Annotated in this window: 54 protein-coding genes (2 of these 54 cut by a window edge); 31 read left to right on the top strand and 23 right to left on the bottom strand. The window is 34.8% G+C overall.

What is annotated here, in order from left to right:
• The 20 genes from sprA to tsaB form a co-directional block, all read left to right on the top strand.
• On the top strand, positions 1 to 5,924 hold the 3' portion of the coding sequence (gene sprA, locus AACY93_RS04255) for a cell surface protein SprA (protein WP_286854656.1). It extends 1,279 nt beyond the left edge of the window; the window shows 5,924 of its 7,203 coding nt (coding positions 1,280-7,203); its start codon lies beyond the left edge, outside the window; it ends in the stop codon at positions 5,922 to 5,924.
• A gap of 62 nt (positions 5,925 to 5,986) precedes the next feature.
• Positions 5,987 to 6,367 carry a glycine cleavage system protein GcvH gene (gene gcvH, locus AACY93_RS04250; protein ID WP_007647795.1) on the top strand — a complete coding sequence of 127 codons (381 nt, stop codon included), beginning with the start codon at positions 5,987 to 5,989 and terminating at the stop codon, positions 6,365 to 6,367.
• Positions 6,360 to 6,743 carry a VanZ family protein gene (locus AACY93_RS04245; RefSeq protein WP_286854657.1) on the top strand — a complete coding sequence of 128 codons (384 nt, stop codon included), beginning with the start codon at positions 6,360 to 6,362 and terminating at the stop codon, positions 6,741 to 6,743. Before gcvH ends, AACY93_RS04245 begins: the two co-directional genes overlap by 8 nt.
• A 57-nt stretch (positions 6,744 to 6,800) precedes the next feature.
• Complete coding sequence (locus AACY93_RS04240; RefSeq protein ID WP_007647797.1) at positions 6,801 to 7,520, top strand: energy transducer TonB; 720 nt, start codon at positions 6,801 to 6,803, stop codon at positions 7,518 to 7,520.
• Between the two features lie 114 nt (positions 7,521 to 7,634).
• Positions 7,635 to 8,417 (top strand): energy transducer TonB, encoded by a 783-nt coding sequence (locus AACY93_RS04235; protein WP_286854660.1) that lies wholly within the window; start codon positions 7,635 to 7,637, stop codon positions 8,415 to 8,417.
• A gap of 108 nt (positions 8,418 to 8,525) precedes the next feature.
• The gene (locus AACY93_RS04230; RefSeq protein WP_286854661.1) at positions 8,526 to 10,646 is read left to right on the top strand and encodes a gliding motility protein RemB; all 2,121 of its coding nucleotides are present in this window, start codon (positions 8,526 to 8,528) and stop codon (positions 10,644 to 10,646) included.
• A gap of 63 nt (positions 10,647 to 10,709) precedes the next feature.
• A complete protein-coding gene (gene cyoE, locus AACY93_RS04225; protein ID WP_287005854.1) occupies positions 10,710 to 11,603 on the top strand; it encodes a heme o synthase in 894 nt (297 codons plus the stop codon).
• Between the two features lie 3 nt (positions 11,604 to 11,606).
• On the top strand, positions 11,607 to 12,185 hold the full coding sequence (locus AACY93_RS04220; RefSeq protein WP_007647807.1) for a cytochrome c oxidase subunit 3: 579 nt from the start codon (positions 11,607 to 11,609) through the stop codon (positions 12,183 to 12,185).
• 145 nt (positions 12,186 to 12,330) lie between these two features.
• The gene (locus tag AACY93_RS04215; RefSeq protein ID WP_007647810.1) at positions 12,331 to 13,311 is read left to right on the top strand and encodes a cytochrome c oxidase subunit 3; all 981 of its coding nucleotides are present in this window, start codon (positions 12,331 to 12,333) and stop codon (positions 13,309 to 13,311) included.
• A gap of 24 nt (positions 13,312 to 13,335) precedes the next feature.
• Positions 13,336 to 13,716, top strand: coding sequence for a cytochrome C oxidase subunit IV family protein (locus AACY93_RS04210; protein WP_040491330.1), 381 nt, complete (start codon positions 13,336 to 13,338; stop codon positions 13,714 to 13,716).
• 145 nt (positions 13,717 to 13,861) lie between these two features.
• The gene (locus AACY93_RS04205; protein ID WP_007647820.1) at positions 13,862 to 14,584 is read left to right on the top strand and encodes a hypothetical protein; all 723 of its coding nucleotides are present in this window, start codon (positions 13,862 to 13,864) and stop codon (positions 14,582 to 14,584) included.
• Positions 14,574 to 15,317 carry an SCO family protein gene (locus AACY93_RS04200; RefSeq protein WP_287005846.1) on the top strand — a complete coding sequence of 248 codons (744 nt, stop codon included), beginning with the start codon at positions 14,574 to 14,576 and terminating at the stop codon, positions 15,315 to 15,317. Before AACY93_RS04205 ends, AACY93_RS04200 begins: the two co-directional genes overlap by 11 nt.
• Positions 15,310 to 15,855 carry a DUF420 domain-containing protein gene (locus AACY93_RS04195; RefSeq protein WP_287005844.1) on the top strand — a complete coding sequence of 182 codons (546 nt, stop codon included), beginning with the start codon at positions 15,310 to 15,312 and terminating at the stop codon, positions 15,853 to 15,855. Before AACY93_RS04200 ends, AACY93_RS04195 begins: the two co-directional genes overlap by 8 nt.
• A 6-nt stretch (positions 15,856 to 15,861) precedes the next feature.
• The gene (locus AACY93_RS04190) at positions 15,862 to 16,089 is read left to right on the top strand and encodes a hypothetical protein (RefSeq protein WP_007647825.1); all 228 of its coding nucleotides are present in this window, start codon (positions 15,862 to 15,864) and stop codon (positions 16,087 to 16,089) included.
• Between the two features lie 81 nt (positions 16,090 to 16,170).
• Positions 16,171 to 16,872: an ABC transporter ATP-binding protein gene (locus tag AACY93_RS04185; RefSeq protein WP_007647827.1), complete on the top strand. Its 702-nt coding sequence runs from the start codon at positions 16,171 to 16,173 to the stop codon at positions 16,870 to 16,872.
• A complete protein-coding gene (locus AACY93_RS04180) occupies positions 16,865 to 18,094 on the top strand; it encodes an ABC transporter permease (protein ID WP_040491332.1) in 1,230 nt (409 codons plus the stop codon). The genes AACY93_RS04185 and AACY93_RS04180 overlap by 8 nt, the downstream gene beginning before the upstream one ends.
• Before the next feature lies 1 nt (position 18,095).
• Complete coding sequence (locus AACY93_RS04175; protein WP_202898518.1) at positions 18,096 to 19,340, top strand: ABC transporter permease; 1,245 nt, start codon at positions 18,096 to 18,098, stop codon at positions 19,338 to 19,340.
• 48 nt (positions 19,341 to 19,388) lie between these two features.
• Positions 19,389 to 20,504, top strand: coding sequence for an efflux RND transporter periplasmic adaptor subunit (locus tag AACY93_RS04170; RefSeq protein ID WP_287005838.1), 1,116 nt, complete (start codon positions 19,389 to 19,391; stop codon positions 20,502 to 20,504).
• Entirely contained in the window at positions 20,497 to 21,873 is a 1,377-nt protein-coding gene (locus tag AACY93_RS04165) for a TolC family protein (RefSeq protein ID WP_287005837.1), read from the top strand. Before AACY93_RS04170 ends, AACY93_RS04165 begins: the two co-directional genes overlap by 8 nt.
• Positions 21,874 to 21,878: 5 nt before the next feature.
• Entirely contained in the window at positions 21,879 to 22,553 is a 675-nt protein-coding gene (gene tsaB / locus AACY93_RS04160; protein WP_287005835.1) for a tRNA (adenosine(37)-N6)-threonylcarbamoyltransferase complex dimerization subunit type 1 TsaB, read from the top strand.
• A gap of 33 nt (positions 22,554 to 22,586) precedes the next feature.
• Here the strand turns inward: tsaB and AACY93_RS04155 are convergent, their stop codons facing one another.
• The 5 genes from AACY93_RS04155 to AACY93_RS04135 form a co-directional block, all read right to left on the bottom strand.
• Positions 22,587 to 23,399, bottom strand: a complete 813-nt coding sequence (locus AACY93_RS04155) for a mechanosensitive ion channel domain-containing protein (RefSeq protein ID WP_287005834.1) — start codon at positions 23,397 to 23,399, stop codon at positions 22,587 to 22,589.
• 89 nt (positions 23,400 to 23,488) lie between these two features.
• Positions 23,489 to 23,842, bottom strand: a complete 354-nt coding sequence (locus AACY93_RS04150) for a DUF1304 domain-containing protein (protein ID WP_007647836.1) — start codon at positions 23,840 to 23,842, stop codon at positions 23,489 to 23,491.
• A gap of 1 nt (position 23,843) precedes the next feature.
• A complete protein-coding gene (locus tag AACY93_RS04145; RefSeq protein WP_287005833.1) occupies positions 23,844 to 25,883 on the bottom strand; it encodes a thioredoxin domain-containing protein in 2,040 nt (679 codons plus the stop codon).
• A gap of 144 nt (positions 25,884 to 26,027) precedes the next feature.
• Positions 26,028 to 26,228, bottom strand: a complete 201-nt coding sequence (locus AACY93_RS04140) for a dodecin family protein (protein WP_287005831.1) — start codon at positions 26,226 to 26,228, stop codon at positions 26,028 to 26,030.
• Between the two features lie 51 nt (positions 26,229 to 26,279).
• On the bottom strand, positions 26,280 to 27,182 hold the full coding sequence (locus AACY93_RS04135; protein ID WP_287005829.1) for a NifU family protein: 903 nt from the start codon (positions 27,180 to 27,182) through the stop codon (positions 26,280 to 26,282).
• Between the two features lie 249 nt (positions 27,183 to 27,431).
• On the opposite strand from AACY93_RS04135, the gene AACY93_RS04130 reads away from it, so the two are divergent.
• Together AACY93_RS04130 and AACY93_RS04125 are read left to right on the top strand one after the other, a co-directional pair.
• The gene (locus AACY93_RS04130; RefSeq protein WP_051052625.1) at positions 27,432 to 28,442 is read left to right on the top strand and encodes a type IX secretion system membrane protein PorP/SprF; all 1,011 of its coding nucleotides are present in this window, start codon (positions 27,432 to 27,434) and stop codon (positions 28,440 to 28,442) included.
• Between the two features lie 112 nt (positions 28,443 to 28,554).
• The gene (locus tag AACY93_RS04125) at positions 28,555 to 29,073 is read left to right on the top strand and encodes a gamma carbonic anhydrase family protein (RefSeq protein WP_286854682.1); all 519 of its coding nucleotides are present in this window, start codon (positions 28,555 to 28,557) and stop codon (positions 29,071 to 29,073) included.
• Here AACY93_RS04125 and murI read toward each other — a convergent pair.
• The 8 genes from murI to AACY93_RS04085 form a co-directional block, all read right to left on the bottom strand.
• Positions 29,070 to 29,849, bottom strand: coding sequence for a glutamate racemase (gene murI / locus AACY93_RS04120; protein ID WP_287005828.1), 780 nt, complete (start codon positions 29,847 to 29,849; stop codon positions 29,070 to 29,072). The genes AACY93_RS04125 and murI overlap by 4 nt on opposite strands.
• A 63-nt stretch (positions 29,850 to 29,912) precedes the next feature.
• On the bottom strand, positions 29,913 to 30,422 hold the full coding sequence (locus AACY93_RS04115; protein WP_287005826.1) for an OmpH family outer membrane protein: 510 nt from the start codon (positions 30,420 to 30,422) through the stop codon (positions 29,913 to 29,915).
• Between the two features lie 29 nt (positions 30,423 to 30,451).
• Positions 30,452 to 31,468, bottom strand: a complete 1,017-nt coding sequence (locus AACY93_RS04110; protein WP_287005825.1) for an OmpH family outer membrane protein — start codon at positions 31,466 to 31,468, stop codon at positions 30,452 to 30,454.
• A gap of 172 nt (positions 31,469 to 31,640) precedes the next feature.
• Entirely contained in the window at positions 31,641 to 34,322 is a 2,682-nt protein-coding gene (locus tag AACY93_RS04105) for a POTRA domain-containing protein (RefSeq protein ID WP_287005823.1), read from the bottom strand.
• A complete protein-coding gene (locus AACY93_RS04100; protein ID WP_287005821.1) occupies positions 34,255 to 34,995 on the bottom strand; it encodes an isoprenyl transferase in 741 nt (246 codons plus the stop codon). Before AACY93_RS04100 ends, AACY93_RS04105 begins: the two co-directional genes overlap by 68 nt.
• Complete coding sequence (locus AACY93_RS04095) at positions 34,996 to 35,685, bottom strand: DUF6089 family protein (RefSeq protein WP_007647850.1); 690 nt, start codon at positions 35,683 to 35,685, stop codon at positions 34,996 to 34,998. It lies immediately after the preceding gene.
• Positions 35,686 to 35,785: 100 nt separating this feature from the next.
• Positions 35,786 to 36,670: an NAD kinase gene (locus AACY93_RS04090; RefSeq protein ID WP_007647851.1), complete on the bottom strand. Its 885-nt coding sequence runs from the start codon at positions 36,668 to 36,670 to the stop codon at positions 35,786 to 35,788.
• A gap of 88 nt (positions 36,671 to 36,758) precedes the next feature.
• Positions 36,759 to 37,418: a CBS domain-containing protein gene (locus AACY93_RS04085; RefSeq protein ID WP_007647854.1), complete on the bottom strand. Its 660-nt coding sequence runs from the start codon at positions 37,416 to 37,418 to the stop codon at positions 36,759 to 36,761.
• Positions 37,419 to 37,507: 89 nt separating this feature from the next.
• On the opposite strand from AACY93_RS04085, the gene AACY93_RS04080 reads away from it, so the two are divergent.
• From AACY93_RS04080 to clpX, 6 genes are all read left to right on the top strand, one after another.
• The gene (locus AACY93_RS04080) at positions 37,508 to 38,221 is read left to right on the top strand and encodes a pyridoxine 5'-phosphate synthase (protein ID WP_007647856.1); all 714 of its coding nucleotides are present in this window, start codon (positions 37,508 to 37,510) and stop codon (positions 38,219 to 38,221) included.
• Between the two features lie 40 nt (positions 38,222 to 38,261).
• Entirely contained in the window at positions 38,262 to 39,041 is a 780-nt protein-coding gene (locus tag AACY93_RS04075; protein ID WP_007647858.1) for an alpha/beta fold hydrolase, read from the top strand.
• A gap of 41 nt (positions 39,042 to 39,082) precedes the next feature.
• Positions 39,083 to 39,430: a phage holin family protein gene (locus AACY93_RS04070; protein ID WP_287005818.1), complete on the top strand. Its 348-nt coding sequence runs from the start codon at positions 39,083 to 39,085 to the stop codon at positions 39,428 to 39,430.
• 81 nt (positions 39,431 to 39,511) lie between these two features.
• Positions 39,512 to 40,840, top strand: coding sequence for a trigger factor (tig, locus tag AACY93_RS04065; RefSeq protein WP_287005817.1), 1,329 nt, complete (start codon positions 39,512 to 39,514; stop codon positions 40,838 to 40,840).
• A gap of 141 nt (positions 40,841 to 40,981) precedes the next feature.
• Positions 40,982 to 41,656, top strand: coding sequence for an ATP-dependent Clp endopeptidase proteolytic subunit ClpP (gene clpP / locus AACY93_RS04060; RefSeq protein WP_007647864.1), 675 nt, complete (start codon positions 40,982 to 40,984; stop codon positions 41,654 to 41,656).
• A gap of 179 nt (positions 41,657 to 41,835) precedes the next feature.
• Complete coding sequence (gene clpX / locus AACY93_RS04055; RefSeq protein ID WP_007647866.1) at positions 41,836 to 43,068, top strand: ATP-dependent Clp protease ATP-binding subunit ClpX; 1,233 nt, start codon at positions 41,836 to 41,838, stop codon at positions 43,066 to 43,068.
• 41 nt (positions 43,069 to 43,109) lie between these two features.
• On the opposite strand, the gene AACY93_RS04050 is transcribed toward clpX, so the two are convergent.
• The 5 genes from AACY93_RS04050 to AACY93_RS04030 all read right to left on the bottom strand — a co-directional run bounded on the left by AACY93_RS04050 (position 43,110) and on the right by AACY93_RS04030 (position 48,207).
• Positions 43,110 to 43,796, bottom strand: coding sequence for a lycopene cyclase domain-containing protein (locus AACY93_RS04050; RefSeq protein ID WP_287006356.1), 687 nt, complete (start codon positions 43,794 to 43,796; stop codon positions 43,110 to 43,112).
• Between the two features lie 3 nt (positions 43,797 to 43,799).
• Entirely contained in the window at positions 43,800 to 44,255 is a 456-nt protein-coding gene (locus AACY93_RS04045; RefSeq protein WP_007647885.1) for a sterol desaturase family protein, read from the bottom strand.
• Positions 44,256 to 44,278: 23 nt separating this feature from the next.
• Complete coding sequence (locus AACY93_RS04040) at positions 44,279 to 45,115, bottom strand: phytoene/squalene synthase family protein (RefSeq protein ID WP_287006359.1); 837 nt, start codon at positions 45,113 to 45,115, stop codon at positions 44,279 to 44,281.
• Positions 45,116 to 45,206: 91 nt separating this feature from the next.
• Positions 45,207 to 46,670, bottom strand: coding sequence for a phytoene desaturase family protein (gene crtI / locus AACY93_RS04035; RefSeq protein WP_287006361.1), 1,464 nt, complete (start codon positions 46,668 to 46,670; stop codon positions 45,207 to 45,209).
• A 112-nt stretch (positions 46,671 to 46,782) separates the two neighbouring features.
• Positions 46,783 to 48,207 carry a fasciclin domain-containing protein gene (locus AACY93_RS04030; protein WP_287006362.1) on the bottom strand — a complete coding sequence of 475 codons (1,425 nt, stop codon included), beginning with the start codon at positions 48,205 to 48,207 and terminating at the stop codon, positions 46,783 to 46,785.
• Between the two features lie 151 nt (positions 48,208 to 48,358).
• On the opposite strand from AACY93_RS04030, the gene AACY93_RS04025 reads away from it, so the two are divergent.
• The gene (locus AACY93_RS04025; protein WP_339611225.1) at positions 48,359 to 49,231 is read left to right on the top strand and encodes a MerR family transcriptional regulator; all 873 of its coding nucleotides are present in this window, start codon (positions 48,359 to 48,361) and stop codon (positions 49,229 to 49,231) included.
• A 327-nt stretch (positions 49,232 to 49,558) separates the two neighbouring features.
• Here AACY93_RS04025 and AACY93_RS04020 read toward each other — a convergent pair whose 3' ends face one another.
• Positions 49,559 to 51,073: a GH3 auxin-responsive promoter family protein gene (locus AACY93_RS04020; protein WP_287006364.1), complete on the bottom strand. Its 1,515-nt coding sequence runs from the start codon at positions 51,071 to 51,073 to the stop codon at positions 49,559 to 49,561.
• A gap of 162 nt (positions 51,074 to 51,235) precedes the next feature.
• Here AACY93_RS04020 and AACY93_RS04015 point away from each other — a divergent pair, with 162 nt between their 5' ends.
• Positions 51,236 to 52,030 (top strand): DUF2797 domain-containing protein, encoded by a 795-nt coding sequence (locus AACY93_RS04015; RefSeq protein ID WP_287006366.1) that lies wholly within the window; start codon positions 51,236 to 51,238, stop codon positions 52,028 to 52,030.
• A gap of 2 nt (positions 52,031 to 52,032) precedes the next feature.
• On the opposite strand, the gene AACY93_RS04010 is transcribed toward AACY93_RS04015, so the two are convergent.
• From AACY93_RS04010 to AACY93_RS03995, 4 genes are all read right to left on the bottom strand, one after another.
• Positions 52,033 to 52,479, bottom strand: coding sequence for a GNAT family N-acetyltransferase (locus AACY93_RS04010; protein ID WP_287006367.1), 447 nt, complete (start codon positions 52,477 to 52,479; stop codon positions 52,033 to 52,035).
• Between the two features lie 10 nt (positions 52,480 to 52,489).
• On the bottom strand, positions 52,490 to 52,684 hold the full coding sequence (rpsU, locus tag AACY93_RS04005; RefSeq protein ID WP_007647901.1) for a 30S ribosomal protein S21: 195 nt from the start codon (positions 52,682 to 52,684) through the stop codon (positions 52,490 to 52,492).
• Positions 52,685 to 52,893: 209 nt separating this feature from the next.
• On the bottom strand, positions 52,894 to 53,757 hold the full coding sequence (locus tag AACY93_RS04000; RefSeq protein WP_287006369.1) for an RNA polymerase sigma factor RpoD/SigA: 864 nt from the start codon (positions 53,755 to 53,757) through the stop codon (positions 52,894 to 52,896).
• A 134-nt stretch (positions 53,758 to 53,891) separates the two neighbouring features.
• On the bottom strand, positions 53,892 to 56,591 hold the full coding sequence (locus AACY93_RS03995) for an AsmA-like C-terminal region-containing protein (protein ID WP_287006371.1): 2,700 nt from the start codon (positions 56,589 to 56,591) through the stop codon (positions 53,892 to 53,894).
• Positions 56,592 to 56,895: 304 nt separating this feature from the next.
• Between AACY93_RS03995 and folK the strand changes: the two genes are divergently transcribed.
• On the top strand, positions 56,896 to 57,671 hold the 5' portion of the coding sequence (gene folK, locus AACY93_RS03990) for a 2-amino-4-hydroxy-6-hydroxymethyldihydropteridine diphosphokinase (RefSeq protein WP_286854710.1). Its footprint extends 367 nt past the window's final position; 776 of the gene's 1,143 nt are visible here — the first part of the coding sequence; the start codon lies at positions 56,896 to 56,898; its stop codon lies off the right edge, out of view.

Below are 57,671 nucleotides of genomic sequence, written 5' to 3'. Positions count from 1 at the left end.
GTTCGGACTACGCCAAACTGGAAAATGCCAGAAAACTGCAACAAGGTCAAGAATATACCTTAAACTCCCAACTAGGCTATATCTCTTTAAACCAAAGATTAAACAACGATGAAGTCCTGGCTGTAGCTTTTCAGTATACGGTAGGTGGCCAAGTATATCAAGTAGGGGAATTTGCAAACGATGGTTTGGACGCAACGGGAACAACTACCATTCCTGGAGGTATCACAACGGTTACAAATAACAATTTAATTTTAAAATTATTAAAAAGTCCCATTACAAACGTTAATCAACCTATTTGGGATTTAATGATGAAGAATATCTATGATACAGGAGCATACCAATTAAGTCAAGACGATTTCAAATTAAATATTTTTTATAACGAAGCCTCACCATTGAATTTTATCTCTCCAGTAGATGGCAATTCTTTTGGGGTAGATATAAATGGAAACCCTATAACAACCAATACACCTCCAGAAGATTTAATTCAAAATACAACCTTATTACGATTGTTTAACCTAGACAGATTGAATTTCAATGGCGACCCTCAAACAAATGGAGATGGCTTTTTTGATTTTGTTCCAGGTATTACAGTGATCCCTCAAAACGGAAAAATAATCTTTACCAAGGCCGAGCCTTTTGGAAAATATCTATTCGAAAAACTATCTGTTTCTGGAGGCGAAGATTATAACAATAATGTAACCTACAACGATAACCAGAAAAAATATGTTTATGACATTCTTTATAAACAAACCAAAACAGCAGCTCTAGAAGCAGCAGACAAGAATAAGTTTAAAATGAAAGGGCGTTACAAATCTTCTGGAGGAGATGGCATTCCTATTGGAGCCTTTAACGTTCCTAGAGGATCTGTTCAAGTAACTGCTGGAGGTAGGGTTTTGGTTGAAGGTATAGACTATACGGTTAATTACCAACAAGGAACCGTCCAGATACTTGATGAAGCTTTAAAAGCCTCAAACACACCTATTCAGGTTACCACAGAAAACAATGCTGTATTTGGACAACAAACAAAACGATTTACAGGTATTAATGTTGAACATAAGTTCAATGAAAATTTTGTGCTTGGAGCAACTTGGTTGCACTTAAACGAAAGACCTATAACCCAAAAGGCAAATTATGCACAAGAACCCATAAACAACCACATATTTGGAATTAACGGAAATTATTCAACCGAAGTTCCGTTTTTTACCAGATTGGTCAACAAACTACCAAATATAGATACAGATGCACCTTCCAATTTGGCTGTAAGGGGAGAGTTTGCCTATTTAGCTCCTGGAGCTCCAAAAGGCACCCAATTTAATGGAGAAGCTACGTCTTATGTAGATGATTTTGAAGGCTCGCAAAACTCTATCGACCTAAAATCGCCACAATCATGGTTTATTTCCAGTCGTCCTCATGGTATCAACGGTAACGACGATAATGTGAATGGTATTGAGCAAGGGTATGATAGAGCTTTGCTGAATTGGTATAATATTGATCCAATTTTCTACGGAAACCAAAGTCCAAGTGGTATTTCAGATGATGATATATCAGATTTATATACCAGTCGTGTGTTTATTGAAGAACTGTTTCCAAACCAAGACATTGCCCAAGGGCAATCAACGGTTGTAAACACTTTGGATTTGGCATATTATCCAACAGAAAGAGGACCTTATAATTTCCAAACCACAAACGTTGATATTAATAACAACACCCTAACAGATCCACAGAGAAGTTGGGCAGGTATTACCAGAGCCTTAACTTCTACAGACTTTGAACAATCCAATGTGGAATATATTGAATTCTGGTTACAGGATCCATTTCAGGAAAACCCATCCAACCCTGGAGGGAAACTCGTATTCAACTTAGGTAATATTTCAGAAGATGTTATAAAAGACGGAAGAAAAATTTATGAAAATGGTTTGCCAGCAGATGGAAATGTAATTGGTGTGTTGCCAACCTCTCCTTCTTGGGAAACGGTTTACCCTCAAAACCAATCTTTAATTTATGCTTTTGATACTACTGGCGAACAGCGTACCAATCAAGATACAGGTCTTGATGGTTATGATGATGCCGAGGAAGCTCAAATATTTTCAGCTTACGCCTCCTTGCCAGATCCAGCAAACGATAACTATACCTATTTTTTAAATACAGATGGTGATATTTTTGAACGTTATAAGCGTTATAACGGACTTCAAGGAAATTCACCAGATGTGTTTTCAGACACCAATCGTGGTTCCACAACACAACCAGATGTGGAAGACATCAATCGTGATAACACTATGAATACCATAGACAGTTATTATGAGTACGAGTTGAATTTAACACCTGCTACTTTAAACATTAACAACCCATACATTGTAGATATTAAAGAAGACCAGGTAAGAACACTTCCTAACGGTCAAACAGTCATTCCAAGATGGGTTCAATTTAGAATTCCGGTTACAGAATACTCCAATGCCATTGGTGGTATTTCAGATTTAAGATCCATTCGTTTTACACGAATGTATTTAAAAGAATTTACAGAAAAAACCGTGTTCCGTTTTGGTACTTTGGATTTGGTAAGAAGCGATTGGAGAAGATATAATTTAACATTGGATGAAGATGGTGGAGATCCAGCATTGGACAATACCGAATTTAGCGTTGGAATTATAGGTACCATAGAAAACGACGGTATTTATATTTCACCTCCAGGAGTAGAACCTGAAGAATTTTACAACAACAATACCGTAATTAGACAAAACGAACAATCCTTGGTCTTGGATGTGTGCGATTTGGAATCACATGATGCAAGGGCTGTTTATAAAAACATTAATATAGACATGCGTCAGTATAAACGATTAAGAATGTTTATACATGCTCAAGAAGGAGATATCCCAGGACTGCAAGACGAAGATTTAGTTGGTTTTATAAGAATGGGTAACGATTTAACCCAAAACTACTACCAAATAGAAGTACCCTTAAAAGTAAGCGACGGAACAACCAGGGAACTTTTATGGCCTGAAGAAAATGAGATGAACCTGGCTCTGGAATTGCTTCAAGATATTAAATCGGAAGGTATTAGCAATGGAACATTAAGTGGGACAACACCTGTTTTTTATGATGTGATTGATGATGCATTAAGCGAAAACCCCGTTCCAGAATATGCTCCATATACCTTAGGGCAACAACGAATAGGGATTATAGGAAATCCAAATTTTGGAGACATTAGAACCTTAATGGTTGGTGTTAAAAATGCATCTGGAGTAGACAAATGTGGTCAATTATGGTTTAACGAATTACGTTTGTCCGATATGGACAACGAAGGTGGTTGGGCAGCTGTATTGACTGTTGATACCAATTTTGCCGATTTTGCCAACGTAAGCGCCACTGGAAGAAAAAGCACCACTGGATTTGGATCCATTGAACAAGGCCCTAACCAAAGAAGTAGAGAAGATGTAGAACAATACGATGTGGTTACCAATGTAAATATTGGGCAATTGCTTCCACCAAAATGGGGAATTCAAATTCCATTTAACTATGGACAGGGAGAAGAAATGATTACGCCAAAATATGATCAGTATTATAAAGATTTAACTTTGGAGTCCAGATTGGAAGCAGCCGATTCCAATGATGAAAAAGATAAGATCAGGGAGCAGTCCGAAAGTTACACCAAACGAAAAAGCATAAACTTTATTGGTGTTAGAAAAATAAAGACCAACGACTCCAAGCCTCGTTTTTACGATGTGGAAAATCTTACCTTTAATTATTCCTACAATAAAATAAAGCATCGGGATTTTGAAATTGAAAATTCCATAGATCAAACGGTTAGGGCTGGCGTTAATTACGCATATAATTTTGAGCCTTATTCCATTGAACCTTTTAAGAAAAACGATTCCTTGTTTACCAGTGACTATTTAAAACTATTAAAAGATTTCAATTTTAATCCGTTGCCTTCCATGTTTACGGTCAATACCAACATAAACCGTCAATTTAATCAGCAAAAATTCAGGGAAGTAGATTTAACCGGAGACAATATAGGCTTGGATGAATTTTACAGAAGAAATTATACGTTCGATTACGAATATAGCATCAATTACAATTTAACCAAATCCTTACAATTAAATTTAACGGCATCCAACCATAATATTGTGCGCAATTATTTTAAAGACAATATCATCAACGGCGAACAAGACCCTTCTTTAACCGTTTGGGATGGCTTTTTCGATTTTGGCGATCCAAACAGGCAGTTCCAACAACTGGCAGTTAATTATGATATTCCTTTGGATAAAATCCCAACTTTTAGCTTTGTGGATGCCACTTACTCCTACAGTGGCGATTTCCAATGGCAAAAAGGATCCGATTTGTTTGGAAATCTGGAAGTGGACGGTCAAACCTACGATTTGGGTAATACGGTTTCCAATGCAAACAGGCACAACATCAATACCACTTTAAACATGAACAAGTTCTATAATTATATAGGGCTTAAAAAGAAAACCATTAGAAAAACACCAACGCCAGCAGCTAGACCAACGCCAGATGGAAAACCTCAAGACGGATCAAAGCCTGCAAAGGCAAAAAACGGAGGACAGAAGCTTGCCAATGTTGGAATAGATATACTTACCAGTTTAAAAAGAGTACAGGTTAACTATTCTGAAACCAATGGAACCTATTTACCAGGTTATTTAAGAACCCCTGGATTTATAGGAACTTTAAAACCAACTGTTGGTTTTACCTTTGGTAGCCAAAAAGATGTAAGACACTTAGCGGCCAAAAACGGTTGGTTAACACTGTATCCAGATTTTAATGAGCAATATACAGCAGTCAAAACCCAACAATTGGATTATTCTGCAAATATTGAACCTTTAAACGATTTAAAAATAGATCTGGTTGCCAATAGGTTGTATTCTGAAAACTATACTGAAAACTATAGGATCAACGATTATGGAAATGGCTTGGAGTACGAATCCCTTACTCCAAATACCTTTGGAAATTACAGTATTTCCACAATTTTAATTAAAACAGCTTTCAGTAAAAGTGATGAGACCCAATCTGCAGCCTTCGAAGATTTTAGGGCCAATAGGTTAAAAATAGCAAACAGATTGGCAGAGCAACACTATGGCAGCGCCACGTATCCTGTAGATGCAGAAGGCTATCCGGTAGGTTTTGGTAAAAACAGCCAATCAGTCTTGTTGCCATCCTTCCTGTCTGCCTATTCCGGTAAGGACGCTGGAGGGATCTCTTTATCTGCCATTAAAGATTTTCCAATTCCAAACTGGGATATAAAATATACAGGATTAATGAATTTAAAATGGTTTAAAAAACGTTTTAAACGTTTCTCATTAATTCATGGATATCGTGCATCCTACACCATCAATCAATTTAGGTCCAATTTGGACTACGATCCTTTGGAGCCAGAAGCCTTGGATCAAGGTGGCAATTTTAAAAATGAAACACTTTACAGCAACATCAACTTAACCGAAATGTTTAGTCCGTTGGTACGAATAGACATGGAAATGAAAAATTCCGTAAAAATTCTTGCTGAAATCAAGAAAGACAGACTTCTTTCATTGAGTTTTGATAATAATTTAATGACTGAAGTTCAAGGAAACGAATACATTATTGGCTTGGGCTATAGAATAAAAGATGTTAGGATCAATTCCAAATTAGCTGGACCTACCAAAAAGATTGTAAGCGATTTAAATATGAAAGCCGATCTTTCATATAGAAGAAACGAAACCATTATTAGATATCTGGATGTGAACAACAACCAAATAACATCTGGACAAACGGTATGGTCTGGAAAGTTTACTGCAGATTATTCGTTTAGTAAAAACCTAACAGGTATTTTCTACTTCGATTATATGTTTTCAGAATACGCCATTTCCACAGCATACCCTCAAACAACCATACGTGGAGGCATTACGTTGAGATATAATTTTGGTAATTAATAAAATCTAGTTTGATATTATCTTTTGAATAAATACATTTGCGAAAATAAATAATATATACAATGAATATTCCATCAAATTTAAAGTACACAAAAGACCACGAATGGGTAAAAATTGAAGGTGACGTAGCAACTGTTGGTATAACAGATTTTGCCCAAAGCGAATTGGGTGACATTGTTTACGTAGAAGTTGAAACTGTAGACGAAACGTTGGATGCCGATGAGATTTTTGGTACTGTAGAAGCTGTAAAAACAGTTTCAGATTTGTTTTTACCACTATCTGGAGAAATTATAGAGTTTAACGAAGCACTAGAAGACGAACCAGAAAAAGTAAATAGCGATCCTTATGGAGAAGGTTGGATGATTAAAGTAAAATGTTCAGACCTGTCCCAAGTAGATGGCCTTATGTCTGCCGATGCTTACAAAGAATTGATTGGTGCTTAAAAAAAATGCTTTAGGGGTTTCTATAAGCTATACTGTATTACTTATAACAGTTAGTTTGGCGAAACTCGATTTAGAATCTGTTGAAGAAATTGTACCATCCTTTAGTGATAAAATATTTCATTTCTTGGCTTATGCATTATTTACTTGGCTTTGGTTTAACTCATTCTACTTCAAATTCAATTTTAGTAAAATAAAAAGTGTTTTTAGAAGCATCCTTGTATCTGTTGCCTTTGGTATAATTATTGAAGTATTACAACTTATATTAACCAGCTCAAGAAGTTTCGATGTATTGGATATATTGGCAAATAGTTTAGGTGTTTTATTTGCAGCTATTTTAATACATACTAAAATAAATACAGACGTTAAAAAATATTAATCGTTTGCTTTATTGCCAAATAAATGGTTATTTTAGCAATCAGGAAAATTAAAAATCATGGAACAAAAGAAAAATCCTAAAGCAAATGTAGGTCGAAACAGCTCTCTTTTCTTTGCTGTTGGTTTAGCATTAATGTTGTTTGTAACATATACGGCAATTAACTATAAAACGTACGATAAATCTGCGATAGACATTGGTCAGTTAAACCTTGACGAAGAATTGGAGGAAGAAATTCCAATTACAGAGCAATTACAGACACCACCACCTCCACCACCACCACCAGCTGCTCCTGAAGTGATTGAAGTTGTGGAAGATGAAGAGGAAGTTGAGGAAACGGTTATTGAATCTACCGAAACCAGTCAAGAAGAAGAAATTGTTGAGGTAGAAGAAGTGGAAGTTGAAGAAGTAGAAGAAGACGTTGAGGTTCCTTTTGCTGTTATTGAAAACGTTCCAGTTTTCCCAGGTTGTGAAAAAGGAAACAATGAAGATAAAAAAGCTTGTATGAACGAGCAAATGCAAAAATTTATTGTGAAAAAATTCAATACCGATTTGGCTGGAGATTTAGGGTTAAGTGGTATCCAAAAAATCAGTGTATTCTTTAAAATTGATAAAACAGGTGAAATTGTTGATATAAAAGCAAGAGCACCACATCCAAGATTAGAGCAAGAAGCTATTAGAGTAGTAAGCTTATTGCCTAAAATGAAACCAGGAAAGCAACGTGGAAAAGCAGTAAGGGTTCCTTATTACCTACCAATTAAGTTCCAAGTGCAGAACTAAGAGTTTTAGTTTTTAAAAATTATATAAAATCCCGTTACATTTACTGTAACGGGATTTCTTTTTGGTATGCTTATTGATATTTTATCATAATATTAACATTTAAATTCAATTATTATGATTTTTCAAAAGAAAAATTGCGAACTCATTCGGCAAAATGAGAAAAACGCAACAAAACCTCAAAAGCATGATGCAAATCTACGAAAAAACTCTACCATTTTTTTTCAAGTTGGTTTAATAATGTGCTTGCTTATTACCTATGCACTTTTTGAAGCTTCTTTTAAAACTTATGAAACCATCACTCCAGATGTCCCACAACCGGAAGAAGACATCATGTATGTTTACAATGAGCCTATCAAGATTCTTGAAGAGACCAGAACAGTTGAAAAAAAGAAATCTCAACCCATAGTTTTCAACAATCCTATTGTAAAAGACAATGACGATCCAATTATTGAAACTGTAGTTCCAAAACCATCAACATCTCAGGAACCTATGGATCCCAAAAAAATACAAGTAATAGATAAACCGGACGATTTACCACCTTTTAACGTAATGGCTGTAGAGCAGGTGCCAATATTTCCTGGTTGTGAAAATGTATCATCCAACGAGGAAAGAAGACAATGCATGTCTGATAAAATTGCTGCTCATATTCAAAGAAAATTCAATACCAATATTGCTGGAGACCTTAGGTTAAAGGGAGAGCAAAGGATTTATGTGATGTTTAAGATTGATAAACAAGGTCATGTAACAGACATTAAAACCAGCTCCAAGTACAGTCTGTTAAATAAAGAAGCAGAACGAGTGATTGGGAAATTGCCCCAAATGACACCAGGAAAACAAAAAGACAGTCATGTGGATGTGCTCTATAGTTTGCCAATAAAATTCAATGTTATCAATTAAGCAGCAAAATATTTTTACTAAAAAAGCCGTTAACACTTTTGTTTACGGCTTTTTTCATACTGTCATTATTAAAAAAATAGTATCTTTCAACGCAAATTAATCTTACACATGGATATGAAGAAATTCTTCGTAATTGTTTTTTTATTTTTTCAAGTACAATCTTACGCTCAAAACAATTTCCTTTACGAAAAACCACCCGTATTTTCTGAATGTGATTCCGTAGAAGTCGAACTTCTGCAAAAATGTTTTGACAATCAGGTTTTTGCTCATGTCTTTAATAACTTTAAAGTGCCTCAAGAAGTTATGGATACCAATTACAATGGAGATGTGGTTATACTTTTTGAAGTTGATAAAGAAGGTCAATTTAGGGTTATTTATGTAGATGCCACCTATCAAGAATTAAAAGATGAAGCCAAACGCGTGTTTGGGGAGTTTCCTAAAATAAAACCTGGAACTTATAATGGAAAACCTACCTATAAGCAATATTCCATAGCTGTTAAAATACCATTGGTAAACCAAGCAGTGGCCACAAAAGATTTATCAAAAGAAGAGGATTCAAGCATTAATGATGAACTTACTGAATTGGAAAAAGCAGCCAAAACAGAATATGATAGCGTGAACAAGAAGTTGGTGCCATTTTCCAACAAAGAATATACAAGTCAGTTAAACATTCCCTTTACACATAGTAACTATGCTAAATTTGATAGAAGCATCAACTTGGTAGGAACCAACAGCCACACAGCTTCCAAACCATACATGTATGAAGATGTATCTGCCTATTACAATTTTCAGGCAGCAGTGGACACCTTGGCAAAAGACACCAATACCTTTGCAGGCAGAAAACTATGGAATGAAAGACTGGTAAGGGTTGAAGGAAAAGATTATTGGTTTACAATAGACCCTATTTTCGATTTTGAAGTTGGAAAAGATACAGATGCAGATTTTTCAAGTACCTATAACAATACCAGAGGGATAACCATACAAGGAGGTTTGGGGAATAAGTTTAGTTTTTATACGTCCTTTTTTGAAAGTCAAGGTAGGTTTGCACAATATTATAATCAGTATGCCGAATCCATAAAAGCAGCAGACGAAGCAGCCATTGTTCCAGGCAGAGGCATAGCCAAAGCTTTTAAAGATGGAGGTTACGATTATCCAGTAGCAGAAGCCTATTTGTCTTATACTCCGTTTAAGTTTTTAAATGTGCAGTTTGGCCATGGCAAAAATTTTATTGGAGATGGTTATCGATCCTTGTTTATCAGTGATGCGGCAACACCACATCCATTCTTGAAATTAAACACAACATTCTGGAAAATAAAATATACAAGCACCTGGATGTGGTTAAGGGACGTAAGACCAGAAGTTGAAGTGGATGGAGCATATATGCCAAAATACATGGCAACACACTTTTTAAGTTGGAATGTTTCAAAAAGATTGAATGTAGGTTTTTTTGAGTCTGTAATTTGGAACAATGCAAACAACAGAGGTTTTGATATTAATTATTTGAACCCAATTATCTTTTTTAGAGCTATAGAATTTGAAACAGGCCAAGATGCCGGAAATGCACTTTTAGGATTGTCTGGTAAATATAAATTGAATGATAACATGAACCTGTATGGGCAATTTATTTTAGATGAATTTTCATTGAGCGATATGTCTGGAGGTGAGAAAAGCTGGAAAAATAAATTTGGATACCAATTGGGTTTTAAATATTACCATGCATTTAAAGTTAAAAACCTGATGCTTCAAACAGAGTATAACAGGGTAAGGCCTTATACCTACTCGCACAATACAGTGGTTTTAAACTATGGTCACAGCAATCAATCCATGGCACATCTTTGGGGCTCCAATTTCAGTGAGTTTGTGCTTATTGGTCGATATCATTATAAGCGTTGGTTTGGAAATGCCAAAATGGTCATTGGAACTAGAGGATTGGATTTTAATAATGGTGTGGATGATTATAGTTATGGAGGGGATATTTATAGAAATTACAACGAAAGACCTTTTGATACAGGCGTAGAAGTTGGACAGGGAAACAAAACCACCACTTTCTATACAAACCTGCAAGTGGGTTATGTCATTAATCCAGCAACAAATTTAAAGATTTTCACAGATGTGACCTTTAGGGACTTTAATCCGGAAGCCCAAACGGCAACAGCCCTAAAAAGCAATACGGTTTGGTTTAATATAGGAATAAGAACAGACCTATTTAATTGGTATTTTGATTTGTAGAATTAACTTTTCAAAGTATCTTTGCAAACGCAATATAAAGCCTTAGGCAAAGCATCTATTACTTTGAGTCAAACAGTCACTTCAACGGTTAAACATTCTATTGTTTCAGATTTTAAGGAAATCACTAAAATCCGTTTGTCGGTTAGTGTGGTGTTTTCTTCACTGGCTGGATATCTTTTAGGTGTAGAAACAGTAAATTATACCACACTTCTGCTTTTGGCGTTTGGTGGTTATTTTATGGTTGGAGCTTCAAACGCGTTCAATCAAATTATAGAAAAGAATTTGGATGCTTTGATGGATCGAACCAAAAACAGACCAATTCCGGCTGGACGCATGTCTGTTTCAACAGCTTTTATTATTGCATCTGTTTTTACGGTTTCGGGTATCGCTATTTTATATAGCATCAACCCACAAACAGCTATGTTTGGAGCTATTTCCATTTTCCTTTACACTTGCGCCTATACACCTTTAAAAACCAAAACACCATTGGCAGTTTTTGTTGGGGCTATTCCTGGAGCCATCCCTTTTATGTTGGGTTGGGTTGCAGCCACAAACGACTTTGGTATAGAACCAGGTACCTTATTTGCCATTCAGTTTTTTTGGCAATTCCCACACTTTTGGGCCATAGGTTGGTTTTTGTTTGAAGATTATAAAAAAGGAGGCTTTTTTATGTTGCCTACCGGAAAACAGGATAAAGGCACTGCAGTACAAACCATCATGTATACAATTTGGACCATTTTGGTGTCTATAGTTCCTGCATTTGGTTTTACGGGTCGCTTGTATTTAACGCCAATTTCGGCTGTAATTGTATTCCTGCTAGGTTTAGGGATGCTGTATTATGCCATTCAATTATATAAAAAAATGACTGTTTTAGCAGCAAAACAACTTATGTTGGCCAGTGTGTCTTACATTACCTTGTTGCAAATAGTTTACGTAATCGATAAGTTTATTAGATAAATCATGGATTTAACCCAAGGTACCTTAGAAGAAAAACATAGTAGAGCCAAAAAAATGATGCTTTGGTTTGGAATCATATCATTGGTCATGTCTTTTGCAGGATGGACAAGCGCATTTGTTGTTAGCAGTAGCAGGCCAGACTGGCTACACGATTTTCAATTGCCAAATGCTTTTATAACCAGCACTATAGTTATTGTGCTAAGTAGCATCACCTTTATATTGGCCAAGAGAGCGTTAAAAAAGAACCAAAGGCAGCAAACAACCGTTTTGTTGTTTGTGACCTTGATTCTTGGAATTGTTTTTATTGTATGTCAATTTAAAGGGTTTCAACAAATCATAGATTTAGGATATAATTTTACTGGGCCAACCAGTAATGTGACCATGTCTTACATTTATTTAATAGCAGTAGTCCATATTTTACATGTGGTGGTTGGCTTGATTTCTTTGTTGGTGGTAATTTATAATCATTTTAAACAAAAGTACCAACCTACAAAAATGCTAGGTTTTGAACTGTCTGCAACTTTTTGGCACTTTGTAGATTTACTATGGTTATATCTATTTTTGTTTTTATATTTTGTTTAATAAATACAATTACATTTTAAGGGATTGACTGTAATAACCTAGCAGAACCTTGCTTAGAGTGCTTAAATTTTAGAGAAGTAAATTTCGTTAGAAAGATAAAATGATTATTTTTGTTCAAATTTTAAATAAATACTAAACCAAACATATGGATACGACAGTTGTAAACACTGGAACAGAAGGAAAAACTTGGGGAGGAGGTAACAAGCCTTTAAAGGCCAGTTATGGAAAAATGATGATGTGGTTTTTCATTCTTTCGGATGCTTTAACATTTTCTGGGTTTTTAGCTTCCTACGGATTTTCTAGATTTAAATTTTCTGAAATTTGGCCTATTGCTGACGATGTGTTTACGCACGTGCCTTTTATTCACGGAGATTACCCAATGATTTTCGTGGCTTTTATGACCTTTATATTAATTATGTCTTCCGTAACTATGGTATTGGCTGTAGATGCAGGACATAAAATGGATAAGTCTAAAACCACTATCTATATGTTCTTAACCATCATAGGTGGACTTATATTCTTGAGTTCTCAAGCTTATGAGTGGACAACATTTATCAAAGGGGAATATGGTGCTGTTGAAACTCATGGAGGAAACATTATCCACTTTGTGGATACTGATGGAAACCGTGTGGCTTTAAAAGATTTCGCTATTGCACAGCCTACAGATAGAGCACAACATGAAAGAAAAAATGGAATTTGGTATAGTGATGAGAAAAAATTAACAAGCTTTACATTTAACGAGGTGCTTGCTGGTTTTAAAGCCAATGATGACATATTGGTTAAAACCACTTATACAGATAATGCAACAGGACATAAAACGGTTTTATCAAGAGCAGAATCGTTAACAGAGTTGGAAACAAAAGGGAAAAACGTTGTAGAAGGAGCTAACCTAGTCCACAATGAATATGGTCCACCATTATTCGCAAACTACTTTTTCTTTATAACAGGTTTTCACGGTTTTCACGTATCAATAGGTGTTTTATTGAACATCATTATTTTCTTTAATGTTATATTAGGGACTTACGAGAAAAGAAACAGTTACGAGATGGTTGAAAAAGTTGGATTGTACTGGCACTTTGTAGATTTAGTATGGGTGTTTGTATTCACATTCTTCTATTTAGTATAATTTTTAGGTAATAGTATTTTAATCATGGCAGACACACATAAATTAGAAATATTTCGAGGATTGATCAAGTTTAAATCGAACACCCAAAAAATTTGGGGCGTATTGATCTTTTTGTCAATTGTAACTGCAATTGAAGTTGTTTTGGGTATTTATAAACCTGAAGTATTGAATGGGCATTTTATTGGAATGAAGATGCTAAACTGGATCTTTATTTTATTAACCATAGTTAAGGCATATTATATTACTTGGGACTTTATGCATATGAGAGACGAAACTGCCAGCTTAAGACGCATGGTGGTTTGGACATCTGTATTTTTAATCTGTTATTTGATATTTATCCTGTTGCAAGAAGGAGGATATGTAGGAAACGTTTTTACTAACAGTTATTTAAAACACGATTTTTAACTAACTTTATAAAGTTAAATAGATGCTAAAAGACGGTTTTTAAACCGTCTTTTTTTATTTTTGCAAAGCAAAACTTAAAGCAAGTTTTATATTTTTAAACAATCGGTATATTAAATGATTATCGATTTTCTTACTTAGCTTGATAATGAACAAAAAGCTTATAAAACGCTATACCACGCTAGGAATTTTATTTTTCCTTCCTGTCTTATTTTTATTGATGCTTTTTCCTGCAAAACATCACTACAACCCTTTGGATGTGGTTCATGAAAACATATTGGACTTAAACAATTTCACATCAGAAGACAATAAGGATGTTAAATTAAAAGATCATATAACTGTTCTAGGTTTTTTAGGGACAAACCCTATGAATAATGCCATTGCAGCTTCAAATTTGAAGGAACTTGTTTACGATAAATTTAAAGGGTTCAAAAAATTTCAAATTGTTTTGTTACTGCCAAACGGCACCCAAGACGAGGTGAATTTGTTGAAAAAAGAAATTAAATCTTATGAAGATTTAAAATATTGGCACTTTGTTTATGGAACTGAATCAGACATTAAAGCTGTTTTTAACAGTTTAAAATCCAGAAGCCCATTACAAGACGACCTATCAACACACGATGTGTACATTGTTGATAAGGACTTAAAACAAAGAGGCAGACTGGACGATAGAACAGATGGCGAAAAAGAAAAGAAAAAACCTGCATATCCATTATATGCTTATAACTGCATAGAAGTAGCTGAAATAAAAAATAAAATGAGTGCAGACGATTTGCGCGTGCTGTTTCAGGAATACAGAGAAAAAAGAAAAGGAAATTTTGATTCTTCTACCAGAAGAGCTAACGATTTAAAACAAACAAATGAGCAATAAAACCAATTATTCGTATATAGGCATGGCCTTTATTATCTTGGTGTTTGGAATTATTTTTATCCCAAGAATTGTAGATAGAGTTAAAAACGGAGACATTTCCAGGAATGATAGAATGAGCCAAGGGCAAGACAATAATTTTCAAGATGCCAGTCCTTTGGGGTTTTTAGAAATTAATGGCGAAGCAAAAAAAGTGCCTGCGTTTAGTTTTACAGACCAAAACGGAGACACCATTACCAACAAAGACTATGAGGGAAAAGTATATGTAATAGAATTTTTCTTTACAACTTGTCCAACCATTTGTCCTAAAATGAACAAAAACCTTGTTAATGTGCAAAATGCCTTTAAAGGAAACAAAGATTTTGGAATTGCTTCGTTCTCCATAAATCCAGAACACGATACCATTCAGGTTCTAAAAGATTATGCCCAACAATATGGAATTACAAACCCAAATTGGCATTTATTAACAGGAGAACAGAAAGCAATCTATAAACTCGCCAACGAAGGCTTCAACCTTTACACAGCTCAAGCAGACGAGGTGGAAGGTGGTTTTGAACATTCCGGAAATTTTGCATTAATAGATAAAAATGGGTTTATTCGTTCCAGAATGATAAACGGAAACCCAATAATATATTATAATGGAATTATTTCTGAAGCTGAAGGTATGGACGAAGATGGTCAAGAACAACAAATCACGATGCTTAAAGAAGACATAAAGAAATTGTTAAATGAATAATAAAGAGCAAGAATTAAAAAAATACAATAAATGGATTGTTTTTTTATCAATTGTAATTCCATTGATTGTTGCAGCATTATTTGGTATTAATTTACGCGATTTAGGTTTTAATGTGCAACCACTAACCATGTTGCCTCCAATTTATGCGACCATTAATGGACTGACAGCCGTGATCCTAATCATTGCCTTTTTTGCCATTAAAAACAAAAATATCGTACTGCACGAAAACTTAATGACAACAGCTATAGGTTGTTCTGCTGTATTCTTGGTGTTATATGTGGCTTATCACATGACAAGCAATTCTACAAAATTTGGAGGAGAAGGCACCATAAAGTATATTTATTACTTTATATTAATAACACATATTTTATTGTCCATTGTTATTATTCCGTTTGTCTTGATCACTTTTGCTAGAGCCATAACAGGAAACTTTTTATTGCATAAAAAAATTGCCAGAATAACATTTCCGCTATGGTTGTATGTTGCTGTATCTGGGGTTATTGTTTATTTAATGATCTCACCATACTATGTAAATTGATAAATTATGAAACGTAAAATTCTTTTTGTCCTGTTGTCTTTTTTCGTCTTTTTTCAAACCAATGCGCAGTGTGCCATGTGTCGTGCTGTTTTAGAGAACGAGGAAGGACAGGAAATCGCTAAAGGTATAAACGATGGCATTGTGTACCTCATGGCCATTCCTTACATTTTGGTGGCAGGAATAGGGTTCTTAATTTATAAAAAGTTTAACAAGCCTAAAAAATCGTCGCTTTAAAATATATTTACTTTTGTTGTAACAATTTAGGTTTTAAATAGTCTAACTTTTATAAAGCACTAACTAGCAACAAAAATAACTATGTTAAACATAAAGAAACTTCACAAATCCTATCCCATAGGAGATTCGAGTTTACATGTATTGAAAGGAATAGATTTGTCTGTTGAAAATGGAGAGATGGTTGCCATAATGGGCTCATCTGGTTCAGGAAAATCAACCTTGCTTAATATTATTGGCATGCTTGATGAGGCAGACGAAGGAGAATATATTCTAGATGGTGTCCCTATTAAAAACCTTACTGAAAAAAAAGCAGCTATTTATAGAAATAAGTTTCTGGGTTTTATTTTTCAATCTTTTAACCTAATCAATTACAAAAACGCTCTCGATAATGTAGCATTGCCCTTATATTACCAAGGGATAAAACGCCAGGAAAGACAAGAAAAAGCTTTATTCCATTTAGAGAAAGTAGGACTAAAAGCTTGGGCACACCATTTACCAAACGAGTTGTCTGGTGGTCAAAAACAACGTGTTGCCATTGCTAGGGCTTTGGCTGCAAATCCCAAATTACTGTTGGCCGATGAGCCTACTGGAGCTTTGGATACCAAAACATCGTACGAGATTATGGATTTTATCCAGCATTTAAACGATGAAGGAAAAACCATTCTTATTGTTACACATGAGGAAGACATTGCACATATGTGTAAGCGCATTGTACGTTTAAAAGATGGTGTTATCATGGAAGACGAAAAAGTAGAACAAGTAAGAGCCTCACAATATGTTTGATAGAGACCTCTGGAGAGAAATATTTCAAAGTATAAACATGAACAGGACCAGAAGCGTCCTCTCTGGCTTTACTGTTGCTTTTGCTATCCTGCTATTTACCATTCTGTTTGGAATTGCAAACGGACTCAACAACACCTTTGCAGAAGCTTTTGCAGACGATGCCAACAATTCAATTTTCATTCAATCTGGCACCACTACAAAAGCCCATAAAGGCTATCAAGCAGGAAGACAGATCCAATTTAAGAATAAAGATTACGATTATATAAAAGAGGAGTATGGGGATAAAGTACAATACATAACCTCTAGATTGTATTTAAACGTTAATGCTTCTTTTAGAAACGAAAAAAACACATATAATGTAAGAGCTGTTCATCCAGATCACCAATATCTTGAAAATACCAAAATGAAGGAAGGCAGGTATATCAATCAGTTGGATTTGGATAATAGATCCAAAGTTGTGGTAATAGGAAGATTGGTTGAAGAAGACCTGTTTCTTAAAACTACAGCCTTGGGAAAGTACTTAAGTTTAAATGGTTTGCAATATAAAATTGTTGGCATTTTTACAGACGATGGCGGCGACAATGAAGAACGCTTAATTTACATGCCTATTAGTACAGCGCAACGAGTATATGGTAATAATGATTATATAGATCAAATCAATCTTACCTATAATCCTGAAATGAATTACGATAAAGCCATTGCCTTTAGCAACTCACTCACCAAAGATTTAAAAGACCGTTTTGATGTGGCCAGTAGCGACCAAAGAGCCATAAGGGTTAGAAATTTGGCCAATGAGTCCAAAACCGTTAATCAAATGACCTTTGGTTTGGGTGTTATTATTATCGTAATTGGTTTTGGAACTTTAATCGCAGGAGTGGTTGGTGTTAGTAATATCATGATATTTATAGTGAAAGAACGTACCAAAGAGATAGGGATTCGTAAAGCCTTAGGAGCCTCACCAAAATCCATTATATCCATCATTTTAATGGAATCTATTTTAATTACTGCCATTGCAGGTTATGTAGGTTTATTGATTGGAATGGGAGTGTTGGAGTTTATAGGGCCAAGTTTAGAGACCTATTTTATAAAAGATCCAAGTGTGAGTACCACCTTGGTTATTGGAGCAACCATTACGCTAATAATCGCAGGTGGTATTGCAGGATATTTACCAGCTAAAAAAGCATCACAGATCAAACCTATAGTAGCCTTAAGAGACGATTAATATGATAAAATTCTTATTCGAAAGAGATACATGGCAGGAAGTATGGGATAGTCTTACTAAAAACAAGTTAAGATCCATGCTTACTATGGTTGGCGTTTGGTGGGGAATTTTATTGCTTATCGGACTCCTGGGTTCTGCTAAAGGGTTGGAAAATTCTTTTAATAGACTGTTTGGAAGCTTTGCCACCAACAGTGTGTTTGTTTGGGGACAAAGTACCAGCAAACCATTTAAGGGATTTCAAGAAGGAAAACAAGTAAGATTAACACTCTCTGATGCTAAATTGGTTGAAGAAAATGTGGAAGGAATTGAATTTGTGGTACCAAGAAACCAAAATCAATCCTTAGTGGTAAGAGATTTTTTATCTGGAACTTATAGTATTAATGGCGATTTTCCATTACTGGATAAGGTTCAGAAAAAGAAGATGATGTATGGGCGTTTTATCAATCAAAACGATATTGACGAAAAGAAAAAAGTAGCTGTCATTTCAGAAGACATCTATAAGCAACTGTTTGAAAAAGATGAAGAAATGATTGGCCAATACATAAAAATTAATGGCATGAATTTCACGGTTATTGGGATGTTTGAAAATGGTAATGTCAATATGGGGCCAACCAGCGACATCCATATCCCATTTACCACCTTTCAACAAATATACAACCAAGGCAATCAAATAGGCTGGATGATGCTTACTGGGAAACCAGAATACGATATTACACAAATAGAAGCAGATGCCAAATTGATATTAAGGAACTTAAACAATATCCACCCTGAAGATACACGGGCTTTTGGAAGTTTTAACCTTGGTAAGGAATTTAAAAAAGTAACAGGATTTTTAGTCGGTATGCAATTTTTAACATGGTTTGTTGGGATTGCTACCTTGATTGCAGGTGTATTTGCCATTGGAAACATTTTATTGATAACCGTAAAAGAGCGTACCAAAGAGATAGGAGTGCGTCGTGCTTTAGGAGCCACTCCTTTTGAAATCAAAAGGCAGATCGTGGTAGAAGCCGTGTTCATTACCTTATTGGCTGGTTTTTTTGGAATCATAACAGGAGGATGGATTTTAATAGGAATTGATTCTGCTTTTGGACAAGGAGACGAAGCCGTTCTTGTAAACGCATCTGTATCCATTGCAGTGGTATTTATAGCACTTATTATATTGATAGTATTGGGAACCCTAATCGGGCTCATACCAGCCTTTAAAGCCACCAGCATCAAACCTATAGACGCTTTAAGGGAAGAATAAATAACTAATAACATCATAATCAACCAAACGAATAATAATTAAGATCACATGAATAAAACATTAAAAATCATCATTGGAATTGTATTGCTGATACTTTTTGTATGGGTAATTAAATATTTTAAAGAATCAAATGCGAAAGCTATTGAAGATTTTAAGGTAGAAGAGCCTTTCTACACATCTATTAACACAAAAGTTGTGGCAACAGGAAAGCTCAATCCGGAGGAAGAAATTGAATTGAAACCTCAAATAGGTGGAATTATCGATAAAATCTTAGTTGAAGAAGGCGATGTCGTAAAAAAAGGCGATTTGATTGCTAAAATTAGAGTGGTACCTAACGAACAAAACTTGGCAAGTGCCAATAGTAGAATCCGTACTGCCAGACTGGCTTTGGACAATGCTCAAATTCTTTACGACAGAAACAAAGGCCTATTTGAAAAAGGAGTGATTTCTAAACAGGATTTTGAAAATAGCGAGCTATCTTATAACCAAGCTAAAGAAACTTTAATTCAGGCCCAAAACGATTTTCAAATCATAAGACAAGGATCGCTCTCAGGAGGAGGTTCTGCTAACACAAATATTGTAGCTCAAATATCTGGAACAGTTTTGGAAATACCTGTAAGGGAAGGAGACCAAGTAATTGAGTCCAACAGTTTTAATGCTGGAACAACGGTTGCAACCATTGCAGATATGAGCAAAATGATTTTTGAAGGAAAAGTGGATGAAGCGGAAGTAGGAAAAATAGAAGAAGGTAAAGTAATTAGAGTGGTTCTTGGTGCTTTGAACGAGCAAGAGTTTCCTGCCAAATTAACTTTTGTGGCTCCTAAGGGTCAAGAAGAAAGTGGCGCAGTTCAATTTACCATAAAAGCCGATGTTGAAGTGACACCATCAACTAAAATTAGAGCAGGTTACAGTGCCAATGCCGAAATTGACATGGAAAGTAAAGACAGTGTTTTGGTAATTAAAGAAGCCTTGCTTCAATTTAATAGAATTACAGAAAAACCATATGTAGAAATATTAAAAGACGATAACACCTATGAAGAAAAATATGTGGAATTAGGTATTTCAGATGGTATTAACGTAGAAATTGTGGAAGGTGTTAAAGAAGGGGATAAAATTAAAGTGTGGAACAAAGCATCAAAAGAAAATAATGATGAAGATGAATAGAAACATAGTAACAACTGTTTTACTAAGCATTTTTATAAGTATTTCGGGTTTTGCCCAAGACAAAAAATGGGGCCTGGAAGAATGTGTAAATTATGCTTTGGAAAACAACATTTCCATAAAACAAACAGCTTTAGACACAGACTTGGCTGATCAGGATTTAATAAGCGCTAAAGGTAATTTCTTGCCAAATGTTAATGCCTCTGCATCACAAGATTGGAATTTTGGGTCTTTTATTGGACAAGATGGAAATCGTGTGTCTATTGACTCTAGGGGAAATAGTTTTGGCTTGAACACAGGTGTTACCCTATTCAACGGATTTAGAAATACCAGCATCTATAAACAAGCTCAGTTGGGAATTGAATCCAGTGAATTACAATTGAGTATTTTGAAGGATAACATTTCAGTGAATGTTGTTAATCAGTATTTAAATATTTTATTGAACAAGGAAAATTTAAAAGTGGCAGAGGAACAAGTGGCCATTACTGAAAAACAAGTAATCCAAGTATCAGAATTGGTAGATTCTGGAGTGAGACCTCGAGCAGATTTGTTTGAAGTGGAAGCCCAATTAGCCAGCGATAGAGAAAGACTCACCAATGTTGAGAACAGTTTGGAGCTTGCTAAACTTGCACTCACTCAACTATTGCAAATTTCGAATGAAGGGTTTGATGTAGAAGAGATTGAATTATCTCTTCCAGAAGTTTTGGTAGAGCACAAAAGTTCCAATGAAATTTACGATTATGCCTTACAAAACAGACCAGAAATTAAAAAAGCAGAACTGGATATTGAAAATTCCATATTAGCTATAGACATTGCTAAAAGTGCTTATTATCCTACCTTAAGTTTTGGTGCTGGCCTTGGAACTTCTTACCAACATTTTCAAGGTCAAGAGGATTTGAGAGTGGTAATAGATCCTAATGATCCAACAAACATTTCTTTAGTAGAAAATGGATTTTGGCAACAGCTTGAAGATAATTTAGGGTATAATCTAGGATTTAGATTAGACATTCCAATTTTTAATAGAATGCAAACCAAAGTGAGTGTAGATAAAGCCAAAATAAATAAGGAGCGTATCGCTTATTCTTTAGACCAAGCCAAGCAAGACTTGCGCTCAACCATAGAACAAGCTTATACAGATGCCAAGGCTGCTTTTAAACAGTTTGAAGCTTCTCAAGTGTCTTTAAATGCACAAAAAGAAGCATTTAAAAATGCTCAAGAAAGCTACAATTCCGGAGTTATGAACTCTTTTGAATTTGAACAGGTTAGAAATAGATTGGTTAATGCTGAAGCCAATTTAATTAATGCAAAATATAACTTTGTATTTACAACCAAAGTATTAGATTTCTATTTAGGAAAACCATTAACAGATTAAATAAAGTGGCTATTATATTAAGTGTAGAAACTTCAACAACCAATTGTTCAGTCTCTCTTTCTAAACAAGGAGAGACTTTTGCACTTTTGGAAGATAACAGTAAAGATTATTCCCATGCTGAACGACTGCATGTATATATGGATAGACTCTTGGCAGAAAACAATTTACAGCCAAACCAATTGGATGCCATTGCAGTAAGTAAAGGTCCTGGTTCCTATACAGGATTAAGAATAGGTGTTTCGGCTGCTAAAGGCCTTTGTTTTGCCTTAAATAAGCCTTTAATATCTGTTTCTACTCTGGAAGCTTTGGCACATCAAGTAATTGTTGAAAAGGGATTGATAATTCCAATGCTCGATGCCAGACGTATGGAAGTTTATTCTGCTGTTTTTGATGCAAATTACCAAATCATAAGAGAGGTTGAAGCACAAATCCTGGATGCTAATGCCTTTGCTGAATATTTAGAGACTGAACAGGTCTTTTTTTTAGGAAATGGTGTTGAAAAATTTAAATCCATCATTCAGCATCCACATGCTCATTTTATAGACAATAAGTTGCCTTCTGCAAACCAAATGAGCCAGATAGCTTATCGTAAATTCCAAAAAAGCGACTTTGAGGACGTCGCTTATTTTGAACCTTACTACTTAAAGGATTTTGTAGTTATAAAATCAAATAAAAAATAAAAAAGCTCCCAAGAAATTGGGAGGCTTAAAGTTTTAGGCTTTTTTCTGTATTTCAACTTGATGTGGATAAGGAATATCAATTCCGGCAGTATCAAGAGCTTCTTTGGTATTTTCTATCATACTGAATTTCACATCCCAATAATCTTCTTTTTTCACCCAAACCCTTGTAAAAAAGTTAATGGAACTATCTCCCAACTCAGACACATTGATTGCTGGAGCTGGATCTTTTAGGATGGAAGGATTGGCCTCTACAACACTTAAAATAACCTCTTTGGTTTTTTTAATGTCAGACTCGTATCCTACTCCAAAAGTAACATCTACACGTCTTGTGTCTTCTGTGCTGTAGTTTGTGATGTTGCCATTGGAAAGACTGCCATTTGGTATAATAATTTCTTTATTGTCTGGAGTTGTTAACTTGGTTGTAAATATTTCAATTTCCTTAACCGTTCCGGTTTCTCCCTGCGCTTCAATAAAATCGCCAATTTTAAAAGGTTTAAAAATCATAATTAAAACACCTCCTGCAAAATTTCCTAAAGAACCTTGAAGTGCCATACCAATAGCCAAACCGGCTGCAGCTAAAATTGCGGCAAAAGAAGTGGTTTCTACCCCAAGCTGAGATAAGATAGCAAGAATTAAAAGGATTTTTAATAACCAACTAATTAAATTTAAAAGAAACTTTTGAAGACTTTCATCAAAGCCTCTTTTGGTCATCACAGTTCGAGTGCCACGAACCAGTTTTTTTATGATCCAGGAACCAATAACCCATATAACAATGGCTCCAATAATTTTCAAGCCATATTCAGTTGCAAGTTCAATACCTTTAGTAGTCCAATTTTCAATATCCATATATGTTTTTTTTGATTAGACCGTAAAGTTAAAAAAAATAGTTTGAAATCTGGTTTTCAAATAGAAACGGATGGTTATTTAAACAAATATTAAATTAGTATGGAGCTAATGGCTAAAACCGAAGGGATGGACTGGATATAAAAAAGCGATATTTTTTTGGTGGTTATTGCTCCAAAAATACCAGCAACTGTAATGCAGCCCAAAAAGAAAAGAATGGTTTTGGTATCATTGTTAACTAGTGAAAAAATTAAACCAGCTGCTAAAAACCCATTGTACAAACCTTGGTTGGCTGCTAATACTTTTGTCTCTTCGGCAAAGGCTTTGGATTTTAAACCAAAAGTTTTAATGCCTTTAGGTTTGGTCCATAAAAACATTTCCAAAAATAAAAAATAGAGATGCTCTAAGGCAACCAAACAAACTAAAAAAATGGATACAATACTCATGTTATTTGTTTTTTAATTGGTTTATGGCTTCTTGACTGTTTTTAACAGGTAATTTACAGGTATGGTTTACACAAACATAAATTAAGGTTTCATTTTCTATATATCTATTAAGCAATAAAGGAAGCTTGCTTTTTTTAGTGCTTCCAGCTACAATTTTATTTGGAAGATATTCTTGGTTTATTTCTTTTATTTTTTTGTTGGCATTTGCTCCAGTAGCAGCAACTTCATAAAAAGGCTGTGTGTAGTTTAGCATAAGATCCAACCAATTGGAATAATTGGATCCGTATTCCTGTATCTCTAGCTTAACGTTGTTTAACATCTTTGTGGCTGTTTTTAAAAAATATGTGTTATCAAAAAAACGTGATAATTTAAATAAGTTTTTGGCCATAACGGAATTGCTTGAAGGAATGACATTGTCTCTATATTCCAAGCTTCTGCTAACCAACATGGCATCTTCATTGGAAGTGAAATAAAACATGCCATTGTTTGTTTCGTAAAAATGATCGAACACATAGTTGGTTAAATCCCTGGCAGTAAATAACCATGTTTCGTTTAAGGTGTTTTCATAAAGCGCAATCAATGCCTCTATGGTTAGTGCGTAATCTTCCAGATAGCCATTTATGGTACTTTTGTTGTTTTTGTAGTTATGGTTTAAGCCACCATCTTCACGCCATTGGTTGTTGGTAATAAAATGAGCATTTTTTTCTGCCGATTTTAAAAAAGCAGCTTCACCAAAAACCCTATAAGCATCTACATAAGCTTTTAACATTAAAGCATTCCAGGAGGTTAAGGTCTTGTCGTCCAAACTTGGTCTGGATCTTTTCTCACGAATGTTTAACAACTGTTCCTTCCATTGGTTTTTCTTCTCGTTTAATTTCTCAATACTTATGTTGTGGGTTTTCACAAATGCATTATCTGAATCTTTTCTAATTAAAACATAATGGTTCTTTTCCCAAAAACCATAGTTGTTAATGTTATAATATGCTGCAAACAATTCAAAATCAGCAGCTAATATTTGTTGAAGCTCTTCTGTGGTCCAAACATAAAAGGCGCCTTCTTCCAGATGGCCTTGCGTGGTGTGGCTATCTGCATCCAATGAAGAATAAAACGCTCCATTTTCTGCAGTTAATTCCCGTTCTACAAAAGCTAAGGTTTCGTACACAACGTCCTTGTAAAGTTTGTTTTTGGTAATTAGGTAAGCATCAGTATATAAGCTTACCAATTGGGCATTGTCGTATAGCATTTTCTCGAAGTGAGGAATGTGCCAATTCACATCTGTTGCATATCTTGAAAAACCACCTCCAACCTGGTCGTAAAGTCCTCCATACGCCATTTTTGTAAGCGTGAGGTTTACAAATTCCTGCAGCTCTTTATGATGTTTTGTATATGCATATCGTAATAAAAAATGATAATTGTTTGGCATCATAAACTTTGGAGCACGTTTTAAGCCACCAAGTTCACGATCGAAATATTGCGACCAATTTGTAACGGTTTCATCAATAAATTCAATGTTAAAATCGGCTTCATTGGTATTTACTGTAATCATATCCATGGCTTTAATGCCTTGTTCCAGCTTATTGGCATATTCATGGAGCTTTTCTGGATTTCTACTATAGAGGCCTGAAATTTGCTCCAACGCACTAAGCCATTGTTCTTTTCTAAAATAAGTGCCTCCCCAAACAGGTCTGCCATCTGGAAGCGCTACCACATTCATGGGCCAACCACCACTTCCTGTCATTAGTTGCACAGCATTCATATATACTTGATCAATGTCTGGACGTTCCTCTCTATCAACTTTTATGTTTATAAAATTAGAGTTCATGAGTTTGGCTACAACTGTGTCTTCAAAACTTTCGTGTTCCATAACATGACACCAGTGACAAGCAGCATAGCCAACACTAATTAAAAGCAGTTTGTTCTCGGTTTTTGCTTTTTTTAAAGCAGTATCGTTCCAAGGATGCCAATCTACAGGATTGTGGGCATGTTGTAAAAGATAAGGACTGGTTTCGTGAATTAAATTGTTTGTGTATGGCTTATTCATAAGGTTTTTATTTGGTCCTTGACAACTCGATAAAATGCTGAGCAATAATATGTGAGCATATTTCATAACTCAAAGTTACGGATTTAAAGACACAAAAAAAGCGTCCATGTAGAACGCTTAGGTTTTAAAATATTTGTAAATGGTCTAGTTAACTTCGAATGTCAGTTTTACATTGACCCTAAATTCTGTAACTTGGTCTCCACTTACAATGGCACTTTGCTCTTTAATGTAAACGGATTTAATGTTCTTTACAGTTTTAGAAGCTTCTTTGACTGCTTTTCTGGTGGCATCTTCCCAACTTTCTTTAGAATTTGATAAAACTTCGATAACTTTTAATACTGCCATAATTATAATTTTTTAAATGAAACTTTATTGAATCTTAAAGTTAAGAAAAAATTAACCATTTATGGCAACAACAGTGTTAACTTTATCTTGTAACATTTCCTTAAGGATGTTTTCTATACCACTTTTTAGGGTATACGTGGAAGAAGGGCAGCCACTGCAAGCACCTTGTAAAATCACTTTTACTTCTTTGCTTTCCGGATTGTAAGAGTTAAATTGAATATTGCCACCATCACTGGCAACGGCAGGTTTAACATATTCTTCCAAAATATTGATGATTTGTTTGGAGATATCGTCCAACTCTTCAAAGGAGGCATCCAGTTGTTCCGAAGTTTTTTTCAAGGCTTTTGGTGCTTCTGGAGCAATAATTTCTTTTCCTTGTTCTATATAACTTCTAATGAATTCACGAAGTTCCATGGTGATTTCATTCCAATCGGCAACTTCATATTTGGTAACAGAAACAAAATTTTCATCAAAAAAGACTCCTTTTACAAAAGGGAAATGAAATAATTGGGTTGCTAAAGGCGATAATTTGGCTTCATCTATTGAAGTGAATTCATAAGACGTTGTTACCAGTTTCTTGTTGGCCACAAATTTCATGGCAGAAGGGTTTGGAGTGCTTTCAGCATAAACCGTTACAGGTACTTTTTTAGGGGCAGCTGTCTCCTCTACTACTACACCACCATTGTTCAGGTAGCTTTGTATCTGATCGGCAACTTCATCCTGGACGTCTTTCCATGCTATAATATTAAACCGTTCTACAGCAATAAAATTACCAGAGATGTAAACTTTTTTCACAAAAGGTAAATAAAATAATTGCTGTGCCAATGGGGAAGATTTTGCTTCGTCTATATTGTTGAATTCGAAACTTTGATGCTGTGTTATAAATTGATTTATTTCGAATTTTATAATGCTATTGTTGGAAGTTTCTTTAATGGAAACTTGAAAAGTATTCATAAGTTTAAAATTTTTTACAAAAATACTAAAAGATAACTTTAGATATCCATATATTTGGCTTTTTCGCTTTTAAGAGCACAATTTTTTTATCGTATTTTCTCTAAATATAGTAAACCTTTAACTTTATTGTGAGACTGATAAAAAGTAATTTTTATATATTTGGTTTCTGTTTATAATTTTTTAGTAAAAAATTAGTTTAATTAATAGCCAATTAGCAACTTTTAAACAGAGTCCCTGAAAACTAAAATTATGATATTGAAAAGGTTTTATATGCTAGCTTTTGTGTTTTTGTTAGCGCAAACAGCTATATCTCAAGAGGGTATGCCTATTTACTCAGATTATTTAACCGATAATTACTACTTAATTCACCCTTCCATGGCTGGAGCAGCCAATTGTGCCAAAGTGAGAGTTACAGGTCGTCAACAATGGTTTGGGGACGAAGATGCACCTAGACTTTTAACCATGAGCGTCAATGGAAGAATAGGCGAATCGAATTCTGGTGTTGGAGCTATTTTTTATTCTGATAAAAACGGATATCACTCTCAAAATGGTGCCTATTTAACCTATGCACATCATATTATGTTTTCTAGAAGCGAAGTGGATCTAAACATGCTTTCTTTTGGTTTAAGTGCAGGGGTTTTACAATATAAATTGGATGAAACAGCTTTTACAAACGAGCCTTTTGATCCCATAATCGCTGGTATCGAGCAAAGTGCCACTAATTTTAATATAGACTTTGGGTTTTCTTATTTCCTATACAATTTTTATGCACATGCAACCGTAAAAAACATGCTTAAAAACGATGGTGTTAATTCCAATGCCAACGGACTTTTTGCTTATGACAATCCGAGACAATTTATATTGAGTGCTGGAAATGTGTTTCAAAAATACGGAAGCGAATGGAGTTTTGAACCTTCCTTGATGTTTCTGTATAAAGATGGTACCAAAGAATCTTCCATAGATGTTAATGCAAAGGCTTATAAAGAGTTTGAGTTTGGTAAACTATGGGGAGGAATTTCATATAGAAGAAGTTTGGATGGTGCCGAGTTTCAAGATGGACAAGGGGTTTCCAGTCAAAAATTACAATACATCACTCCGTTACTGGGTATAAATTATGGCCAGTTTATGTTTGCTTATACGTATTCTTATCAAGCCAATTCCGTGGTATATAATAATGGTGGTTTTCATCAAATTACTTTAGGATATAATTTTGCTTGTAAAAAGGAGCGTTACCATTGTAACTGTCCTGCAGTAAATTAAAAAGTTATAGCCTTGAAGATTTCAAGGCTTTTTTTTGGTTGAAACAATCCTGTTTTAGACTTTTGATTCACTTAATTTTTTTTGTATATTTTTTGTAAATAAACAACATGCCATGCCAATTATAAAACCTGTAAACGGAAAACATCCACACATACCAGAGTCCTGTTTTGTTGCAGAAAACGCTACAATTGTAGGCGAAGTAACCATGGGTAACCAATGTAGTATTTGGTTTAATGCAGTAGTTAGAGGTGATGTTCATTATATTAAAATGGGCCATAAGGTAAATGTACAGGATGGCGCAGTAATACATGCTACTTATCAAAAACATCCTACAAACATTGGGAACAACGTATCCATAGGACATAATGCCATTGTGCATGGCTGCACCATACATGATAATGTGCTTATTGGTATGGGTAGCATTGTGATGGATAATTGTGTTGTTGAAAGCAACAGTATAATTGCTGCTGGTGCTGTGGTCACTCAAAACACCAGAGTAGAGGCAGGAAGTATTTATGCAGGAGTGCCTGCAAGAAAAGTAAAAGACATTAGCCAGGAATTGATATTAGGAGAAATCCATAGAATTGCTGAAAATTATGTCACTTATTCCGGTTGGTTTAAGGAAGTTTAAAAATCTAAATATTCTATTTTGTACTGATTGCCAATTAGGGACTTTAAAACATCCAACCTACCATTGGAATAGAACTCAATTTGAGGTTTTGATATGGATTGGTTTAACAGCTGATGTTGTTTTAAAACAGCTTGGGTTTGCCTGGCAACTGCCTCTCCAGAATCAATAATTTTAATGTGTTTTGGAAGTATCTCCAAGAGCTGTGGCAACAAATAAGGGTAGTGTGTACAGCCTAACACCAAGTAATCTACATTGGCATCCAAAATGGGTTTCATGTATAATTTTAATAGCGAAGACATTTCTTCTGAATAGATGTTGCCATTTTCGATTAAGCCTACCAAACCTTCCCCAACTTGCTCTACCACTTTAATGCCATTGGCAAAAAGATCGGTAGTTTTATGAAACAGTTCGCTGGAAAGAGTGCCTTTGGTTGCTAGAATACCTATGGTTTTTGTTTTGGTGTTTAAAGCAGCAGGTTTTATGGCTGGTTCAATACCAATAATGGGAATGGGATACGTTTCCCTTAAAATTTTTATGGCATTGGTTGTGGCTGTATTACAGGCTACAACAATAAGCTTACAGTTTTTGTTTAAAAGTAAATCGATATTTTTTTTGCTTAGGGATATTATCTCTTCTTTAGATTTTTCACCATAAGGAGCATTTTTGCTATCGGCTAGATACATGGTGTTTTCGTGAGGCAATAAGAGGTTTAGCTCCTTCCAAATGGAGGTGCCACCAACGCCAGAATCGAAAATGCCAATAGGTTGCTTGTTCATACTTCCAAAAATAAAAAAAGCCACTTGATTTAAGTGGCTTTCAATTTAACTTTTTAAAATAAATTAGATTCCTAATTCTTTTTTAACATCGTCTATAAGGTTTTTACCGTCAGCCATAATAACGCCACCACCTTGGGTAGAGTCCAATACGTAATCAAAACCTTGAGCTCTGGCAACTTTTAAAATGGCAGCTTTAGCTTTTTCAGTAATTGGTTTTAATAAATCAATTTCTTTTTTCTGCATTTCTTGTTGTGCTTGCCCTTGGTATTGCTGAATGTTTTGTTGCATGGTTTGAACTTCAACCAAACGTTTTTGGTTTTCTTCGTCTGTTTTTGTTGCAGCTTCAGCTTCGTATTGTTTCATTTTATTTTGATACTCTGTAACCATGGATTGAATGTCTGCTTCGTAGGTTTTACCAAGCTTGTCCATTTCTGCTTGAGCTGTATTCATTTCTGGCATCGCTTTTATTAATTCTTGAGTGTTAATATGCGCTACTTTGCTTTGGGCTTGCGTAAAACTTGTTGCTCCAATAAATAAGGCTGCTGCAAATAAAAAGGTTTTAAAATGTTTCATTTCTAAATAGTATTAATAAGTGTTATAATTTAATTGTTATCTGTTTCGTCTGGCTCTGTGCCATTGTTATTGTTTTCTTGTGCTTGTTGTCTTTCTCTTTCTTCTTTTGCTTTTTGTCTTTCTTCAAGAATTTTTTGTCTTCTTGCATCCAGTTCTTTTTGTCTTTCTTCTCTATCTCTTAATTTTTGTTGTCTGCGTTCTTCAAGAATTTCTTCTCTGGATTTTTGTTCTACTGGTTCGCCATCCTCATTTACAACTTCTCCATCTTCGTTAGTGGTTGTTTCTTGGTTTTGTGTGTTTCTGGCATTTAGTTTTTCTTCTCTAATTCTAGCTCTTTCGGCTATGATACTGTCTCTACGTTTTTGAGCTTCCAATTGCTTTTGTTCGCGTTCGTTTAAAATTTGCTCTCTACGTTCTTCGGCAGCTTTTTCCCTGGCTTCTTGTTCTTCGTCTATTTCAGGAAGGTTTTCTTCGGCTTCAGCAGCTTTGCGTTCCTGCCTTGTTTGGGCCTGAGTACGTTTTGAGGTTCTGGAAATGCTTCGAATGACTTCATCGCTAAAATCGAATCGTTCTGCAGAATATAACATCACCACATCTGCCGATTTATCGAAAACAAAATCGTACTTTCTTTTTTCGGCCATATCTTGAACTGCAGCAAATATTTGGTCTTGAATAGGCTGGATCAACTGTTTTTTTTGAATCATTAAATCACCATTTGGACCAAATCTTTTTTGTTGATAGTCTAGAATTTCCTTTTCTTCAAAAGCTATATCTTCTTCACGTTCTTCAATAAGTTCTTTTGTTAAAAGTGCTTTCTCGTTACTTAAATCTTTTCGTTTTTGTTCAATCTCGTTTAACTGGGTTTCAATTTCAGTTTTCCATTTTTGAACTTTACTTTCCAACTGGGCAGATGCTTCTTGATATTCAGGGACATTTTGTAAAATGTACTCTGTATCTATGTAACCTATTCTTACACCACGTTGTGCATGAGCAGATATACCAATTGTAGAAACTATAATCAGTAAAAAAAGAACTTTTAATTTCATCTGTGTCATAATTTATAATTTATGGTCTATAAATTCTAAAAACGACAGCTAATTATTTAAGTTGTCTGTCTATTTTTTGAATTATTATTTTCAAAATTAACGAAATTTAACTTTAAAAATTTTAATTCTCAATTTAAATAATCAAATTGTTATTAGAAAATATCGTGCCAAATTAAAATTGTTGTCCAATTATAAAGTGTGTTTCCCATCCATTTGGTTGTGTTTGACCAGGCACAGGATCGAATCCGTAACCAAAATCAATACCCAGTAAACCAAAGGCAGGCATAAATACACGCAGACCAACACCAGCAGATCGTTTAAGGTCGTAAGGGCTGTAATCTTTAAATGCGTTATAGGACATACCACCTTCCATAAATCCTAAAACAAATATTTTTGCTTGTTGTTTTAAGGTAATAGGATATCTTAATTCTAATGAAAATTTATTGTAAATGGTTCCACCATCGTTGGTAGGATTGCCATTTTCATCCAAAGGTTGGATGGATTGGTTAGGATATCCACGTAATGCAATTGTTTCCCTGCCATCCAAGCTGTAAGACCCCAAACCATCTCCTCCTAAAAAGAAACGCTCGAAAGGGATGTCTCCTCTATCCTGATTGTAAGCTCCCAAGAAACCAAATTCTGCGCTTGGCTTTAGAACCAGTTTTTTAACAATTTCGGCATACCATTCTGCTTTAAACTTAATTTTATAAAACTCCAACCACTTAAATCGCTCTTGGTCAATTTCGGCTATACCTTCACTAGCTTCCTGTCGTATGTCATTATCCAATGATGTATCATTAACGATATTCTCTAAATCTTCCCTTTCATGTTTTAAGGCTTTGTAGTCCACATTGTTGAATAAGGAATATGGCAAGGTAAGTTTTGCACTTACACTAAAATTGGAACCTCCAACTGGGAAAACAGGATCGTTAAAGGTGCTGTTTCTACTTAAACCTATGGTATAAGCTAAGTTATTTGAGTAACCATCACCAAAAGTGAACAGTCCCGTATTATAATTTTTTAAATTGTAATGTTGGTAGCTAACAGCTTGAGATAAGGTGAAAAAGTTATCTGGAGCATTTAAGCGTTTTGCGATACCTACCGAGATACCAGTTATGTTAAAGCGTTTGTCTTTGTCAGCTTTTCCAGTTCTAGAATCGTATAAAAATTGTTTGGTATGGGAAACAGAGGTTGAAAACTGAACTGGTTTTTTACCACCTAACCATGGTTCTGTAAAAGAGAAACTGTAGGTTTGATAGAATTGACTTGCTTGTAATCGTAGAGACAATTTTTGGCCATCACCACGAGGAACAGGTTTGTAAGCGTCTAAATTAAATAAATTTCTTAATGAAAAGTTGTTGAAAGATAGCCCAAGCGTACCAATAAAACCTCCTCCGCCATATCCACCTTGTAGTTCTATTTGGCTGGAACCCGTTTCCACAACCACATATTCCAAATCTATGGTACCTTCGTTAGGGTTTGGATTATTGAAGTTGGTTGCAATTTGTGCTGCATCGAAAAACCCTAGCTGACTTAACTCTCTAATGGTTCTAATGACATTGGATTTGTTGTACAACTGTCCTGGACGAGTATGTAGCTCTCTATAGATAACATGATCGTTGGTAACATCGTTTCCAATAACGTTAACATCGTTAAAATGAACCGGTTTACCTTCTGAAATCCTGATTTCTAAATCGATAACATTTCCTTCTGCGCTTATTTCAACTGGATTGATGGTTGAAAACAAATAACCATTGTTTTGGTAAAGGTTTGTAATATCTACAGCATCTGGGTTTTCAGTATCAGCGATTCGTTTTTCAAGGAGTACGCCATTGTAGGTCTCTCCAGGATTGATACGTAGTATTCTCCTTAAAATATCATCTGAATATACAGTGTTCCCAATAAAGTCTATTTTACCAAAGGTGTATAGCTCGCCTTCTTCCAATTCTATGTAAATGGCAACATTTTTATCATCTAACACCACCAAACTGTCCGACAGAATCCTAGCATCCCTGTAACCGTTTTCTTTGTATTTGTCTATGACACTGTTTAAATCTTCTTTAAAATCGGCTTCAATATATTTGGAACGTTTAAGGATACGGGTTATGTTTTTCTGTTTGGTGTTTTTCATAGCTTTTTTGAGTTTGCTATCTTTAATAACCGTATTTCCAGAAAATTGGATCTCCTTAACTTTTACTTTTTTTCCTTTATCTATATTAACAACCATATTCATAACACTTTTAGATGTTTGAATGGTGTCTTCAACTTCAATGGTGTTAATGTTAACTTTGGTGTTGTAAAATCCTTCTTTTTTGTATTTATTAACAAGGTAGTTTTTGGTAGTGGTAAGAAGGTTCTCGGTAACTTTGACCCCTTTGTTTAAAGAGTTTTCGGTAATGAGTTTTTCTTTCTTTCCTTTTTTGATACCATTGATCTTAACTTCGTTAAGTTCTGGTAAATCTTCCAATCTAATTTCCAAAAACACTTCATTGCCTTCTATTCTATTAACATAAATCTCGATGTTGTTGAATAGGTTGGAATTCCAGAGTTTTTTAATGGCATTGCTTATTTTGTCTCCAGGAATAGAAACTTCTTCTCCAGTCCTTAGTCCAGAGTAAGTGATAATGGTTTGTTCGCTGAAACTGGTTTCTCCAACTACTTCTATGCCACCTATAGTGTATGTTTCACCATTTTGAGGATTTGATACTTGAGCTTTTAAACTTTGAACATTAACAAAAAACAGCAATGTTAAAATAAATGGTAAGTATGTTTTCAATAGTACTTTATTAGTTAATTTGTTCACTTGTTTTCCCAAATCGTCGTTCTCTTTTTTGATATTCAATAATTGCTTCATATAAATGCTGCTTTGTAAAATCTGGCCAAAGTACATTTGTAAAATACAATTCTGCATAGGCAATTTGCCATAAAAGGAAATTGCTTATACGTTGTTCGCCACTTGTTCTAATAAGCAAATCTACGTCGTGTAAATTTTGCGTGTAAAGATGCTCATTAATAACCGATTCATCAATATTTTCGGGCGAAATTATATTATTTTTAACTTTAATGCTTATTTTTTTTACGGTATTTATTATTTCCTCCCTTGATCCATAACTTAAAGCAAGCGTTAAAACCATTCTGCTGTTGTTTTTGGTTTTCTCCATGACCTCCAAAAGCTCGTTGTGCGCTTTAGCTGGGAGTTCGTTTAGGCAACCTATGGCCATGAGCTTGATGTTGTTGTCTTGAAGGGTTTTAATTTCTTTTTTCAAGGAAGACACCAGAAGTTTCATAAGTGTTTGCACTTCTAGTTTGGGTCTGTTCCAGTTTTCTGTTGAGAAAGCGTAAAGGGTTAAGTTTTCTATGCCCAATTCGGCACAGCCTTCCACTACTTGGCGCACAGCCTTTGTGCCATTTTCATGGCCAAAAGCCCTCATCATGCCTTTTTGTTTGGCCCAACGTCCGTTGCCATCCATTATAATGGCTAGGTGTTTAGGTAATTTGCTTGTATTTATTTCTGATTTTAAATCCATTTAAAAAACGCAATAGCATGGTTTTCTCCCAAAAGTATAGGTCAAGGTAACTCCTGTAAACATGTACCAATCGTTGTTGTTTTTGTTTCCAAAAGCCGAAGGAGCATCATTATCGTAATCTGGAACGCTTCCATCAATTTCATCACTAAAGGTATATCTTGCTCCAATTTCTGCTGCAATAACAAAATTTTCCACAAAACGATATTTAAAACCCAAAACCATAGGAATGCCATAAGCAATACTGCTGGTGTTTTCTGAAGTTAGTTGCCCACGACGAGTAAAATAAAAATTATCATGATAAGCAGCTGTTACGCCAGTATATAAATAAGGGGTTGCCTTGTTGGTGCCTTGATGAAGGTCGAAATCCAAGAATGTGAATTCCAAACCTAAGGAGGCTTCAACTATGTGGTTGTTTATTTGATATCCTCTTTCTTGACGTCTTGGGTCGTCTGATTTTAAATCGTCCATTTTCAGTTCAGAATAAATTAATGAAAACCTAAACGAATGTCTTGGACTTCTGTTCCATTTGTATATACCACCAAAGGCAAGTTGGTTTGGCGCAATGTAATCTGTGGCACCAACATCGCCAATAAAATTACTGCCACCAAGAAAAACCCCAAGTTCATGGGTTTGGGAGTGGCTTAATTGTATAGATATTATGAATAAAAATATTGTGGTTAAATACCTCATAAATGTTCAAAAGTTTGCAAATATAATAAATAAGATTAGCCTATAACAATTTGAATCAAATTGTATTAGGAATAAAACAGTTTTTCTGGCAAATTATTGTTTAATTGCGCTTGTCTTCGCCCCAAAGTAGTTTTTTACGAAGCGTATCCAAAAAACTTTCTTTTAAAAGTTCAATCATTTTTATTTTAAATGGCGCTTTTTTTATGGTTACTATGGTATTGTTGCTTAAGGTTGCAATTCGGGAATCTAAAGAAATTAAAAAGTTGTCTTCCCTACCACTAACTTTAAGTTGGATTTCGGTAGAATCTGTAATAATTAAAGGTCTTGCGCTTAAATTATGTGGCGCAATTGGTGTTAGCACAAAGCTATTGGTGTCTGGAGTGATTACTGGGCCTCCACAACTTAAGGAGTACCCGGTTGAACCAGTTGGTGTGGAAACGATTAAGCCATCGCTCCAATAGGAGGTTAAATACTCTCCGTTTAATCTGGTTTCCACAGTAATCATGGAAGTGGTGTTTTTTCTGCTTACTGCAATTTCATTGAGTGCAAAATTCAAATCGTTGAATTCTTTATGTTCCGGTGAGGTTTGAATGGAAAGTAAGCTTCGTTCTGATATTTTGTAATTTCCAGATAAAATATCGTCTATGGCTTCGGTAATGTCTTCGTTTTGTATGGTTGCCAAAAACCCCAACCTACCTGTGTTTATGCCAACTATGGGAATGTCTAAATCTTTGACCAATGTTGTAGTCCTTAAAATAGTTCCATCGCCACCAATGCTGATCAATAAATCGAAGCTTTTATCCAAAGTACGGAAGGTTTTGAATTTATCGTAGTTTTTATGATTGGTTAACTGGTGGTTTACAATATCGAAAAATTGCTCTTCAACATACACGTTTGTGTTTTTTTCATACAAATAATCTAAAAGGATTTCTACAGCTTCTTCAGCGTTTTTATGATAGAATTGACCGAAAATTGCAATTTTCATGTGTTTGATTGGTTGTTTTAAGGGCACATGTTACAGCCAATGAATCATGCTCTTAAGCATGCAGCTTTAGGGCTAGGCTGTTTCATCCTTATATGTTTAAATATTTATTTAAATAATCCGATCGGTCTTTTAAACTTTCCATGTAACTGTCTTCTTCGTGGCCAGAAATCACATTATAACTATAGCGTCTAAAAGTCTGCATAATATCGTTTAATCCAGTGTTCCCAATTTTCAGGGTTATTTGTACGAGGTCGTTTTCCATTTTAGAAATAAAAGCACCTAATAATTTTCCGTTGTTGGATTCAACAATTTGGCTCAGTTCGCTAAAGGAGTAATCGGTTGTGCCTTTTTCAACAATTAAAATGCTTCCAGCTTCGGCAAAGAAAGGGGTTTCGTTAAACAAGCCTATAATGTCATTTAGCTCATAATATCCTAAATAGATGTTTTTTTCGTTTAACACAGGCATGATATTCGTGGAATTTTGGGCAAAAGCTTCCAATACATCCAGCCATACCGTGTTGTGCCTTACATAAAAGCCTTCTATGGCATGACTGTATTCTGATAAAGGTTTTGTACTGTTAAAACAATGTGCATCTGTTTCAGACATACAACCCAAATAAACACCTTCTTTGTTCTTAATGGGAATATGCGAATATGTTAATTGGTTGAACAAAAGCTGAATGTCCCCAATTTTATCGTCCCTGTCAAGAGGTTTTATATCGTTTATAATATATTCTGAAAGATTCATTGTTTCCATTAAAGTTCCTGCAAATTAATTAAATTTTACTACAATAACCTTGATTGACTTTGTATTTTTGTAGGATTAAATAAAAGGTTATGACAAAATTAAGCGTAAATATAAACAAGATAGCTACCTTAAGAAACTCTAGAGGAGGCAATTTTCCTAATGTGGTACAGTTTGCTAAAGATGTGCAAGCTTTTGGGGCCCAAGGAGTCACCATCCATCCAAGACCGGATGAAAGACATATAAGGTATCAAGATGCTTACGATTTAAAAAGTGAAGTTTATACTGAGTATAATATTGAAGGAAACCCAATAGATAAATTTGTAAATATGGTATTAGAGCTAAAACCAACCCAAGTGACTCTGGTTCCCGATGCTGTTGATGCCATTACCAGTAATGCTGGTTGGGATACTGTTAAAAACAAGGATTTTTTAATAGATGTTATAAAAGAATTTAAAAACCATGGCATTAGAACCTCCATTTTTGTCGATCCAGAATTGAAACAAATAGAAGGTGCAAAAGCTACGGGAACCGATAGGATAGAACTTTATACAGAAGCTTTTGCTCACGAATTTGCTTTAGGGAACAAATTGGCTGTAAAACCTTATGCAGCATGTGCAGAGTTGGCAAACAGTATGGGTCTGGGAGTGAATGCTGGTCACGATTTGTCGTTGGATAATATAAAGTTCTTTAAAGAGCATATTCCGGGATTACTGGAAGTTTCCATAGGTCACGCGCTTATATCTGAAAGCTTGTATTTGGGTGTTGAAAATGTTATACAAATGTACTTACAGAAACTTGGGTAGTGTCCGGGAGCAAACATATTAATAAAAAACGCATGTATTCATGAAAAAAAAAGAAACGTTATATTCAAATATTTTGGGTGAAGGAACCCCTTTTGTGATTCTTCATGGGTTTTTAGGGATGAGCGATAATTGGAAAACCCTTGGCACACAGTTTAGTGAAAACAATTTTGAGGTTCATTTGTTGGACCAGCGAAACCATGGAAGAAGCTTTCATAGCGATGTTTTTAATTATGAAGTCTTGGTACAGGACTTAAAAACTTATTGTGATGCTCATCAATTAAAACACATAGTTTTATTGGGGCATTCCATGGGTGGAAAAGTCGCCATGCTTTTTGCAGCAACCTATCCGGAAATGGTTTCAAAATTATTGATTGCAGACATTTCACCAAGATATTACCCAGTGCATCACGAATTGATATTAAAAGGATTGAGCAGTCTCGATTTCAATAAAATTGAGAGTAGAGGAGATGCAGATGAGCAATTGGCCCAGTATATTTCAAATTTTGGAATCCGTCAATTTTTATTGAAAAACCTGTATTGGAACGATGCCAAAGAACTTGAATTAAGAATCAACTTAAAAGTACTTAAAGAAAACATAGAAGAAATTGGAGAGGCATTACCCATACATGCACAATACCAAGGAGAAGCGCTTTTTCTACGTGGAGACAGATCGGAATACATAGGTGCGCAGGACGAGGCCATTATTAAAAATCATTTTCCAAATGCCAAAATTGTAACCATTCCTAAATCGGGACACTGGCTACATGCCGAAAACCCGAAAGTTTTTTTTAACGAAGTCATGAAATTTTTAGTTTCGTAACACTTGGTTTTTTACCTTTAATCCAACAAAAAATTAAATTTATGAACTTAATTGTACGTGTATTGTTAACTGCCATTGCAGTGGTTTTATTGGCTAAATTGTTGCCTGGAGTAGCTGTTGAGGGCTTTACTTCTGCTATAGTTGTGGCGATAGTTATAGGGTTGCTCAATGTATTTGTTAAGCCTATTTTAGTAATTTTAACCTTGCCTATAACAGTTGTTACTTTAGGGCTGTTTTTACTTGTAATAAACGCAGGCATCATCCTTTTGGCCGATAATTTTATTGATGGTTTTACCGTTACTGGTTTTTGGGTGGCCTTGCTATTTAGTTTGTTGCTTTCCTTTCTCCAATCCATCTTATTTTCAATGTTAAAAGAAGATGTAAGATAGGCTGAAATACAATACGTTAAAAACTTTGTTGGGTTGTAAAAAATATGTATTTTTGCAACCCAATTTTTATGTCATAATATAATGAATATTACAAGAGAGAACATTGATGCATTAAATGCTGTAGTAAAAGTAGATATCGCTAAAGACGATTATAGCGATAAAGTTGAGAAAATCTTATCGGATTACAGAATAACAGCAAACATTCCTGGTTTTAGAAAAGGTCACGTACCAATGGGAATGGTAAAAAAACAATACGGAAAAGCTGTGTTGGTTGACGAAGTAAACAAGTTATTACAGGAAGCATTAAATAAATATTTAACAGAAGAAAAATTAGATGTTTTAGGGCATCCAATTCCAAAACCACAAGATAATCTGGATTGGGATTCTGAAAAATTGTCTTTTGAATTTGAACTTGGTTTGGCCCCAGAATTTAATGTAGAATTAAAAAGCAAAAAAGCCATTACAAGCTATACCATTGTTGCTGGAGATGAAATGATTGAAGATCAAATTAAAAACATCCAAAAGCAATACGGAAAATTAAAATCGCAAACAGAAGTTACCAAAGACAGCGAAGTTACTGGTACTTTTAAAAACGATGAAAAAGGCATTGAAAACACAGTAACCTTAACCTTGGACAAATTTAAAGGTAAAGCTACCGAAAAGAAATTTGTTGGAGCCAAAGTAGGAGATGTTATTACCTTAAAAACAAAAGGACTTTATAACGACGATCACGAATTAATGCATGCTCTTAAATTAGGACATGATGAGGTTCACGATTTGGATATTGAGGTAACATTTACCATAACGGAAATCAATGAGCGTGAATTGGCAGATTTGGATCAAGAGCTGTTTGATAAATTATTTGGTAAAGATGTTGTAAAATCTGTTACAGAATTAAAGGAAAAAATAAAAGAAGATGCTGAAAAGCAATTCAAACAGCAAGCAGACCAGAAACTGTTGAACGATGTTACTGAATATCTTGTTGAAAACACGAAATTTGATTTGCCAGCTGAATTCCTAACCAAATGGATGCAAACAGCAGGAGAAAATCAACTAACGGAAGATGAAGCCAAAGAAGAATACGAAAAGTCTGAAAAAAGCTTACGTTATCAATTGATTGAAGGAAAACTAATTACCGAGAACAATATTCAGGTAACCATGGATGATATAAAAAACCATGCCAAGGAAATGATTAAAGCGCAAATGGCTCAATTTGGTCAAATGAATCCTTCAGATAAAGAATTGGAAGATATTGCAGCTCGTGTATTGTCAAATCAAGATGAAGCTAGGAGAATTTCAGAACAAATTATCAGTCAGAAATTATTGGAGCTTTATAAAGAAAAAGCAAATCTTAAAACCAAAGAACTTACTTACGAGGCATTTGTGAAAGAAGTTTATGGCGACAAATAAGCAGTTCATTCACATTCTTGAAAATAGCACAGACCTTGTGTAAGTGTTAACAAAGTTTTAAAGAATAAATCCTTATATTTAGGCGTTGAAATTTGTAATTTTAACGCCTTTTTAATTCAATTTAATTATATCAAGACATTTATGGACTACGCAAAAGAATTTGAAAAATTCGCTATAAAAGACCAAGGGATCAGCAGTACGTATTACAATAAGATTATAAGTAGTATGTACCCAACAAACCTAACCCCTAACATTATTGAAGAACGCCAAATGAATATCGCCATCTTCGATGTGTTTTCCCGTTTAATGATGGATCGTATTATTTTCCTGGGAACAGGAATTAACGATCAAGTAGCTAACATAATTCAAGCACAACTCTTGTTTTTGGAAAGTACCGACTCTTCTAAAGACATTCAAATATATATTAATTCTCCAGGAGGATCTGTGTATGCAGGACTTGGCATTTATGATACCATGCAGTTCATTAAACCAGATGTTGCTACTATTTGTACAGGAATGGCTGCCTCCATGGGAGCCGTTTTGTTATGTGCTGGAGAAAAAGGAAAACGAAGTGGCTTAACGCATTCTCGTGTCATGATTCACCAACCCTTAGGTGGTGCTCAAGGTCAAGCGAGTGATATAGAAATTACTGCTAGGGAAATACTTATTCTAAAAGAAGAACTTTACAAGATAATAAGTAAACATTCTGGACAGGATTACGACAAAGTATATAAAGATAGTGACAGGGATTATTGGATGAAAGCCGATAAAGCCAAAGAATACGGAATGATTGATGAAATTTTAGTACGTAGCTAAATTAAATTTAAATGTTGTTTAAAGTGCAGTCAAGACATTTTTTTAGAATGGATTCTTCGCTGTGTTCTGAATAATATAATAATGCAAATATTGAACAAAGTAAAGGTTATAAGTGGATGTTGATTTTTTAAAACTATTAACTCTCTTTTACTTTTAACTTTGAACCTTAAACTTAAAGAATGGCAAAGGAAGATTTAGAATGTTCGTTTTGTGGTAGGAAAAAGCCAGAAACAAATTTATTGATAGCAGGATTGGACGCACATATATGCGACCGATGTATCGAGCAAGCTCATGGCATTGTTTTGGAAGAATCTAAACAAAGCGATAAGAGTGAACTCTCTGCCGAACTCATGTTGCGCAAACCACAGCAAATCAAGGAGTTTTTAGACGAGTATATTATTGGCCAGGAAACCACTAAAAAAGTGATGTCTGTGGCTGTTTACAACCACTACAAGAGACTTTTGCAGCCTCCAAGCGATGACGATATTGAAATTCAAAAATCAAATATCATCATGGTTGGGCAAACAGGAACAGGAAAAACCTTGATGGCAAAAACCATAGCCAAAATGCTTAATGTGCCTCTGGCCATTGTAGATGCTACGGTTTTGACCGAAGCTGGTTATGTAGGTGAAGATGTAGAGAGCATTTTAACCCGTTTATTGCAAGCAGCAGAATACAATTTGGACAAAGCCGAAAAAGGGATTGTGTTTATTGACGAGATAGATAAAATTGCCCGTAAAAGCGATAATCCATCAATAACAAGGGATGTCTCTGGCGAAGGAGTACAACAAGCTCTATTAAAACTATTAGAAGGAACTGTTGTAAACGTACCACCAAAAGGAGGACGCAAGCATCCAGACCAAAAGTTTATTGAGGTTAATACTGAAAATATTTTATTTATAGCTGGAGGTGCTTTCGATGGCATTGAAAAAGTAATATCCAAACGCTTGAACATGCAAGCTGTTGGTTATAGCGCTTCCATGTCTGATGAACGTGTGGATCAAAGTAATTTACTGCAATACATTATTCCAAAAGATTTAAAGGATTTTGGCTTAATTCCAGAAATTATTGGTCGTTTGCCAGTGTTAACTTATATGGATCCTTTAGACGCTAAAACTCTAAGAGCCATTTTAACAGAACCTAAAAATGCCATTATCAAACAATACAAAAAATTGTTTGCCATGGACGAAATAGATTTTAGCATTACAGATGGCGCATTAGACTTTATAGTTGAAAAAGCCATAGAATACAAGTTAGGTGCTAGAGGTTTACGCTCTTTATGCGAAGAGATTTTAACCGATGCCATGTTCGAGTTGCCTAGTACAGACGAAAAAGAAATAAAGGTAACAAAGGCCTATGCCGAAGAGAAATTATCTAAAACAACTATTAAGAAACTGAAAGCTGTTTCTTAAAAAACAACTACATGTTTATAAAAAAGTCATTTGTAACAATTTTACGAATGACTTTTTTGTTTAAAATAATTATAAAACTCAATATTCATAAATATCAACAACAAGCCATAAACAGAGTCTTCAATTGGAATATTGCTTATTCTAATACCAAGATTTTCAGCATCGTTATACCAAACAATAGGTTCAACCAAAAAACTGCCTGTTAATACGCCATTGCTTAAAAAGAAAAAGGGCATTACAAATAGATAACTTAAGTAATGTAAAGACAAGTCTGTTTTTTTGTAGATTAAAAACATCAAATAGAAACTAGCAGAAAAAAATGTAACAGGCGTATATAATTTGTTATAATTAATAATAGCTATAACTAATAAAATTGCTGCTAGTGTATAAGAAATAAAGGTTTGTGATTTCTGCAAAATATTGGTTTTAAAAAAGTATTGAAATGCAAAGTAGCTAAACACACAAGCATAAGGAATACAAATAAAAAACAAGACTTCTTCCAAAGGTAAATTCCCAATGTGGATGCCTATTAAATAAGTCTCGTTAAAACCCCAAACTCCTAACTTTGTAAAAATAGCATCCCAAACAACAAATAAAAGAGTTACTATAAGATTGGCTTTTAAAAAGGACTTCCAATCTTTATAAAAAGCATGTTTTGGATAAAAACTAGCAATGAAAGGGATTGATATACAAGCTATATTAACCAATAAATAGGTGTAAGCTTCCATAGGTTATTTGTATTGGTTGTGGTATTTTTTGGGAACAAACAGCATTCCAAAACACTCGCCCTTTTCTTTCCCAAGATGTTTGTGATGTACCTTATGTGCTTTGCGCAAGCCTAAAAGAAATTTGTTTTTGGTGTTTTTAAACCATTTAAAACGTTGATGTATCAACACATCGTGAATTAAAAAATATGTTAGGCCGTATAAAAAAATACCCAAACCAATAAAAAACATAAAATTGAGTTCTGGAACAGCCCCAAAATAAAAGAGCAAAATACTTGGAATAGCGAAAATCACAAAAAAAGCATCGTTTTTTTCAAACACATGTGGATACTTTGGTTGGTGATGATCGGCGTGTAAATACCATAAAAACCCATGCATCACATATTTATGTGTAAGCCAAGTAACCAATTCCATAAGGGAAAAAGTGCCAAGTGTAATAACTGTGTATAATAGAATAATCATATTGAAAGTTACTGATTTTTAGTTTAAAAAAAGTTCAATTTATATCTGATGTATGATTTTGTAAGAATAAACACCTTTAAACCGTTTGAGATTCGAATGCGTCCACTCAAGATTTTTTCAGAATCGGCTTTTTTAAGTTTTTTAAGCAATTTTAAATAATATCTATAAGCTATATAAACTCCAAATCGGCTTTCTAAAGGCAGTTGTACAATCCCTTTATAGGCTTCTTTTAAGTCTATGTTTATGTCATCAATAATTTCTTCCTTTGTAGCGTTGTTCAAAATATTGTTGGACAGATTAGGAAAATACGAGCGTCCCAATTGTTCCATGTCGTCTTTAATGTCCCTTAAAAAATTAACTTTCTGAAAAGCAGATCCCAAATGCCTGGCCGAATCTTTTAAGGCGTTGAATTTGGCTTCATCATTATTTACAAAAACACGTAAACACATTAGGCCAACCACATCTGCAGAGCCATATATATAATTTTCATAAGCCTCCTTGGTTGTGTAATCCGTTACATATAGATCGGCTTCCATACGCTTTAAAAAATCGTCAGCATAGGTATGTAAATTATAATTATGCACAACTTCTTGAAAAGCATTAATAATTGGATTCAAACTTATTTTTCTGTCTAAGGATTTTTTATAGTCCTCAACAAAATCATGGAATAATTCTTTTTGGTTATAACCTTCAAAGGAATCTACAATTTCATCTGCATATCGAACAAACCCATATATAGCATAAATATGCGGACGTATGGATGGAGCAAATAACTTGATGCCCAAAGAAAACGACGTGCTATAGGCATTGGTAACAATTTTGCTGCATTTTAAGCTTGAGGAGTCGAATAACTGTTTCATCTGTTTATATTTATTGTTTTTTATCGATCATATGTAACATCCATGCGATCATTCCTTTGTGTGATTAAATTTTAGTGATGGATGTTTCATGTTAATGATATTTTAAAATTAAGTCACTTACAATCTTCCCGGAAATTAAAGAAGGAGGCACTCCAGGTCCTGGAACGGTAAGTTGTCCACAGAAGTATAGGTTGTTCACTTTCTTGCTTTTAAGTTTGGGCCTTAACACATGTGTTTGTGTAAGTGTGTTTGCCAATCCGTATGCGTTCCCTTTGTAAGAATGGTAATCTTCTTTAAAGTTATTGACACAGTACGATTCTTTAAAAAGGATATGTTTTTTTACAGACTCTCCTGTAATGGTTTCTATTCTATCCATAAGTTGATTGAAATAATGTTCCCGTATTTCTGGTGTGTCTTCAACGTCTGGAGCAATTGGGATTAAAAAAATACCAGCTTCTTTTCCTTCTGGAGCAGTGGTAGCATCTGTAATGCTTGGAAAACTAGCATAAAACAAAGGTTTTTCTGCCCATTCCTTGGTATCGTAAATGGTTTTGGCATGAGCTTCAAAATCTGTGTCAAAAAACAAGGTATGATGCGAAACGTTCTGGAGTTTTTTATTAAACCCTACGTAAAACAATAACGCAGAAGGGGCAAATGTTTTTTTGTCCCAATAAGATTCGGAGTACTGTCTTAAAGCCTTGGGCAATAGGGTTTCTGTGTGGTGGTAATCGGCTCCACTCAATAAAATATCACAAGGGAAATAACTTGAGTTGGTGGTTACACCTGTAACCGATTTGTTTTTTATTTCTATGTTTTCTACCTCACTGTCTGTTATTATTTTCACACCCAAACTTTGTGCAAGTGTTGTCATGGCTTTCACCACTTCGTACATGCCACCTTTGGGATGCCATGTTCCCAATTTGAAATCGGCGTAATTCATAAAATTGTAAAATGAAGGCGTGTTGCTAGGTTTAGCACCTAAGAACAATACTGGAAATTCTAGTATTTTTTGAAGCTGTTTGCTTTTAACATAACCAGAAACCTGATGTTTAATAGTTAGCACAAACTCATACAGCTTTAAAAAGGTTTTGTGGTTTATAATTTCAAAAACATGTTCTCCAGGCTTATAAACCAAGTCCTTTATGGCAATGTTATAATTTCTATGGGCTTTATTGATGAATTTTTGAAGTTTGGCTCCACTGCCTTTTTCAATATTCTCAAAAGTTTGTTTTATATCCTCAAAATTATCGGCAATGGATATGGAATCTTTTTTTCCAAAGTATATTTGATAGGCAGGATGTAATTTGTTTAAGCTGTAAAAATTGGATGAATGAGTGTTGAAATCTTTAAAAAAGCGTTCAAAAACATCTGGCATCCAATAAAACGTAGGCCCAATATCGAAAACAAAACCGTCTTTTTTTAGTTGTCTTGCTCTTCCACCAGTAGTTTTGTTTTTTTCCAATACAGTAACATCAAAGCCATGTTTTGCTAAATAACAAGAAGCTGAAAGGGAGGAAAAACCAGAACCGATTATGACAATTTTTTTTGTTTTCATTTATAATTTTTAATTGAGTAAACCGACAGCCAGAAAGGCTGCCGGCTCACATCTAGCTAACTAAAACCTATTTCAATATGAATTTGAAATATATTTTTTGAATTGAGATTCCTTATAAATTAGGAATCATTACTTTGTTAATTACGTGTATAACACCATTTCCTGCTTGAACATCTACTGCAATAATTCCAATATCTGAAGCTCCAGAGCCATCTGTAATATTGGCAATGTTATCACCAGCTCCTGGAAGTGTAATGGTCATGTTGTCTCCTTGAAGCGTTGCAGCTGTGGTATCTCCAGGATTGTTTAGCATACTGGATGTTACATTGGCTTCGCCTATTACATGGTGTAATAATACTTGTGTCAATACGGCTTCGCCTGGCACAGATTCCAAAGCATCAAAGGCATCGTTTGTTGGTGCAAAAACGGTAAAGTTAGGATTGATTCCGTCGGCATTGCTTCCTTCTGTTCTAGATAAGATGGCTGCAAAATCTGTTCCTGGTGTTAAATCTGTCAATGCTGTCACTAAGGTAGAGAAATTTGGGTCTGCAGCAGCAAACGTCACTACTGTAGGAATGCCAATTACAGTTTCTACGGCATGGATAATACCATTGGTTCCAACAATATCAGCTTCAAAAACAGTAGAAATGCCATTAAAAGTCACACCACTTGAAGTATTAAAGTATAAACTCATTGGGTTTCCACCAGCTCCAGTTGCAGCGGTGTTGGTATATCCTGAACCTGCATCAACCAAGAAACTGGATGTTACGGTTGAACCTATAATAACATGGTTTAATAAAATTTGAGATAAAACGGCAGTGTTTACATCACCTAGAGCTGTTCCATCCAAAAAGGTTGCAAAAGCATCGTTATCTGGTGCCAATACTGTAAAAGGACCAGCTCCTTTTAATACGTTAACCAAATCGCCATCGGCAGCTCCCAAGGCTGTCACCAAACTTGTAAATGATGGGTTTGCTATAGCATGATCCACTATGTCTGGTAAGCCCAATACACCATTAATAATGTGTATGGTTCCGTTGGACGCATCAATATCTGCTGTAGATACAGATGCAGCATTGTTAAATCTTACACCATTTGTGGTGTCAAAAAAGATACTGATGTTTTGATCTCCTGCTCCAGTAGCGCTTCCTTTAGCATAGCCTGAACCAGCTGCTATTAAATCGCTTGATGTCACATCAGACATGATAACGTGGTTTAATAAAATTTGCGAAAGTACATCTGTTGGTACTTGATCTAAGGAACTAAATCCATTGTCAGCTAGAAAAGCTGTAAACGCTGCGTTTGTAGGAGCAAGAACCGTAAAAGGGCCATTGCCACTTAAAACATTTACCAAATCGCCATCAGCTCTGGAAAGAGCAGCAACCAAAGTGGAAAGTTCTGGAGTGTCTAATGCCAACTCAACAATGTTTTTTTCCATTGGAGGTGTTGGTGTTGGATTGTTGTCGTCATCATTACTACATGAAGTAATAAATAATGAGACACATAATAATACGAGTAAAGAGAGTCTTGTTTTCATTTTTGTCTATTTTTAATAATTAAAACTTGGACAAATATATAAAAACTATTAACTTTGTCAAAGAAAATCAAAAAAAAGTTAGACAAAATAAATTTTATTTATATTCTTTAGATGAATTTTTTGTTTAACTTTGCTTTGTAAAACATTAGACATGAGTGTATATACTATGGCGCAAATAGTGGCTTTAACAGGTGTTAAGGCACATACGTTGCGAAAGTGGGAAACCAGATATAATTTTTTGGAACCAGAGAGAACAGATACCAACATCAGGTATTATTCAGACAAACAACTGAAAAAATTAATGAATATTGGAATTCTTACCCGAAATGGTTATCGAATTTCCAAAATAGATAAGATGTCTGATGAAGAAATTCACAAACATATAGCTACAACCTTAATTGAAAGTTCCGAGGAAGATGATATTAGTGCTTTAATTATTAGTGCGCTTGAGATGGATGAAGTGACTTTTGATAGTATCCTTAAGGAACAAATTGTTAAAAGAGGCCTTTTGCAAACCACAACCCAAATAATCTATCCTTTCTTAAATCAAATTGGAGTTCTATGGGGAATTAACAAAGTCATGCCTGCTCAAGAGCATTTTGTTTCTAATTTAATCAAGAAAAAAATGTTTGCTGCCATTGATACCTTGCCATACCCTAAAGAGGATGCTCCAGTTATCTTGATGTTTTTAACTGAAAATGAACATCATGAAATAGGTCTTTTACTGGCTTATTATATGGCTAGGGATTTAGGTTGGAAAGTATATTATTTAGGTCAAAATGTGCCTACGGAGAATATTCAACAAGTCATTGACATAGTTAAACCCAATGCCATGTTGTCTATGTTTATAACTCCAACCCAGGAATCGATTAAAACAAAACTGGATGCTATTTTGGAACAGACCAATTTGCCGTATTGGGTTTCTGGTAATCCTGCTGTAATAGAAGATGTTATGGAAGATGATCGTATCGGATTTATATCCAAACCAGATGATTTAATATTAAAATTGAAACAAATTGATTAAAGTTCGTTATATATACGTATAATAAAAAACCACTCAAATTGAGTGGTTTTTTATTTAGGGTGTATGGATGTTAATTAATAATTTGACACTATATTTTTTTGAAATATGCCTAAATGCTAAATGGAATTTTGCGCTTGAAAACAACATCCAACTGGTATTTATTTTTTTGATATAAATACCAGAGATATGATATTGTTAGTAATTAATAGCATGGTAAAACTAGTATTTTATATGTAAGAAAAAAATGACTAAGTCCATTTTTAGATAAAGCACAAAAAATACTCGATATAAATATTTTTTTTACTTTTTTTTCCGATTAAAAACCTCCTATTTATTTAAATCCAATAAGGCATCCATGTAATCCCTATTGTTTGAAAGTCTTGGGACTTTATGTTGTCCGCCTAGTTTGTTGTTTTGTTTTAGCCAATCGTAAAACAGCTGTTCCCTGGCAATATGGATGGTGGGTTTGTTCAAGGTCATGTTGTTGTATCGTTTGGCTTCGTAATCGGAGTTTAAGGCTTTTAACGCATTGTCAAACAATTCGTTAAAATAGTTTATATCAGTAGGTGGTTTTTTAAATTCAATCAACCATTCGTGAGCTCCTTTTTCCTTGCCTTTCATAAAAATAGGAGCAGCAGTATAATCCACAATTTCGGCTTTGGTTTTTTTGCATACCTTCTTTAAAGCGTCTTCGGCATTTTCTATAATTAGTTCTTCCCCAAAAGCATTAATGTGGTGTTTGGTCCTGCCAGATACTTTAATCCTATAAGGGTTTGTTGAGGTAAACCTAACCGTATCGCCAATTTTATAACGCCAAAGTCCAGCATTGGTAGTAATAACAACGGCATAATTTTTATCGGTTTCAACCTCACTTAGTGGAATAATTTTTTCGTTTGTGGTACCATAGGTATCCATAGGGATAAATTCGTAAAAAATACCATAATCCAGCATAAGCAGTAACTCACTGGAATTGTTTTGGTCCTGTATGGCAAAAAAACCTTCCGAAGCATTATAAATTTCATAATACCTAAAATCTTTTTTTGGTAAAATATTTTTGTATTGCTCTTTATAGGGAAGGAAACTAACACCTCCATGAAAGTAAACTTCCAGATTGGGCCAAATATCAAATAAATTGTTTTTTCCGGTAGTCTCCAAAACATTGTTAAGCAGCACGAGCATCCAGGATGGTACACCAGCCAAGCTGGTAACATTTTCCTGTATGGTTTCGTCCACAATGGCTTGCATTTTTTCTTCCCAATTGCTCATGAGTGAAACCTTGTTGCTTGGTGTGCTACTAAATTCTGCCCAAAAAGGCATGTTATCTATCAAGATAGCCGATAGATCGCCAAACGTGGTTCCGTTTTCTTTGTAAAGTTCTTTGCTGCCTCCCAGTCGCAAGCTCTTACCTGTAAATAATTGGGAGTTTTCGTTGTTGTTTAAATACATGCATAATAAATCCTTGCTAGCTGCGTAATGGCAGTCTTCCAATGAGTCTTCGCTAACAGGAATAAATTTGCTTTTGGCATTGGTGGTACCACTGGATTTTGCAAACCACTTAATGGGTTGTGGCCAAAAGATATTGTTTTCGCCCAAACGTGAACGTTCAATGTTTTGTTGATACTCCTCGTACGTGGAGATTGGAACCCGTTCAGCAAAGGTTTTGTAATCGGTAATGGATTCAAAACCATATTGTTTGCCAATTTCAGTGTCTTTAGCCTTGTTAATAAGTTGTAAAAGCAATTCTTGTTGTACTTCATTGGGATATTTTAAAAACAGTTCTATTTGATGGAACCGCTTTTTTAAAAACCAGGAAGCAATAGAATTTACTATGGGTATTGGCATATTTGCATGATGTTTTAAAAAATAAAAATAATACTTTTTTTATGAAATGGGTATCAAAAAGTCACATTTAGAGCTTTCCTAGTGAATGTTTAAAAATTTGATACAAATTTCTTAATGTCGTGAAATTTTTATCCTATTTTTAGAAATAAAAAATTTAAACGAATGACTTACCAAGGTGTTTTAACAAAAATGAAAACGGAATTTTCTGAGCCTATTCAGTATTATTTAGTGTTTGAGACAGACTTTATTCACATAAATCAGTTGTTGGAAAAAACCATACGTATTCAATTTGTGAAACATCAATGTTTAAATTGTGGTTTGGATAAGCCCATCTTCCGACAAGGATTTTGCAAAAGTTGTTTTTTTGATATTCCCCAAGCAGCCGATTGGATTATGAGGCCAGAATTAAGTACGGCTCATTTAGGCAAAGAGGATAGGGATCTTGCATATGAAAAACAAGTACAGTTACAGCCACATGTGGTGTATTTGGCAAATTCCAGTAATGTAAAAGTGGGAGTTACCAGAAAAAGCCAGATTCCTACCAGGTGGATTGATCAAGGAGCTCATGAAGCCATAGAAATTGTTGAAGTGCCTAACAGATATCTAGCTGGCATTACTGAAGTGGCTCTAAAGGATCATGTGGCAGATAAAACCAATTGGCGAACCATGTTAAAAAATGATATTGCAGATGAAGACTTGGTAAGTTGGAGAGAAAAACTAAAACAGTATATCCCTGACGAAGCCAAAGATTATTTTATTGCTTCAAATTCTGAAACAAATATTCAGTTTCCCGTGTTACAGTATCCAACAAAACCTAAAAGTTTAAATTTGGATAAAACCCCTAATTTTGAAGGGAAATTGGTAGGTGTTAAAGGGCAATATCTTATTTTTGAAGACAATACTGTTTTTAATATTCGTGGCAGTGAAGGGTATGTAGTGGCAATATCCTTAGTGTAAAATCAGTCTTTTTTTAATCGCATTTCCAAGTATTTGTTGGTAAAGCCAAGACTTTCATACAGTTTTATAGCTGGATTGTTGGGTTCTACATGCAAGGCAACATCACCTTCTAACAAAGCTATGGCTTCTTGTAGGAGCTTTTTGCCTATGCCTTTGCCTCTGGACTTTTTGTCTACGGCAATGTATACCAAGATGTTCTCAGGGATATAACCGTTCATGCCAGTTTTGTTAACAATGGTTATGCCCATAACCACCTTATGTTCTTTAATAAGCAAAACAAAACCTCCAAAAGAAGTTTCAATGTTTTTCACAGCGTAATCCAGGCATTTGGAAATATCTTCTTTGGTATCACTAAATTCCTGTAAATGCGTGTGTAAAAAATTTACAATGTTTTGTTTTTCTTCTTCTGAAGGTTTTGTATTGCAATCATATACTTTAAAAGAAAGCATATATCTGTTTTTAGATCTCTTCTTGATCTCTTAAGCTTTGAATATAGGCAGCTTTTTGCACTTGTCTTCTTCTTTTTACAGAAGGTTTGGTAAAAAACTGGTTCTCTCTAATATTCTGCATAATCTTCACATTTCTGTGTTTCTTTTTATAGCGCTTTAGAGCTCTGTCAATTTTTTCTCCTTCTTTTATTTCAATTTTTATCATGTGTTATATTTATTTTCTAGTTAAATAGTAAAGTTATGTAATTTTTATTTTTTCGACTCTCTTATATATGGTTTTGCAGTTTTTAAGGCGTTGATTATTGAGTTGTTTTGGAGTTACTGTTAAAAACGTCATAACACCCTTCAATTTATACACGCATAGTTCCCTTGGAAACCATCAATTTTAAATCCATAGGGATTATTGATATCATACTAGCCCAAATAGGTTCTCAATATCTTATTTTTTGAAGTGTGCCTTAACCTTCTAATCCCTTTTTCTTTTATTTGCCTTACACGTTCTCTGGTAAGTCCAAAGGTTTCGCCAATTTCTTCCAGGCTCATAGGCTGTTCGTTGTTTATGCCATAATACAGTCTAACCACATCTGCTTCTCTTTGCGATAAGGTATTTAAGGCTCTATTTACTTCCAAGTTCAACGAATCGTTCATAAGCGTTTTATCTGGGTTTGGTGACTCCCCAGATTTAACCACATCGTACAAGCTGGAATCTTCGCCTTCTTTTAAAGGTGCATCCATAGATAAATGGCGACCAGAATTTTTAAGGGACTGTTTTACATCGCTTACGGTCATTTCCAGCTCCTTGGCAATTTCTTCCGGACTTGGTGGTCGCTGATGTGCTTGCTCTAAATAGGAGTAGGCTTTGTTTATTTTATTTATAGATCCAATTTTGTTAAGTGGTAAACGTACAATCCTGGACTGTTCGGCCAAGGCCTGTAATATGGCTTGTCTAATCCACCAAACAGCATAGGAAATAAATTTAAATCCTCTGGTTTCATCAAAACGTTTGGCAGCTTTTACCAAACCTGCATTTCCTTCATTTATTAAATCGGGTAAGGTGAGTCCTTGATTTTGATATTGTTTTGCAACAGATACCACAAATCTCAAATTTGAAGTGGTTAACTTATCTAAAGCAAGTTGGTCTCCTTCCCGTATGCGTTGTGCCAACTCAACTTCTTCGTCGGCTGTGATTAATGGAAGTTTACTAATGTCTTGCAAATATTTGTCCAACGATTTGGACTCTCTATTTGTTACTTGCTTGGTGATTTTTAATTGCCTCATTCAGATTATTTTATAGTGTCAATCTATCAATGTAACCTTTTTGTTGACAAATCCAAATAAATGACCTTTTCTTTTCAAAAATTGGCTTGTAAACAACTGAAAATCAATAAAACTTAACAAATAATTAAGATTTGCTATTTTATGGAATCAGTCTTTTTGGACTTGTTTATAGACTCATTGAACAAATCTTTTACAGATTTAGGTTTGGTGTTGTTGGTGGAGTCTTTTGGTTTGCTACTGTTTCCTTTAATAATATCGTCCAACACGTTCTTAATGGGGTTGGAGGTTGGCTTGGTATTGTTGGTGGAGTCTTTTGGCGTGTTAGTGTTTGTTGATGGGTTGTTAACACCACCTAACAATTCCAGTATTTGATCTTTCCCTTTGTTTATTAGCTTTTGTTTTTCAATTTCAATAAGTTGTTTGGTAAGATTGGCAACACCACTCGTTAAATCGGTTTTTACATTTGGGCTGTTGAAGATTCCAGTAATATTTGCTGTTACAGGAATGGATAAGTTGTTAACTGCTTCATCGTCAATTTTTCCAATAAGCCTGTTAATGTCACTCCCTAAATATTTGGCTGGTACTTGAAAAACAGCTTTATAATCCATGGTGTTTGTAAAGCTATGCGATCCATTAATGGTAATATTTATATCCTGATATTTAATGTTAAAGGGCTTGATGTTTACCATGCCATTTTCAAAAGTCAAGTTGGTTTTTAGGTCTTTTAAATCCAGTTTACTGAAATCCACAAAACTCAAGGCATTGTTTAGTGCACTTACAAGGGCTTCGTTTTTAGGTTTGATTTCAGTAGTCTGTACTTCAGCAAAAGCATTTCCATTTATGCTATTTAAATCCGGAGTGAAATCACTGCCTAAATTTCCGGAAAGTGCAATGGTACTGTTTAACTTTCCTTGAAGTGCACTTGCAATTGGCGCCAAACTTTGAAGCAGTTCCAAATCGTTGAAAGATTGGGAAATATCAAATTGGTTCATGTCCAGGTTCATCATAAAGGTTGGTGTAGTAGTTGCTGTGTCCACATAACCATCCAGCAGGAGCTTTCCTTTAAAAATATCTGAACTCATGTTTCGTAATACGGCTTTTTCGTCTTTTACGTACAGATTACCTTTTACGTTGGACAAAGTTAAATTGTCATAATACACTGTTTTGGCGTCTGCATTTATTTTGCAATCCAAAAAGGCTGGAATTTTAAAGGTTTCGGTAGTTTTTGATGTTTGTTCTTCGTTGTTTTTAGTGTTTGAAGCTGTTTCTTTCATAAAATCGCTTAAGTAAAACGCGTTGGAATTTACTTGAAACTCACCTTCCAGTTTTTTGTCACTAAATACAAAACCCAGTAAATTATTAATGGTTCCATTGGCAGTTATGTCGCTTTTTCCAGTAGAAGCATCAAACTTATTCAGTTTAATGGTTCCAGGGTTGAAAACAATGGCAGCTTCTGAAATTACAATTGGGTTAACCAAGTCTTCCGAAGCATATTTGAAACCTCTGATATTTAGGTTTCCATTACTTTTTATACGCTGGTATGCATTGTTTTCTATGGCATCCATATCAAAACTTGCAGCTAGCTTGGCAGTTAGTATTCCGGTTAAATCTGTATCTAAATCTATAGGATAGGCTTTGCTCAGGTTTGCTAAGTTTAAAACACCATCCACATTGGCATCAACAGTCATATTGGTGGTAAGGTTTTTAATGACTGCCGAAGATTTAAAGACATCTTGATCAATTTTAAAATTCAAGGTTTGTAAATCCACATATGTATCGTCTGCATTTCCTGTAGTGTTTATTACCGAAGCGTTTATTGAAATGTCTTCCACGCGTTTTGGTAAATCGGGATATTTAAAACCTGCGTTATTTGAAACCATGTTAATGTCCAGGCTTGGAATGGTTTCTTCTGTCATCGTCCCTTTTATAATTCCTTTAATTTTAAAGTTCCCTGTGGTTTCCACTTGATCCAGGTTTTTGGAATAGGTTTTTGGGATAACTGCTAAGAAATCCCTAAAGTCCGAACCAGGATTTTCAAAACTAATGTCTATTTCCTGGCCTTCTTCCAGCAACTGCACATACCCTTGAAATTCCAATGGCAGTTGATTGATATAGGCTTTGTTTTCTTTAAAGGCATATTTATTATTGGCTAAATCCAAGCCAATTAAGGCATCCAACTTTATGTCGTTATTGCTTAAATATTCAGTGCTGTCTATTTTTAAACTCACTCTAGCACTGGTTTTTGTGTCTAATTGGGATACCTCTCCAGAAAACGTTCCTTTTCCGGAATGGTTCAATTCTGTAATATAAAATGCCATATTGGAACTTTCATCCAAATAGGTTAGTGCACTATTGTCTATGGCATAATCTTTTACGTCCAAGGTAAATCCTTTAGAGGAATCCTGAGCTGTTTCCGGTTGGTCTTCAGTATCCTTGAAAATATCGAAATTGGTTTCGCCTCTTTTGTTTGTTTTTAGGGTAATAAGAGCCTCATCCAAATAAATTTCGTTAACAACAATTGGGCCTTCATTGGCTTTTTTAAACAGTTCTTTAATGGACATGTCTAAGGAAATGGATTTTGCAGACGCCAAAGTCTCGTCTTTAAAAGGTTCGAAATTGGTGATCAACAAATCGGAAACACTCACCTGGGCTTGAGGAAAACTTCTTATAAAGCTAAGGTTCACATCGCTAAATTCTACATGCGCATTTAAGTTTTCGTTGATGGTTCGTTTTACTATTTCTTTAATTTTAGATTGAAAAACAAATGGGATGGCAATTAATAAGAGCAATATAGTCAATAAAGTAATTCCAATGATTTTGAATACTTTTTTCATGTATAGTGATTTTATGGTTATTGTAAGTATATACGTATAAAGTAGTACGAAAGTTGCTTAAAAACAAAAGTTTAATAAAACTTTAATAGTGTAACAAATCTAATAATTGGTTTGCTTTTAAGTTGACGGTTTTAAAATAGAGATTGTCTCGAAAAAGAAAAGATGTAACCAGCATGGTATTGAGGCAGTTGAAAACGACAGGAATTTTTAATATGTAATTTTTTCAGGTTCCTTTTAAATTGTGAATAAATAGGTTTGGTAAATATAAGCTATTAAATTTTCTTTTAGTTAATTTGTTTTTTCAATGGATACACGACGTAAAATTTACATTTCTTTAGGCAGTAACAAAGGCGACAGGTTAAAAAACCTGCAAGATGCCATTAATCTTATCTTTGAAAGAATTGGAAAAATAAACATCATTTCCAAGGTTTATAATTCGCCAGCTTTTGGTTTTGAAGGAAGCGATTTTTTGAATTGCTGTGTGATTTTTGAAACAGACATAGCTCCAGATGAGATCATGCTGGCTTTGCTAGAGATAGAAACGTCCATGGGAAGGGTAAGGGAAGCAAATGCAGGATACGAGTCCAGAACCATAGATTTGGACATCTTGTTTGTGGACGAAGACGTACTGGAAACCAAACTCCTGAAAGTGCCACACCCAGAATTGCACAAACGCAAATTTGTTTTAAAACCCTTATTGGAAATTGCTCCCAAACTAACGCATCCAACCTTGCACAAAAATGTGTACGATTTACTGGAGACATGCGAAGATACAAGTGTTTTGGAACCCATTAATATTTGGTTAAAAAACCCAAGCAAGCAATTTCAGTTTTCACACTATAATTACATAGCTATTGAAGGAAATATTGGCGCAGGAAAAACCAGTTTGGCAACTATGATCTCCAAGGATTTTAATGCCAAATTAATATTGGAACGTTTTGCTGAAAATCCGTTTTTGCCAAAATTCTACGAAGATGCCAAACGCTATGCCTTTACTCTGGAAATGTCTTTTTTAGCAGACAGATATCAACAAATCAGTGACGATTTATCGCAATTGGATTTGTTTAAGGATTTTATCAT

Source organism: uncultured Xanthomarina sp. (assembly GCF_963971605.1).
GTDB lineage: Bacteria > Bacteroidota > Bacteroidia > Flavobacteriales > Flavobacteriaceae > Xanthomarina > Xanthomarina gelatinilytica.
This window is presented reverse-complemented; position numbering and strand designations above follow the sequence as displayed.

Excerpts from the sequence above, each read along its gene's own strand:
- gcvH (WP_007647795.1), top strand. The coding sequence starts at position 5,987 with ATGAATATTCCATCAAATTTAAAGTACACAAAAGACCACGAATGGGTA.
- AACY93_RS04240 (WP_007647797.1), top strand. The coding sequence starts at position 6,801 with ATGGAACAAAAGAAAAATCCTAAAGCAAATGTAGGTCGAAACAGCTCT.
- AACY93_RS04235 (WP_286854660.1), top strand. The coding sequence starts at position 7,635 with ATGATTTTTCAAAAGAAAAATTGCGAACTCATTCGGCAAAATGAGAAA.
- AACY93_RS04230 (WP_286854661.1), top strand. The coding sequence starts at position 8,526 with ATGGATATGAAGAAATTCTTCGTAATTGTTTTTTTATTTTTTCAAGTA.
- AACY93_RS04220 (WP_007647807.1), top strand. The coding sequence starts at position 11,607 with ATGGATTTAACCCAAGGTACCTTAGAAGAAAAACATAGTAGAGCCAAA.
- AACY93_RS04215 (WP_007647810.1), top strand. The coding sequence starts at position 12,331 with ATGGATACGACAGTTGTAAACACTGGAACAGAAGGAAAAACTTGGGGA.
- AACY93_RS04210 (WP_040491330.1), top strand. The coding sequence starts at position 13,336 with ATGGCAGACACACATAAATTAGAAATATTTCGAGGATTGATCAAGTTT.
- AACY93_RS04205 (WP_007647820.1), top strand. The coding sequence starts at position 13,862 with ATGAACAAAAAGCTTATAAAACGCTATACCACGCTAGGAATTTTATTT.
- AACY93_RS04200 (WP_287005846.1), top strand. The coding sequence starts at position 14,574 with ATGAGCAATAAAACCAATTATTCGTATATAGGCATGGCCTTTATTATC.
- AACY93_RS04195 (WP_287005844.1), top strand. The coding sequence starts at position 15,310 with ATGAATAATAAAGAGCAAGAATTAAAAAAATACAATAAATGGATTGTT.
- AACY93_RS04190 (WP_007647825.1), top strand. The coding sequence starts at position 15,862 with ATGAAACGTAAAATTCTTTTTGTCCTGTTGTCTTTTTTCGTCTTTTTT.
- AACY93_RS04185 (WP_007647827.1), top strand. The coding sequence starts at position 16,171 with ATGTTAAACATAAAGAAACTTCACAAATCCTATCCCATAGGAGATTCG.
- AACY93_RS04180 (WP_040491332.1), top strand. The coding sequence starts at position 16,865 with ATGTTTGATAGAGACCTCTGGAGAGAAATATTTCAAAGTATAAACATG.
- AACY93_RS04175 (WP_202898518.1), top strand. The coding sequence starts at position 18,096 with ATGATAAAATTCTTATTCGAAAGAGATACATGGCAGGAAGTATGGGAT.
- AACY93_RS04170 (WP_287005838.1), top strand. The coding sequence starts at position 19,389 with ATGAATAAAACATTAAAAATCATCATTGGAATTGTATTGCTGATACTT.
- AACY93_RS04165 (WP_287005837.1), top strand. The coding sequence starts at position 20,497 with ATGAATAGAAACATAGTAACAACTGTTTTACTAAGCATTTTTATAAGT.
- AACY93_RS04155 (WP_287005834.1), bottom strand. The coding sequence starts at position 23,399 with ATGGATATTGAAAATTGGACTACTAAAGGTATTGAACTTGCAACTGAA.
- AACY93_RS04150 (WP_007647836.1), bottom strand. The coding sequence starts at position 23,842 with ATGAGTATTGTATCCATTTTTTTAGTTTGTTTGGTTGCCTTAGAGCAT.
- AACY93_RS04145 (WP_287005833.1), bottom strand. The coding sequence starts at position 25,883 with ATGAATAAGCCATACACAAACAATTTAATTCACGAAACCAGTCCTTAT.
- AACY93_RS04140 (WP_287005831.1), bottom strand. The coding sequence starts at position 26,228 with ATGGCAGTATTAAAAGTTATCGAAGTTTTATCAAATTCTAAAGAAAGT.
- AACY93_RS04135 (WP_287005829.1), bottom strand. The coding sequence starts at position 27,182 with ATGAATACTTTTCAAGTTTCCATTAAAGAAACTTCCAACAATAGCATT.
- AACY93_RS04130 (WP_051052625.1), top strand. The coding sequence starts at position 27,432 with ATGATATTGAAAAGGTTTTATATGCTAGCTTTTGTGTTTTTGTTAGCG.
- AACY93_RS04125 (WP_286854682.1), top strand. The coding sequence starts at position 28,555 with ATGCCAATTATAAAACCTGTAAACGGAAAACATCCACACATACCAGAG.
- murI (WP_287005828.1), bottom strand. The coding sequence starts at position 29,849 with ATGAACAAGCAACCTATTGGCATTTTCGATTCTGGCGTTGGTGGCACC.
- AACY93_RS04115 (WP_287005826.1), bottom strand. The coding sequence starts at position 30,422 with ATGAAACATTTTAAAACCTTTTTATTTGCAGCAGCCTTATTTATTGGA.
- AACY93_RS04110 (WP_287005825.1), bottom strand. The coding sequence starts at position 31,468 with ATGAAATTAAAAGTTCTTTTTTTACTGATTATAGTTTCTACAATTGGT.
- AACY93_RS04105 (WP_287005823.1), bottom strand. The coding sequence starts at position 34,322 with ATGAAGCAATTATTGAATATCAAAAAAGAGAACGACGATTTGGGAAAA.
- AACY93_RS04100 (WP_287005821.1), bottom strand. The coding sequence starts at position 34,995 with ATGGATTTAAAATCAGAAATAAATACAAGCAAATTACCTAAACACCTA.
- AACY93_RS04095 (WP_007647850.1), bottom strand. The coding sequence starts at position 35,685 with ATGAGGTATTTAACCACAATATTTTTATTCATAATATCTATACAATTA.
- AACY93_RS04090 (WP_007647851.1), bottom strand. The coding sequence starts at position 36,670 with ATGAAAATTGCAATTTTCGGTCAATTCTATCATAAAAACGCTGAAGAA.
- AACY93_RS04085 (WP_007647854.1), bottom strand. The coding sequence starts at position 37,418 with ATGAATCTTTCAGAATATATTATAAACGATATAAAACCTCTTGACAGG.
- AACY93_RS04080 (WP_007647856.1), top strand. The coding sequence starts at position 37,508 with ATGACAAAATTAAGCGTAAATATAAACAAGATAGCTACCTTAAGAAAC.
- AACY93_RS04075 (WP_007647858.1), top strand. The coding sequence starts at position 38,262 with ATGAAAAAAAAAGAAACGTTATATTCAAATATTTTGGGTGAAGGAACC.
- AACY93_RS04070 (WP_287005818.1), top strand. The coding sequence starts at position 39,083 with ATGAACTTAATTGTACGTGTATTGTTAACTGCCATTGCAGTGGTTTTA.
- tig (WP_287005817.1), top strand. The coding sequence starts at position 39,512 with ATGAATATTACAAGAGAGAACATTGATGCATTAAATGCTGTAGTAAAA.
- clpP (WP_007647864.1), top strand. The coding sequence starts at position 40,982 with ATGGACTACGCAAAAGAATTTGAAAAATTCGCTATAAAAGACCAAGGG.
- clpX (WP_007647866.1), top strand. The coding sequence starts at position 41,836 with ATGGCAAAGGAAGATTTAGAATGTTCGTTTTGTGGTAGGAAAAAGCCA.
- AACY93_RS04050 (WP_287006356.1), bottom strand. The coding sequence starts at position 43,796 with ATGGAAGCTTACACCTATTTATTGGTTAATATAGCTTGTATATCAATC.
- AACY93_RS04045 (WP_007647885.1), bottom strand. The coding sequence starts at position 44,255 with ATGATTATTCTATTATACACAGTTATTACACTTGGCACTTTTTCCCTT.
- AACY93_RS04040 (WP_287006359.1), bottom strand. The coding sequence starts at position 45,115 with ATGAAACAGTTATTCGACTCCTCAAGCTTAAAATGCAGCAAAATTGTT.
- crtI (WP_287006361.1), bottom strand. The coding sequence starts at position 46,670 with ATGAAAACAAAAAAAATTGTCATAATCGGTTCTGGTTTTTCCTCCCTT.
- AACY93_RS04030 (WP_287006362.1), bottom strand. The coding sequence starts at position 48,207 with ATGAAAACAAGACTCTCTTTACTCGTATTATTATGTGTCTCATTATTT.
- AACY93_RS04025 (WP_339611225.1), top strand. The coding sequence starts at position 48,359 with ATGAGTGTATATACTATGGCGCAAATAGTGGCTTTAACAGGTGTTAAG.
- AACY93_RS04020 (WP_287006364.1), bottom strand. The coding sequence starts at position 51,073 with ATGCCAATACCCATAGTAAATTCTATTGCTTCCTGGTTTTTAAAAAAG.
- AACY93_RS04015 (WP_287006366.1), top strand. The coding sequence starts at position 51,236 with ATGACTTACCAAGGTGTTTTAACAAAAATGAAAACGGAATTTTCTGAG.
- AACY93_RS04010 (WP_287006367.1), bottom strand. The coding sequence starts at position 52,479 with ATGCTTTCTTTTAAAGTATATGATTGCAATACAAAACCTTCAGAAGAA.
- rpsU (WP_007647901.1), bottom strand. The coding sequence starts at position 52,684 with ATGATAAAAATTGAAATAAAAGAAGGAGAAAAAATTGACAGAGCTCTA.
- AACY93_RS04000 (WP_287006369.1), bottom strand. The coding sequence starts at position 53,757 with ATGAGGCAATTAAAAATCACCAAGCAAGTAACAAATAGAGAGTCCAAA.
- AACY93_RS03995 (WP_287006371.1), bottom strand. The coding sequence starts at position 56,591 with ATGAAAAAAGTATTCAAAATCATTGGAATTACTTTATTGACTATATTG.